At 68.2% G+C, this 56,104-nt stretch carries 52 protein-coding genes and 3 tRNA genes (1 of these 55 running past the window's edge); 22 read left to right on the top strand and 33 right to left on the bottom strand.

Annotation, left to right across the window (positions count from 1 at the left end):
- Together ELQ90_RS01410 and ELQ90_RS01405 are read left to right on the top strand one after the other, a co-directional pair.
- A protein-coding gene (locus ELQ90_RS01410) for a GntR family transcriptional regulator (RefSeq protein WP_128493478.1) crosses the window boundary here: on the top strand, positions 1-560 show its 3' portion. It extends 94 nt beyond the left edge of the window; only the last 560 of its 654 coding nucleotides appear in the window; the start codon falls outside the window, past its left edge; the stop codon is at positions 558-560.
- Positions 561-612: 52 nt separating this feature from the next.
- The gene (locus tag ELQ90_RS01405; RefSeq protein ID WP_128493477.1) at positions 613-837 is read left to right on the top strand and encodes a hypothetical protein; all 225 of its coding nucleotides are present in this window, start codon (positions 613-615) and stop codon (positions 835-837) included.
- An 80-nt stretch (positions 838-917) separates the two neighbouring features.
- On the opposite strand, the gene ELQ90_RS01400 is transcribed toward ELQ90_RS01405, so the two are convergent.
- A tRNA-Leu gene (locus ELQ90_RS01400) sits at positions 918-1,001 on the bottom strand.
- 267 nt (positions 1,002-1,268) lie between these two features.
- Between ELQ90_RS01400 and ELQ90_RS01395 the strand changes: the two genes are divergently transcribed.
- From ELQ90_RS01395 to pknB, 7 genes are read left to right on the top strand one after another with little or no spacing between them, the layout of a single operon-like run.
- Entirely contained in the window at positions 1,269-2,006 is a 738-nt protein-coding gene (locus tag ELQ90_RS01395) for an FhaA domain-containing protein (RefSeq protein WP_128493476.1), read from the top strand.
- A complete protein-coding gene (locus ELQ90_RS01390) occupies positions 2,003-2,551 on the top strand; it encodes an FHA domain-containing protein FhaB/FipA (protein ID WP_166408762.1) in 549 nt (182 codons plus the stop codon). Before ELQ90_RS01395 ends, ELQ90_RS01390 begins: the two co-directional genes overlap by 4 nt.
- A gap of 5 nt (positions 2,552-2,556) precedes the next feature.
- The gene (locus ELQ90_RS01385; RefSeq protein WP_128493474.1) at positions 2,557-3,807 is read left to right on the top strand and encodes a Stp1/IreP family PP2C-type Ser/Thr phosphatase; all 1,251 of its coding nucleotides are present in this window, start codon (positions 2,557-2,559) and stop codon (positions 3,805-3,807) included.
- A complete protein-coding gene (locus tag ELQ90_RS01380) occupies positions 3,804-5,195 on the top strand; it encodes an FtsW/RodA/SpoVE family cell cycle protein (RefSeq protein WP_128493473.1) in 1,392 nt (463 codons plus the stop codon). Before ELQ90_RS01385 ends, ELQ90_RS01380 begins: the two co-directional genes overlap by 4 nt.
- Complete coding sequence (locus tag ELQ90_RS01375; RefSeq protein WP_128493472.1) at positions 5,192-6,649, top strand: peptidoglycan D,D-transpeptidase FtsI family protein; 1,458 nt, start codon at positions 5,192-5,194, stop codon at positions 6,647-6,649. The genes ELQ90_RS01380 and ELQ90_RS01375 overlap by 4 nt, the downstream gene beginning before the upstream one ends.
- Positions 6,646-8,466 (top strand): protein kinase domain-containing protein, encoded by a 1,821-nt coding sequence (locus ELQ90_RS01370; RefSeq protein ID WP_128493471.1) that lies wholly within the window; start codon positions 6,646-6,648, stop codon positions 8,464-8,466. The genes ELQ90_RS01375 and ELQ90_RS01370 overlap by 4 nt, the downstream gene beginning before the upstream one ends.
- Before the next feature lie 55 nt (positions 8,467-8,521).
- Positions 8,522-10,285, top strand: coding sequence for a Stk1 family PASTA domain-containing Ser/Thr kinase (gene pknB, locus ELQ90_RS01365; protein ID WP_128493470.1), 1,764 nt, complete (start codon positions 8,522-8,524; stop codon positions 10,283-10,285).
- A 40-nt stretch (positions 10,286-10,325) separates the two neighbouring features.
- Here the strand turns inward: pknB and ELQ90_RS01360 are convergent, their stop codons facing one another.
- From ELQ90_RS01360 to ELQ90_RS01355, 3 genes are read right to left on the bottom strand one after another with little or no spacing between them, the layout of a single operon-like run.
- A complete protein-coding gene (locus ELQ90_RS01360; RefSeq protein WP_128493469.1) occupies positions 10,326-10,961 on the bottom strand; it encodes an anthranilate synthase component II in 636 nt (211 codons plus the stop codon).
- A 26-nt stretch (positions 10,962-10,987) separates the two neighbouring features.
- Positions 10,988-11,146, bottom strand: coding sequence for a hypothetical protein (locus ELQ90_RS16495; RefSeq protein WP_166408760.1), 159 nt, complete (start codon positions 11,144-11,146; stop codon positions 10,988-10,990).
- A gap of 6 nt (positions 11,147-11,152) precedes the next feature.
- Positions 11,153-11,920, bottom strand: a complete 768-nt coding sequence (locus tag ELQ90_RS01355) for a class E sortase (protein ID WP_128493468.1) — start codon at positions 11,918-11,920, stop codon at positions 11,153-11,155.
- 79 nt (positions 11,921-11,999) lie between these two features.
- Here ELQ90_RS01355 and ELQ90_RS01350 point away from each other — a divergent pair, with 79 nt between their 5' ends.
- From ELQ90_RS01350 to ELQ90_RS01340, 3 genes are all read left to right on the top strand, one after another.
- Entirely contained in the window at positions 12,000-12,245 is a 246-nt protein-coding gene (locus ELQ90_RS01350) for a cell division protein CrgA (protein ID WP_128493467.1), read from the top strand.
- A gap of 110 nt (positions 12,246-12,355) precedes the next feature.
- Positions 12,356-13,480, top strand: a complete 1,125-nt coding sequence (locus ELQ90_RS01345) for a glycosyltransferase (protein WP_128493466.1) — start codon at positions 12,356-12,358, stop codon at positions 13,478-13,480.
- A complete protein-coding gene (locus ELQ90_RS01340) occupies positions 13,477-14,214 on the top strand; it encodes a PIG-L family deacetylase (protein ID WP_128493465.1) in 738 nt (245 codons plus the stop codon). The genes ELQ90_RS01345 and ELQ90_RS01340 overlap by 4 nt, the downstream gene beginning before the upstream one ends.
- A gap of 2 nt (positions 14,215-14,216) precedes the next feature.
- Here the strand turns inward: ELQ90_RS01340 and ELQ90_RS01335 are convergent, their stop codons facing one another.
- The 3 genes from ELQ90_RS01335 to ELQ90_RS01325 form a co-directional block, all read right to left on the bottom strand.
- Positions 14,217-14,567, bottom strand: coding sequence for a hypothetical protein (locus tag ELQ90_RS01335; RefSeq protein WP_128493464.1), 351 nt, complete (start codon positions 14,565-14,567; stop codon positions 14,217-14,219).
- A 187-nt stretch (positions 14,568-14,754) separates the two neighbouring features.
- Complete coding sequence (locus tag ELQ90_RS01330; RefSeq protein WP_128493463.1) at positions 14,755-15,609, bottom strand: rhomboid family intramembrane serine protease; 855 nt, start codon at positions 15,607-15,609, stop codon at positions 14,755-14,757.
- A gap of 10 nt (positions 15,610-15,619) precedes the next feature.
- Positions 15,620-16,159, bottom strand: coding sequence for a peptidylprolyl isomerase (locus ELQ90_RS01325; RefSeq protein WP_128493462.1), 540 nt, complete (start codon positions 16,157-16,159; stop codon positions 15,620-15,622).
- Positions 16,160-16,265: 106 nt separating this feature from the next.
- Here ELQ90_RS01325 and ELQ90_RS01320 point away from each other — a divergent pair, with 106 nt between their 5' ends.
- On the top strand, positions 16,266-16,799 hold the full coding sequence (locus ELQ90_RS01320; protein WP_128493461.1) for a DNA helicase: 534 nt from the start codon (positions 16,266-16,268) through the stop codon (positions 16,797-16,799).
- Between the two features lie 68 nt (positions 16,800-16,867).
- Here the strand turns inward: ELQ90_RS01320 and ELQ90_RS01315 are convergent, their stop codons facing one another.
- Positions 16,868-17,281 (bottom strand): NUDIX hydrolase, encoded by a 414-nt coding sequence (locus tag ELQ90_RS01315; RefSeq protein ID WP_128493460.1) that lies wholly within the window; start codon positions 17,279-17,281, stop codon positions 16,868-16,870.
- A 63-nt stretch (positions 17,282-17,344) separates the two neighbouring features.
- Between ELQ90_RS01315 and ELQ90_RS01310 the strand changes: the two genes are divergently transcribed.
- Positions 17,345-17,641 (top strand): rhodanese-like domain-containing protein, encoded by a 297-nt coding sequence (locus ELQ90_RS01310; RefSeq protein ID WP_128493459.1) that lies wholly within the window; start codon positions 17,345-17,347, stop codon positions 17,639-17,641.
- A 63-nt stretch (positions 17,642-17,704) separates the two neighbouring features.
- On the opposite strand, the gene yicI is transcribed toward ELQ90_RS01310, so the two are convergent.
- The 5 genes from yicI to ELQ90_RS01285 form a co-directional block, all read right to left on the bottom strand.
- A complete protein-coding gene (gene yicI, locus ELQ90_RS01305) occupies positions 17,705-20,047 on the bottom strand; it encodes an alpha-xylosidase (RefSeq protein ID WP_128493458.1) in 2,343 nt (780 codons plus the stop codon).
- A gap of 2 nt (positions 20,048-20,049) precedes the next feature.
- The gene (locus ELQ90_RS01300; protein WP_128493457.1) at positions 20,050-20,973 is read right to left on the bottom strand and encodes a carbohydrate ABC transporter permease; all 924 of its coding nucleotides are present in this window, start codon (positions 20,971-20,973) and stop codon (positions 20,050-20,052) included.
- On the bottom strand, positions 20,970-21,926 hold the full coding sequence (locus tag ELQ90_RS01295) for a carbohydrate ABC transporter permease (protein WP_128493456.1): 957 nt from the start codon (positions 21,924-21,926) through the stop codon (positions 20,970-20,972). Before ELQ90_RS01295 ends, ELQ90_RS01300 begins: the two co-directional genes overlap by 4 nt.
- Positions 21,927-22,000: 74 nt before the next feature.
- Positions 22,001-23,299 carry an ABC transporter substrate-binding protein gene (locus ELQ90_RS01290; protein WP_128493455.1) on the bottom strand — a complete coding sequence of 433 codons (1,299 nt, stop codon included), beginning with the start codon at positions 23,297-23,299 and terminating at the stop codon, positions 22,001-22,003.
- Between the two features lie 120 nt (positions 23,300-23,419).
- Positions 23,420-24,433, bottom strand: a complete 1,014-nt coding sequence (locus ELQ90_RS01285; RefSeq protein WP_128493454.1) for a LacI family DNA-binding transcriptional regulator — start codon at positions 24,431-24,433, stop codon at positions 23,420-23,422.
- 222 nt (positions 24,434-24,655) lie between these two features.
- Here ELQ90_RS01285 and ELQ90_RS01280 point away from each other — a divergent pair, with 222 nt between their 5' ends.
- The gene (locus tag ELQ90_RS01280) at positions 24,656-25,618 is read left to right on the top strand and encodes an acetylxylan esterase (protein WP_128493453.1); all 963 of its coding nucleotides are present in this window, start codon (positions 24,656-24,658) and stop codon (positions 25,616-25,618) included.
- Between the two features lie 75 nt (positions 25,619-25,693).
- Here the strand turns inward: ELQ90_RS01280 and ELQ90_RS01275 are convergent, their stop codons facing one another.
- From ELQ90_RS01275 to chvE, 4 genes are all read right to left on the bottom strand, one after another.
- A complete protein-coding gene (locus tag ELQ90_RS01275; RefSeq protein ID WP_128494088.1) occupies positions 25,694-26,812 on the bottom strand; it encodes an ROK family transcriptional regulator in 1,119 nt (372 codons plus the stop codon).
- 107 nt (positions 26,813-26,919) lie between these two features.
- Complete coding sequence (gene mmsB, locus ELQ90_RS01270; protein WP_128493452.1) at positions 26,920-28,125, bottom strand: multiple monosaccharide ABC transporter permease; 1,206 nt, start codon at positions 28,123-28,125, stop codon at positions 26,920-26,922.
- Positions 28,122-29,639: a multiple monosaccharide ABC transporter ATP-binding protein gene (gene mmsA, locus ELQ90_RS01265; protein WP_128494087.1), complete on the bottom strand. Its 1,518-nt coding sequence runs from the start codon at positions 29,637-29,639 to the stop codon at positions 28,122-28,124. The genes mmsB and mmsA overlap by 4 nt, the downstream gene beginning before the upstream one ends.
- Before the next feature lie 96 nt (positions 29,640-29,735).
- Entirely contained in the window at positions 29,736-30,857 is a 1,122-nt protein-coding gene (gene chvE, locus ELQ90_RS01260; protein WP_128493451.1) for a multiple monosaccharide ABC transporter substrate-binding protein, read from the bottom strand.
- Positions 30,858-31,115: 258 nt separating this feature from the next.
- Here chvE and xylA point away from each other — a divergent pair, with 258 nt between their 5' ends.
- Positions 31,116-32,309 (top strand): xylose isomerase, encoded by a 1,194-nt coding sequence (gene xylA / locus ELQ90_RS01255; RefSeq protein WP_128493450.1) that lies wholly within the window; start codon positions 31,116-31,118, stop codon positions 32,307-32,309.
- Positions 32,310-32,494: 185 nt separating this feature from the next.
- The gene (locus ELQ90_RS01250) at positions 32,495-33,889 is read left to right on the top strand and encodes a xylulokinase (RefSeq protein ID WP_128493449.1); all 1,395 of its coding nucleotides are present in this window, start codon (positions 32,495-32,497) and stop codon (positions 33,887-33,889) included.
- A 34-nt stretch (positions 33,890-33,923) separates the two neighbouring features.
- On the opposite strand, the gene ELQ90_RS01245 is transcribed toward ELQ90_RS01250, so the two are convergent.
- Together ELQ90_RS01245 and ELQ90_RS01240 are read right to left on the bottom strand one after the other, a co-directional pair.
- A complete protein-coding gene (locus ELQ90_RS01245) occupies positions 33,924-34,703 on the bottom strand; it encodes a putative protein N(5)-glutamine methyltransferase (protein WP_243695951.1) in 780 nt (259 codons plus the stop codon).
- A gap of 36 nt (positions 34,704-34,739) precedes the next feature.
- Positions 34,740-35,666: a LysR family transcriptional regulator gene (locus ELQ90_RS01240; protein ID WP_128493448.1), complete on the bottom strand. Its 927-nt coding sequence runs from the start codon at positions 35,664-35,666 to the stop codon at positions 34,740-34,742.
- Between the two features lie 71 nt (positions 35,667-35,737).
- Between ELQ90_RS01240 and ELQ90_RS01235 the strand changes: the two genes are divergently transcribed.
- On the top strand, positions 35,738-36,676 hold the full coding sequence (locus ELQ90_RS01235; RefSeq protein ID WP_128493447.1) for a DMT family transporter: 939 nt from the start codon (positions 35,738-35,740) through the stop codon (positions 36,674-36,676).
- A gap of 10 nt (positions 36,677-36,686) precedes the next feature.
- Here the strand turns inward: ELQ90_RS01235 and ELQ90_RS01230 are convergent, their stop codons facing one another.
- Positions 36,687-39,254 (bottom strand): ATP-dependent DNA ligase, encoded by a 2,568-nt coding sequence (locus ELQ90_RS01230; RefSeq protein ID WP_128493446.1) that lies wholly within the window; start codon positions 39,252-39,254, stop codon positions 36,687-36,689.
- A gap of 76 nt (positions 39,255-39,330) precedes the next feature.
- Between ELQ90_RS01230 and ku the strand changes: the two genes are divergently transcribed.
- Positions 39,331-40,161: a non-homologous end joining protein Ku gene (gene ku / locus ELQ90_RS01225; RefSeq protein WP_128493445.1), complete on the top strand. Its 831-nt coding sequence runs from the start codon at positions 39,331-39,333 to the stop codon at positions 40,159-40,161.
- A 76-nt stretch (positions 40,162-40,237) separates the two neighbouring features.
- Positions 40,238-41,422: an MFS transporter gene (locus ELQ90_RS01220; protein ID WP_166408758.1), complete on the top strand. Its 1,185-nt coding sequence runs from the start codon at positions 40,238-40,240 to the stop codon at positions 41,420-41,422.
- A 43-nt stretch (positions 41,423-41,465) separates the two neighbouring features.
- Here the strand turns inward: ELQ90_RS01220 and ELQ90_RS01215 are convergent, their stop codons facing one another.
- A complete protein-coding gene (locus tag ELQ90_RS01215) occupies positions 41,466-41,927 on the bottom strand; it encodes a hypothetical protein (protein WP_128493443.1) in 462 nt (153 codons plus the stop codon).
- Positions 41,928-42,132: 205 nt separating this feature from the next.
- Here ELQ90_RS01215 and ELQ90_RS01210 point away from each other — a divergent pair, with 205 nt between their 5' ends.
- Both ELQ90_RS01210 and ELQ90_RS01205 read left to right on the top strand, forming a co-directional pair.
- Positions 42,133-43,215: a glycerate kinase gene (locus ELQ90_RS01210; protein WP_128493442.1), complete on the top strand. Its 1,083-nt coding sequence runs from the start codon at positions 42,133-42,135 to the stop codon at positions 43,213-43,215.
- Complete coding sequence (locus ELQ90_RS01205) at positions 43,212-43,400, top strand: hypothetical protein (RefSeq protein WP_128493441.1); 189 nt, start codon at positions 43,212-43,214, stop codon at positions 43,398-43,400. Before ELQ90_RS01210 ends, ELQ90_RS01205 begins: the two co-directional genes overlap by 4 nt.
- 9 nt (positions 43,401-43,409) lie before the next feature.
- Here the strand turns inward: ELQ90_RS01205 and ELQ90_RS01200 are convergent, their stop codons facing one another.
- The 12 genes from ELQ90_RS01200 to dnaA form a co-directional block, all read right to left on the bottom strand.
- Positions 43,410-43,751, bottom strand: coding sequence for a DUF4188 domain-containing protein (locus tag ELQ90_RS01200; RefSeq protein WP_243695950.1), 342 nt, complete (start codon positions 43,749-43,751; stop codon positions 43,410-43,412).
- Between the two features lie 203 nt (positions 43,752-43,954).
- Positions 43,955-44,027: transfer RNA gene (locus ELQ90_RS01195), tRNA-Ala, on the bottom strand.
- A gap of 33 nt (positions 44,028-44,060) precedes the next feature.
- Positions 44,061-44,134: transfer RNA gene (locus ELQ90_RS01190), tRNA-Ile, on the bottom strand.
- Positions 44,135-44,279: 145 nt separating this feature from the next.
- Entirely contained in the window at positions 44,280-44,684 is a 405-nt protein-coding gene (locus tag ELQ90_RS01185) for a DUF3566 domain-containing protein (RefSeq protein ID WP_128493440.1), read from the bottom strand.
- A complete protein-coding gene (gene gyrA / locus ELQ90_RS01180; protein WP_128493439.1) occupies positions 44,681-47,266 on the bottom strand; it encodes a DNA gyrase subunit A in 2,586 nt (861 codons plus the stop codon). The genes ELQ90_RS01185 and gyrA overlap by 4 nt, the downstream gene beginning before the upstream one ends.
- A 110-nt stretch (positions 47,267-47,376) precedes the next feature.
- Positions 47,377-49,389 (bottom strand): DNA topoisomerase (ATP-hydrolyzing) subunit B, encoded by a 2,013-nt coding sequence (gene gyrB, locus ELQ90_RS01175; RefSeq protein WP_128493438.1) that lies wholly within the window; start codon positions 49,387-49,389, stop codon positions 47,377-47,379.
- A gap of 121 nt (positions 49,390-49,510) precedes the next feature.
- Positions 49,511-50,044 (bottom strand): DciA family protein, encoded by a 534-nt coding sequence (locus ELQ90_RS01170; protein WP_128493437.1) that lies wholly within the window; start codon positions 50,042-50,044, stop codon positions 49,511-49,513.
- Entirely contained in the window at positions 50,037-51,215 is a 1,179-nt protein-coding gene (gene recF / locus ELQ90_RS01165; protein ID WP_128493436.1) for a DNA replication/repair protein RecF, read from the bottom strand. The genes ELQ90_RS01170 and recF overlap by 8 nt, the downstream gene beginning before the upstream one ends.
- Before the next feature lie 69 nt (positions 51,216-51,284).
- Positions 51,285-51,620: a LysR family transcriptional regulator gene (locus tag ELQ90_RS01160; RefSeq protein ID WP_128493435.1), complete on the bottom strand. Its 336-nt coding sequence runs from the start codon at positions 51,618-51,620 to the stop codon at positions 51,285-51,287.
- Positions 51,621-51,636: 16 nt separating this feature from the next.
- Entirely contained in the window at positions 51,637-52,527 is an 891-nt protein-coding gene (gene gnd / locus ELQ90_RS01155; RefSeq protein WP_128494084.1) for a phosphogluconate dehydrogenase (NAD(+)-dependent, decarboxylating), read from the bottom strand.
- Between the two features lie 23 nt (positions 52,528-52,550).
- A complete protein-coding gene (gene dnaN, locus ELQ90_RS01150) occupies positions 52,551-53,693 on the bottom strand; it encodes a DNA polymerase III subunit beta (protein WP_128493434.1) in 1,143 nt (380 codons plus the stop codon).
- A 655-nt stretch (positions 53,694-54,348) separates the two neighbouring features.
- Positions 54,349-55,788, bottom strand: coding sequence for a chromosomal replication initiator protein DnaA (gene dnaA / locus ELQ90_RS01145; RefSeq protein WP_128493433.1), 1,440 nt, complete (start codon positions 55,786-55,788; stop codon positions 54,349-54,351).
- Between the last annotated feature and the right edge of the window lie 316 nt (positions 55,789-56,104).

Genomic DNA, 56,104 nt, shown 5'->3' with positions numbered 1-56,104 from the left:
TCGCTCCCGGCGAGCGTCTGCGCGACAGCGAACTCGAGTCCTGGCTCGGCGTCAGCCGCACCCCGATCCGTGAAGCCCTGCTGCGCCTCTCGCGCGCCGGCCTCGTGATCGCCCGGCCGGGCCGCGCCACGATCGTGTCGCCCCTCGACGACCCGGCGACCCTGCACGCCCAGCAGGTCGCCTCGGCGATGCACGAACTCGCCGCACGCCTCGCCGTGCCGCTCGTGTCCGAGGAGGACGTCGACGCGATGGCCGCCGCGAACGAGCGCTTCGCGACCGCACTCGAGGCCGACGATGCCGATGCGGCCCTCGCCGCGGACGATGCGTTCCACGCCGTGTTCGTCGAGCGCAGCGGCAACACGATGCTCGCGGACGTGCTCGAACAGACCACCCCCCTCATCCGCCGTGTCGAGCGGGTGCGCTTCGCTTCCCTCGCCGCGCGCGAATCGGTCGGCCAGCACCGCGCCATCGTCGAGCGCACCCGGGCCGGCGACGCGGAAGGCGCGGCCGCCCTCGCGCGAGAGAACTGGCTCACCCTCGCCCGCACTCTCGGCGACTGATGTCCACCGTCGTGCTCTAGGCGGTGACGCGGCGCGCGCCTACCCTGAGCGCATGGGAGAGATCATCCTGACAGCGGCCCTCGTGGTGCTCATCATCGTCGGACTCGTCTTCGTCGCCGTCGTTCTCGTCCGGCCCCTCATCGGCCGCCGACCGGATGACGACGGGCACGACGACCAGCTGCGAGCGGGAACGGATCCCGGCACCGACATCGGGACCGCGACGGACCGTGCGACCGGGACGACGGCGTGGATGCGTCCGGGAGGCGGCGGCGTCTGAGCCGAGAGGCCGACGCCGGAAACGACGAAGGCACCGATCGTCTCCGATCGGTGCCCGTGTCTCGTTACCTGTGTATCGTGTGCGCGAGGGGGGACTTGAACCCCCACGCCCTTGCGGGCACTGGCACCTGAAGCCAGCGCGTCTGCCAATTCCGCCACTCGCGCGAGTCATGATGCGCACGCGCACCACCGCAGCGAGATTAGCACGCGCGGAGGGACGGGGCCATTCGACGGGACGAGCGGTCGGCCCCGTCCATGCGCCGACCCGTCGATGGCGCCATTCCGGAACGGTCACGAGCGTCGACAGGCTCCAGTCGAACGCATCCGACACCGGGCACGAGCCACTCCCCGGGCGACCGGGGAGGCGTTCAGGGGCGTTTCCAGGGGCTCCCACTAACATGTGGGTAGCCGTCACACCACTTCAGGAGCATCGTGGGCATTCTGGACAACTTCGAGAAGGGCTTGGAGCGCGCCGTCAATGGGGCGTTTGCCAAGGCCTTCCGTTCCGGGCTGCAACCGGTCGAGATCACGAGCGCTTTGAAGCGGGAGATGGACACGAAGGCCGCCGTCGTCAGCCGCGAACGCATCCTCTCCCCCAATTCCTTCCGCGTCGTCATGTCGGTCACCGATCATCGGCGCATGACCGCGATCGGTCCGGCGCTCATCGACGAGCTCACCGCGCTCGTCCAGAAGCACGCGACCTCGCAGGGCTACCAGTTCGCCGGCGGCATCCAGATCGTGCTCGAGGCGGAACCCTCGATGAGCGACGGCATGCTGCGCGTGGATTCCCAGAACACGAAGAGCCGGGTAGCGTGGACGCCCGTGCTCGACATCGGCGGCAAGCGGTACCCCATCACGAAGGCGCGCACCGTGATCGGTCGCGGACGCGACGCCGACATCACGGTCGACGACTCCGGCACGAGCCGTCGACACGTGGAGATCCTGTGGGACGGCGAGCGCGCCGCCGCGCGCGACCTCGGCTCGACCAACGGCTCGACCATGAACGGCGAGCGCTTCAGCGAGGTCGCCCTCTCCCCCGACTCGTCGATCCAGATCGGTCGCACCCGCATCGTCTTCCGCGTGCTCGCCCAGGCCGAGCCGACGGCCCCGATCCGCCGGATGGACGACGCGACGGCGCGTCACGACGGTTTCTGGGGGCCCAGCGCGTGAGTGAACTCACCCTCCTCGTTCTCCGTTTCGGTTTCCTGATCCTCCTGTGGTTCTTCGTGCTCGGCGTGGTCTACGCGCTGCGCGCCGATCTCTTCGGACGAGGCAACCGCAAGCCCGCCTCGGCGAGTGGAGCATCCGCAGCCGCAAGCCCCGCGCCTGCACCCACGCCGACGCGCCCCCCGGCCGCCCCGTCGTCGCCGACCGCCCCGACGGCGGCCGTCAACCGTACGCGCGGCGGTTTCGCCACCGCTGCGAACGCCCGCCGCCTCGTCATCACGCAGGGTCCTCGTGAAGGCCAGGAGATCCCGCTCGGCAGCGGTCCGATCACGATCGGCCGCTCCGCCGACTCGAGCCTCGTCTTCCGCGACGACTACACCTCGACGCACCATGCGCGGTTGCTGAAGTGGAACGAGGAGTGGATGATCCAGGACCTCGGCTCCACCAACGGAACGTTCCTCGACGGCAAGCGCATCGGCTCCCCCACCCAGGTCCCCCTGCACACCCCGATCAAGGTCGGCCAGACGGTGTTCGAACTGCGAGGCTGACCCCGATGGAGTACACGGCCGACAGTGCCGCGGTCTCCCACGTGGGGAAGGTCCGCTCGAACAACCAGGATTCCGCCTACATCGGGAACCACCTCTTCGTCGTCGCCGACGGCATGGGCGGTCACGCCGGCGGAGACGTGGCGAGCGCGATCGCGCTCCAGCGCATCCTCAAGGCCGACACCGAGTACTCGACGATCGAGGAGGCGCAGTCCGCTCTCCAGAGTGCGATCGCCGCGGCCAACGGCGAGCTCGCCGAGACGGTCTTCGAGCACCCGGAACTCACCGGAATGGGGACGACGGTCGACGCGATCTCCATCGTCGGCGACCAGGTCGTCATCGCCCACATCGGCGACTCCCGCATCTACCTCTACCGCGACGGCGAACTCAGCCAGATCACGACCGACCACACGTTCGTGCAGCGGCTCGTCGACTCGGGGCGCATCACGCCGGACGAAGCGCGGGTGCACCCGCGGCGCTCCGTCCTGATGCGGGTGCTCGGCGACGTCGACTCCGCTCCCGAGGTCGACACCTTCGCGATGACGACGAAGCCCGGCGATCGGTGGCTGCTGTGCTCCGACGGTCTCTCCGACTTCGTCGACGACGCCGACATCGAGAAGATCCTCGCCGAGCGCGTCTCGGCCAAGGCGACGGGTGACCGGCTCGTCAAGCTGACCCTCGACCACGGCGCTCCAGACAACGTCACCGCCGTCATCCTCGACATCGGCGAGACGCTCCCGGAGCGCAAGCCCGTCATCGTGGGCTCGGCCTCGAAGCCGTTGTCCTTCAGCGAGGTCGCGCCGAAGCAGCGCACGGGCCTCATCCCGGCCATGCTGCACTCCGTCCGGCCCTCGCCCGCCAACCCGTCGCACTTCGAGTCGGACGCCGAGGACTATCTCGAGGAGCTCATCGAGGAGGACGCCAGACGCGCCAAGCGTCGTCGGCTCGCGTGGCTCGCGGGAATCGTCGTCATCATCCTCGCGATCGGGCTCGCCCTGCTCGGCGCCTACTCCTGGACCCAGACGCGCTACTACCTCGGGTCGGACGACGACACCGTCGTGATCTTCCAGGGCATCCAGCAGAGCGTCGGACCGATCTCGCTCTCCTCGGAGTTCGAGGACACCGGCATCCCGCTCTCCCTGCTCAACGTCTACGACCGGCAGCGGATCGAACAGACGGTCGGACCCGAGGGCCTCGCCGAGATCCGCGAGACGGTCGAGCGGATCAAGTCGCGCTCCGGACTCGGGGGCGGATCATGACCACGCCCAAGATCGTCGCGGACACGAGCGTCATCAAGACGATGCGGAAGCTCCGCATCCCGCAGACGGAACGCAACCGCGAACTCTCCCTGCTCGTCCTCGCGTTCATCGTCAACATCGTGATGGTCCTCCTCGTCCAGCTCGGAGCGACCGGCGCGATCGACACGACGCTCGTCTCGCTCACGGCGACCCTCGCGGCGCTCGTCCTCGGTCTCCACGTCTGTCTCCGCTACGTCGCGCCGAAGGCCGACCCGTTGCTCCTCCCGATCGTCTCGGTGCTGAACGGCATCGGCGTCGCGATGATCTACCGTCTCGACATCGCCGAGGGCTACACGGGGTGGGACGCCTTCTCGACGCGACAGATCGTGTGGAGCGCGATCGCGATCATCGCCGCGATCACCGTGATCCTCGTCGTCCGGAACCACCGCGTGCTCTTCCGGTACACCTACGTCTTCGGCTTCTCGGCCTTCGTCCTCCTGCTCCTGCCGCTCATCCCGGGCCTCGGCAGGCGCGTCAACGGCGCCCAGGTCTGGATCGGCATCGGCGACGTCCTGACCTTCCAGCCCGGAGAGGTCGCGAAGATCGCGCTGGCGATCTTCTTCGCCGGTTACCTCGTGCGCACGCGCGACTCGCTCTCCCTCGTCGGCAGGCGCTTCCTCGGGATCCAGTTCCCCCGGCTCCGCGACCTCGGCCCGATCGTCGTCGTCTGGGCGCTCTCGATGGGGGTCATCGTGTTCCAGCGCGACCTCGGTACCGCGCTCCTCTACTTCGGCATGTTCACCGTCATGATCTACGTCGCGACGGGCCGGCTCAGCTGGGTCCTCATCGGCCTCGGTCTCTTCGGCGGCGGTGCGGCGATCGCGAGCCAGTCGCTCACGTACGTGAATGGGCGCTTCAACAACTGGCTCGACGCCTTCAGTCAGGAGGTCTACGACGCGCAAGGCGGCAGCTTCCAGCTCCTGCAGGGCATCTTCGGGCTCGCGCACGGTGGACTCGTCGGCACGGGGCTCGGCCAGGGCCGGCCCGCCATCACTCCTCTCGCCGAGAGCGACTACATCATCGCGAGCCTCGGCGAGGAGCTCGGCCTCGCGGGCCTCTTCGCGATCCTGGCGCTCTACCTCGTGTTCGTCGGTCGCGGCATCCGCGTCGGCTTCATGGACGGCGACGACTTCGGCAAGCTCTTGTCGCTCGGTCTCGCGTTCACGGTCGCCCTGCAGGTCTTCATCATGGTCGGCGGCGTCACTCGCGTGATCCCCCTCACCGGTCTCACGACGCCGTTCCTCGCCGCTGGAGGGTCGTCGCTCGTCGCGAACTGGATCATCGTCGCTCTGCTGCTGCGCGTGAGCGACAGCGCGAAACCGGCTCGGAACACGGAGGTGAGCGCGTGAACAAGGAATTGCGGCGCGTGAGCGTCGTCGTCGTCGCGATGTTCGCTGCGCTGTTCATGTCCACGAGCGTCATCACGGTGTTCCAGGCAGACTCGCTCGCCGCAGACCCCCGCAACTCTCGCACGCTGTACGACAGCTACCGCACGGAACGCGGTCCGATCCTCGCGGGCAGCGAGGTCATCGCGCAATCGGTCGCGACGGGCGACCGGTTCGCCTTCCAGCGCCAGTACCCGGAGGCCGAGCTCTACGCGGCGGTCACGGGCTACTTCAATCCCACGCAGGGCTCGTCCGGCATCGAACGCTCGATGAACGATCTCTTGAGCGGCACCTCGAACCTGCAGTTCCTCGACGAGATCAACCGCATCATCTCGGGACAGCCGCCCAAGGGCGCAGCCGTCCAGGTCACGGTCGACCCGGCCGTGCAGCGAGCGGCGTTCGACGCACTCGGGGACATGTCGGGATCGGTCGTCGCCATCGAGCCCGCCACGGGACGCATCCTCGCCATGGTCTCGACGCCCACGTACGACCCGAACGCTCTCGCGGGCACCGACACGCAAGCGGTCATCGGCAACTACAACGCCCTGCTCGAGGACGAGGGCGACCCGCTCATCAACCGGGGCATCGCCGGCGACCTGAACCCTCCGGGCTCGACGTTCAAGCTCGTCGTCGCGACCGCGGCCTTCGAGTCGGGCGAGTACGCCCCCGAGACCCAGCTCCCGAACCCCGCATCGCTCACACTGCCCGGCACGAACACCCCCGTGTTCAACTCCGGTCGGGGTCAGTGCGGCGGTGGCGGTGACACGGTCTCGATCGCCGACGCCATCCGGTACAGCTGCAACATCCCCTTCGCCGAGCTCGGGCTGCGCCTCGGCGACGACGCCATTCGGGAGACGGCCGAGCGCTACGGCTTCAACGAGAGCCTCTCGATTCCGCTCTCCGTCGAGTCGAGCGTCTACCCGCAGGTCCTCGACACCCCGCAGACGGGCCTCAGCTCGTTCGGCCAGTCCGACGTCCGCGCCACTCCGCTCCAGATGGCGATGGTCTCGGCGGGCATCGCCAACGACGGCGAACTCATGACTCCCGGCCTCGTCGACGAGGTCACCGGACGCAATCTCGAGCCGCTCCAGACCTTCGAGCCGAGCGTGCTGCGGACGACGTCGACGCCCGAGACGGCGGAGTCGATCACACAGGCCATGATCGCGAGCGTCTCCAGCGGCGCGGCGACCAATGCGAGAATAGACGGGGTCAGCGTCGCCGGGAAGACGGGCACGGCCGAGAACGGTACCGGCGACCCCTACACACTGTGGTTCACAGGTTTCGCGCCGGCGGAGGATCCTCAGGTCGCCGTGGCGGTTGTCATCGAAGACGGTGGCGGACGAGGTCAAGACGGAAGCGGAAACGCGTTGGCGGCTCCGGTCGCGAAGAAGGTACTAGAGGCGGTGCTGAACGAATGAGACCCATGTCAGGGGTGACCTTCGGAGGTCGATACGAGCTCGAGTCGCGTATCGCCATCGGAGGGATGGGCGAGGTCTGGAAGGCGACGGACCAGGTCATCGGGCGCACCGTCGCGATCAAGATCCTCAAGGACGAGTACATGGGGGACCCCGGGTTCCTCGAGCGGTTCCGCGCCGAAGCGCGCCACGCCGCACTCGTCAACCACGAGGGCATCGCGAACGTCTACGACTACGGCGAGGAGAACGGCTCCGCCTACCTCGTGATGGAACTCGTCCCCGGCGAAGCCCTCTCGACGATCCTCGAGCGCGAGCAGGTCCTCTCGACCGATCGCGTGCTCGACATCACCGCGCAGACCGCGCTCGCTCTGCAGGCGGCCCACGCCGCCGGTCTCGTGCACCGCGACATCAAGCCCGGCAACCTGCTCATCACGCCGGACGGCCGGGTCAAGATCACCGACTTCGGCATCGCGCGCATCGCCGACCAGGTGCCGCTCACGGCGACCGGTCAGGTGATGGGCACGGTCCAGTACCTGTCCCCCGAGCAGGCGTCTGGCCACCCGGCGTCGCCGACGACCGACATCTACTCGCTCGGCATCGTCGCCTACGAGAGCCTCGCGGGCAAGCGCCCCTTCACGGGCGAATCGCAAGTCGCCATCGCGATGGCCCAGATCAACGAGGCTCCGCCGGAGCTTCCCGTCACGGTGCCCGAGCCCGTGCGCAACCTCGTCTTCAGCATGATCGCGAAGAGCCCGGCCGAACGCCCGGCCACAGCCGCTCACGTCGCGCGCGCCGCTCAAGCGCTCCGCCGGGGAGACATCGCCACCGCGACGGTAGCGGTATCCGCGATCGCCGACGGGGTCGACATCACGGCCTCGACGAAGCTCATGGGAGCGGCCGCTCCGGCGGACGACGCCACGATGCTCCTGACCGGGGCCGGCGGACCGACGCCGACGGCCCCCGTCCCGCTCGCGGACGACGAGCAGGAGGGCGAGAAGAAGAAGCGGTCCCGCTGGACGTGGCCACTCGTGGCGCTCGTCCTGCTCCTCCTCGTCGTGCTGGTCGCGTCGCTCTGGCCGCTCATCGCGCCGACGAACGACGACGCGGCGACGCCCACCCCGTCGGCCTCGCAGTCGACGCCCTCGCAGCCGGCACCGACGCCGAGCGAGACCGAACCTGAGACGGTCACGATCAACGAGGCGGACTTCATCGGACTGTCCTACTCGGACGCCGCCGCCGAGGTCGCGCGGCTCGGCCTCGTCCCGGAGAAGGAGACCGGCGCCGCAGCGGCGGCCGCCGACCAGGTGGACACGGTCTCGGGCGTGAGCCCGCGCGGCAACGTGGATATCGGCTCCACGATCACCCTCACCGTCTACGGTCCGCTGCCGAGCGTTCCGGCTCCGAGCGCGTCGCCGACGATCGCCGACTGCAGCACGAGCCCGTGCGAGGTCGAGGCCGGCGAGACCTACACGCTCACGTGGTCGGCCTTCTCCCAGTGCCCGTCCGGCACGTCGGTCTCCGGCTACACCGTCAACATCCAGGGCGGAACGACCGAGGCCGAAGGCGGCTTCGTCACGGGTACGCAAGCTCTCGTGACCATCGACGCCGACGCGACGAGCGTGATCTTCAGCTACACCGTGACGTGCGGCAGCGCGACGTCGCCGTCCTCCCCCTCCACGTCCGCCACGGTCGTGCAGCCCGACAACGGCGGAGAGGGTGACGGCGAAGGCGACGGCACCGAGGGCGGCGGCAACGGGAACGGCAACGGGAACGGCAACGGCAACGGCGGAGAGGGCGACGGAGCCGGACAAGAGAGATGATCCCTCTCGGTTAGGATTGCGGGGGTGGCCGAACGCCACGCGAGGGAGATGAGTGGTGACTGACGGACGACGCCTTTTCGCGGGGCGCTATCTCGTCGGCGACGTCATCGGCCGCGGCGGCATGGCGAACGTCTACCGGGGCGAGGACACGAAGCTCGGCCGCACTGTCGCCATCAAGGTCCTCAAGCCACAGCTCGCCTCCGACCCGGCGTTCCGCACCCGCTTCCGCCAGGAGGCGCAGGCCGCCTCACGCATGGCCCATCCCACGATCGTCCGTGTCTACGACGCCGGCGAGGAGATGGTCACCCGTGCGGACGGCGAGGTCGTCACCGAACCGTTCATCGTCATGGAGTTCGTCGAGGGCCGCCTCCTCAAGGACATGATCGCGGAGGGCCCCCTCGGCTCGAAGCAGGCGACGGACATCACCGAGGGCATCCTCACGGCCCTCGAGTACTCGCACCGTGCCGGCGTCGTGCACCGCGACATCAAGCCGGGCAACGTCATGATCACGCCGGACGACAAGGTCAAGGTCATGGATTTCGGCATCGCACGAGCGGTGAGCGACTCCTCCTCGACCGTCGCCCAGACGACGGCCATCCTCGGCACCGCCTCGTACTTCTCGCCCGAGCAGGCCAAAGGCGAGACCGTCGACGCGCGCACCGACCTCTACTCCACGGGTGTCGTGCTCTTCGAGATGCTCACGGGCCGCACCCCGTTCCGCGGCGAGACGGCCGTCTCGGTCGCCTACCAGCACGTGAGCGAGACCCCGGTACGGCCGTCCTCGGTCAACCCGGACGTGTCGCCGGCCCTCGACGAGGTCGTGCTCCGCGCTCTCGGCAAGGGCCGCTTCGACCGGTACCAGACGGCTCCGGAGTTCATGGAGGAGCTCGAGCTCGCCGCGGCCGGCCACCTGCCGCGGCGTCGCGTCGTCGACGACGAAGCAACGGCCCTCTTCGGCGTCGCCCCCACGGCGGGCGAGCAGACCGCACACGCTCTGCGCCAGCTCACGAGCGACGACACCGTCACGCGTACGCAGCGCCGCCCGCCCGTCGTGTGGATCTGGGCCGGGGTGCTCGTGGTCGCGGTCGTCGTGGTCGCGGTCGTCGTGTGGGTGCTGAGCCTCAACAACGACGTCGACATCCCCACGACCGGCCGCGTCATCCCCGAGCTGTCGGACACGACGTGGGAATCGGCTCAAGAGACGCTCACGGGTCTCGATCTCGTTCCCACGCGCGTCGACGAGGCGTCGAGCGAGGTCGAGGAGGGATCGGTGATCCGCACGGATCCTCCCGCAACGACGTCGGTCGACCCCGAGAGCACCGTCCGGGTGTACGTGTCGACGGGCGCGGAGCAGGTGACGGTCCCCGACCTGTCGGGTCTCGACCAGGGCGCGGCGACCGCGGCGCTCGAGGAGGCGGGACTCGAGCTCGGCACCATCACCGACCAGAACTCCCCCAGCATTCGGGCGGGCATCGTCATGGGCGCGTCCCCGGCCTCGAACACCGATGTCGACACCGGGTCGACCGTCGACCTCGTGCTGTCGAACGGCAAGGTCACCATCACGGACGTCACGGGTCAGACGATGAGCATCGCACGCCAGTTGCTCGAGGACCCGGACATCGGTCTCACCGTGAGTCCCGTCGCGGACTCCACGTGTCCGGCCGAGCCCGGCGAGATCGTCCAGTCCCAATCACTCGCCCCCGGTGAGGTCGACCAGAACTCCACGATCGAGCTCACCTACTGCACGGGAGCCGTCGACGACGGCACCGGTGGTGGCGACGGTGACGGCGGCGGCGAGGAAGAGAACCCCGAGGGCTGACACCCTCCCCGCTTCGACGATCTCAGCGGCCGCGCCTCGATCAGAGGCGGACGAGCGGGCTGAGCGACTTCGCGGCGTCCTTCGCGGCGGGCAGTCCAGCCGACGCGAGCCAGTTGCCGATCATGAGGTACCCGCCTTCGGTGAGCACGCTCTCCGGGTGGAACTGCACCCCGACGATCGGGGCGTCGGCGTGCCGGAGCCCCATGATCACGCCGCCGGTCGTCCGGCTCGTGACCCTGAGGTCCTCGGGGACCGTCCCGTCGACCACGGCGAGCGAGTGGTACCGCGTCGCCGTGAAGGGCTGGGGTACGCCGTCGTAGAACGCGTCGTCGTCGTGCGTCACGTGCGAGGTCTTGCCGTGCATGAGCTCTTCGGCGTTCGTCACGGTGGCGCCGAACGCCTCGGCGATCGCCTGATGTCCGAGGCAGACTCCGAGGAGCGGAGTACGGGACGAGAAGGCCGCGTTCACGACGGGGATCGAGACCCCGGCCTCCGACGGCTTGCCAGGTCCCGGCGAGACGAGCACGGCGTCGTACTCGCCGATCCGCTCTGCCGCGTCCTCCACGGCGAAGGAGTCGTTCCGCACGACCTCGGTCTCCGCGCCGAGCTGACGGAGATACCCGTTCAGCGTGTAGACGAAGCTGTCGTAGTTGTCGACGACGAGGACTCGCGTCATGTCGGTGCTCCTTCTTCGTCGTGCGGCTATTCCTCCACGGTCACATCGGGGACCGGGACGAGTTCCTGGACCAGCGGGAAGACCCACGTGAAGAGCGCGTAGATCACCGCCGCCACGAGGACGAGGACGATGATGAGTCGAACCCACACGGGGCCGGGCAGTGCCCGCCAGAGTGCTCCATACATTATCCGTCACCCTCCGAGTTCGAGCGACGCCGGCGGGGCATCGGTGATGGGCGTGAACGACTCGAAGACGCCGTACGCGATGATGCGCTCGGCCGCCGAGTACATCGGGCTGCAACTCGTGAGAGTGATGAGGCGATCCGTGGCCTCGACGCCGTCGGCTTGGGGGACGGGATTGAGCACGTCCGAGGCCGAGGGGGTGACGTACTCGAGGGTGCGGAAGCGGTAGGTGTACCAGCCCTCGGCGGTCTGCACGACGATCGCATCGCCGACGCGGAGGTTCGCGATCTGGTTGAGCGGCTTGCCGTACGTCGTGCGGTGACCGGCGACCGCGAAGTTCCCCACCTCTCCGGGGGCCTGGGTGGTGAGGTAGTGGCCGATGCCGATGGGGTTGAGCGTGCGCGGCCGAGTGACGCCGCCGGCGATCTTCGCGTGGTAGTCGTCGCCGAAACGCGGAATCGTGAGGACGCCGAACTCCTCGGCGTCGCCGGCCGTCGTTCCCGCGGGCGGCGCGGCCGGGTCCGCCGGTTCCTCGCTCGGGGCGGGCGACTGGTCCTCGCCCGCGGCCTCGATGAGGCTCTGGGCGAAGTCCTCCGCCGCCGTGTTCTGCTCGGCGCGGACGACGAGGTCGTTGAACCAGAGCTGCCAGAAGAGGAAGAGGAAGATGAGCACTCCGGCAGTGATCGACAGTTCACCGAACACGCCGAGCACCGTGATGCGGCGGCGCTTCGCCGCACGCTCGCGACGCGCGGAACGCCGATCCCCCGTGGTGGCCATGGCCGCAGTCTACCGATCCCCGGTGACCGGTCGACCGCTCCGCTCGGCAACCGGTGGAACGCCCGGCTAGAATGTCGGCATGGCACGCGTGAACAACTCTTCGACCTCCGCGGACCGCGAGGCACAGCGTACCTCCGGTGACGCACCCAACCCCGTCTGGTTCAAGCCGATCATGTTCGGCTTCATGCTCCTCGGACTGCTCTGGATCATCGTCTTCTACGTCTCGAACGGTGTCCTCCCCATCCCGACGGCGGGTTCCTGGAACATCCTCATCGGCTTCGGGATCGCCTTCATCGGCTTCCTCATGACCACTCGCTGGCGCTGACCAGCGGCACAACGGCGGCCGGCTCCACCGCGTCGTCGGCTCTGCGCATCGCGCTCGTCTGCCTCCACACCTCCCCGGCGGACGACCCCGGGACCGGTGACGCCGGCGGCATGAACGTCGTCGTCCTCCACCAGGCACGAGCCCTCGCCGCGCTCGGCCACTCCGTCGAGATCCTCACCCGGCGCTCGTCGCCCGACGTCCCCTCCGATCGCACCCTCGACGACGGACTCGTCCTCCGCTTCCTCGACGCCGGTCCCGCCCACCCTCTCGCGAAGGGTGAGCACGAATCGGTCATCGACGAGTTCTCCGCTCGGCTCGACGACCTCGGCCCCTACGACGTCCTCCACTCGCACCATTGGTTCTCGGGCATGGCAGCCCTCCCTGTCGCGCGCCGACGCGGCATCCCTCATGTGCAGAGCTTCCACAGCATCGCCGCCGACCCCACGACCCCGTTGTCAGAGGGCGAGCGGCCGGAGTCGCCCGGGCGACTCGCAGGTGAAGCACGGCTCGCGCAGGAGTCGGACGCGATCGTCGCGATCAGCGTCGCCGAGGGTCACACCGTCGCCGACCGCCTCGGCGGGGACGCCGACCGCATCATCGTCGTGCCGCCGGGCGTCGACGCGGAGTTGTTCCACCCCTGGACCGGCAGTCGTCGTGGCAGCGGTTACGTCGTCGCGGCCGCTCGCCTGCAACCCCTCAAGGGGCTCGATCTCGCCATCGAGGCCGTCGCCGCCGTGCCCGCCGACATCCGGCCCGATCTCGTCGTCGCGGGCGAGGCCTCGACCGACTTCGAGGGCTACGTCGACGAGCTCCGTGCACTCGCGGACGAGCGGGGCATCGCGGAGACGGTCCACTTCATCGGGCCGCAGTCGCGACCGGACCTCGCCGCGCTCCTCCGGGAGTCGCGGCTCGTCCTCGTCCCGTCGCACTCGGAGACCTACGGCCTCGTCGCGCTCGAAGCGTCGGCGAGCGGCGTCCCGGTGATCGCGTCGGCGTCCGGAGGACTGCGGGAGGCGGTCGTGGACGGCGAGACCGGGATCGTCCTCGACTCCCGGGATCCGTCCGACTGGGGCGACGCTCTCGCGCGCGTGCTCCGCGACCCGGATCTCGCCGGCCGGCTGGCCGTCGCCGGTCGCGTTCGCGCCGAGGCGCTGTCCTGGCCGGAGTCGGCAGCGGCGTTGAGTGCGTGCTACCGGGCGCTCGTCGGTGACCGGACCGAGGACGACGCGCCGTGAGCGTGCTCGAGGGAGTCGGCCGCGCGCTCGTCGTGCACGCGCACCCAGACGACGAGACCATCGCGTCGGGTGGGCTCCTCGCCGAGCTCCTCGCTCGTGGTATCGCCGTGACCCTGCTGACAGCGACCCGCGGCGAACGCGGCGAGATCGTCGCCGGCACCCTCGATCCCACGCTCGACGAGGCGTCCCTCGCCGCGGCCCGTGCGGCCGAACTCCGCGGCGCTCTCACGACACTCGGTGTCGAGGATCACCACTGGCTCGGTCGGCCGCCCGCCCGTGGCGGCAACCGAGAGCCGCGCCGTTACCGCGACTCCGGCATGACGTGGGTACGACCGGGACTCGCCGGCCCGGCCGACGACGCCGGCCCCGACGCCTTCGCTCGCTCTCCCCTCGACGAGGCGATCGACGACGTCTCCGCCCTCCTCACGGCCGTCGCCGCCGATGTCGTGATCAGCTACGCATCGGATGGCGGATACGGTCACCCGGACCACATCCGGACCCACGAGAGCGCCCTCGGTGCGGCTCGCCGCGCGGGCGTGCCCTTCGCGGAGCTCACGCCGGCGCCGGGACCCGGAGTGGAGTGGTTCGCCCTCGAGCACCACCGATCGGTCATGACGGCGGCGCTGCAGCATCACCGGAGTCAGCTCACGGTCGACGGTGACCACCTCGTGCACTCGGGGGGCCAGCGACAACCCATCGAGCCGAGCGTCGGCCTGCGCCTCCGCTCCGCTTGACCTCAGTCCCCGGGGTCCTCGACGCTCGCGAACCACTCCGCGTAGCGTGTGTTCTCCGCCATACGGCGCGTCTCGTCGGGCGCCCCGTCGTCCCACCACACCGGGCCGCGTTCCCCGAGTGCCACCTTCGCGGCGTCGACCCGCCGCCGTGCGGCCTCCGCGCGGTCTCGATCGCCCGCCGCGCGCGCCTCCTTCTTCGCCCGTCGCGCCGACATGAGTTCGGACACGAGCTCGGCCCGACGCTCCGGGTCGAGGCGAGGATCGGTCCTCCGCCACAACCGACCGCGCACGACGATGTAGCGACCGTCGGGGGTGACGATCAGGCCGTCGGAGTCGTCATCGCGTTCCGTCATGTGCGCCTTCCGTTCCCGGCTCTCCGCCCCGGCATTCCGGGCCGGAGGCGAGAGTTACACGCGTGTAATTATCCCCACTGTGCACAACGTTGTGGATAACCTCCTCCCCCAGGATGTCGGCTCCGTGTCTCCAGAACGACGAAGGCCCCGGGGTCTCCCCGGGGCCTTCGATCCGTCTGCGGTGCGATCAGCGCGCGATGGCGACGAGCGCCGTCACCACCAGCAAGGCGGCGGAGAGCGCGACGAGCAGACCGATCTGCATCCCCTGCCGTCGAATCTGGCGGGTCGAGACGAAGATGAGTCCCGCGAGGGCACCGACGACGAGTCCGCCGAGGTGCGCCTGCCACGCGACGTTGATCCCCGGGATGAATCCGATGACGAGGTTGATCCCCACGAGGACCAGCAGCCCCGTCATGTTCCCGCCCAAGCGTCGCTGGATGACGATGAAGGCGCCCATGAGACCGAAGATCGCTCCCGACGCGCCCACGACCGGCTGCAGAGGATCGGAGAGAGCGAGGACGCCGAGCGAACCACCGAAGCCCGCTATCAGGTAGAGCGCGAGGAACCGGCCACGACCGAGGAGCGACTCGAGCGCCTGCCCGAAGATCCACAACGTGTACATGTTGAGGGCCACGTGGAAGATGAAGCCCGTCGAGTGCGCGAACACCGTCGTGAGCATCCGCCATGGCTGGAAGCCGTTGAACGCCGCGTAGTCGGGGATCACGTAGGCACCGGCGAACAAGAGCTCCCGCGTGACCCACCCGCCCGTCACGAGCTGCAGGACGAAGACGAGCGCCGTCACCGCGATGATTCCGAGGGTGACGACGGGACGGTCGCTCGACCGGGACAGGATGCGCGGGCGAGTGCGAGGCGCACTCGCCCGCTGCTCCTTCATGCACTCCGGGCAGATCACGCCGACCGCTGCCGGCGTCTGGCACTCACCGCAGATGGTGCGTCCGCACCGCTGGCACAGCACGAAGCTCTGCCGGTCGGGGTGTCGGTAACAGGTGTTGCTCGAGAACCCGGATGGGACGCTGCTCATCGACGGGTCGTCAGACCTGCTCGACGGTGATGCTCTCGATGACGACGTCGTCGAGGGGGCGGTCGCTCGCGTCCGTCGGGAGCGCGGCGAGCTTGTCGACGACCTTCTTGCTGTCGTCGTCGAGGACGGCGCCGAAGATGGTGTGCTTGCCCTGGAGCCACGTGGTCGGTCCGACGGTGATGAAGAACTGCGAACCGTTCGTGCCGCGTCCCGCGATCTTGCCGGCGTTCGCCATGGCGAGGATGTAGGGCTCGGTGAAGTTCAGTTCGGGGTGGATCTCGTCGTCGAACTGGTAGCCGGGGCCGCCGATTCCCTTACCGAGCGGGTCGCCGCCCTGGATCATGAAACCGGGGATGATGCGGTGGAAGGGGACGCCGTTGTAGAGCGGGTCGGTGGAGGTGACACCCGTTCCCGGGTGCTTCCACTCCTTGGTGCCCGTGGCGAGCCCCACGAAGTTGGCGACGGTCTGGGGAGCGTGGTCGCCGTAGAGGGCGACGGCGATGTCGCCGTAATTGGTGTGGATGGTGGCGACTGCAGTGTGCAATGACATGACCCTTATTGTTCCATAGCACGCTGGAGCAACCCTTAGTGTGCTGGCGCCCCGAGGTGGCAAGATGGGTGGACCGTGTTCAACGAGAACCTCTGGGAGGTCGGCCGTGGGTCTGTCACGTAAGCGCAAGAAGGAACTCAAGCGACTGAAGCACGAGGCGAACGAACTGTGGGGTGCTCAGCAGGACCTGCTGAACCACGCGAACGCCGTCGCCAAGGAGGCGAGCCGTCAGCTCGGCAACTTCGGGCGCGAGACCGTCGTCCCCGCCGCCGCCGGTGCATACGCGGCTCGGGTCGCTCCGGTGGTCGGCAAGGGAGCCCTCATCACGAAGGGCGCCGTCGAGGTCGTCAAGAAGGGTGTCGACGCGCGCGTCGTGCCCGTGCTCGGCGGGGTCGTCGGCTCGGCGCTCGCGGTCGGAGACGTCGCGAAGGACAAGCGGGTCCAGGCGGCCGTCAAGCGACTGCACCTCGAGAAGTACGCTCCGGCCCCCGCGAAGAGCGCGCCGGGTGCCGGCACGATCGTCGCGATCGGTCTCGGCGTGCTCGCCGCTGCCGGCGTGGCGTACGCGGCCTGGCAGACGTTCCGCGCCGATGACGAGCTCTGGGTCGCGGACGACGAGCCGATCCTCCCCAACGCGTAACAGGATCGCCGACTCCTGACCGACAGGCTCGGGCACCTCGTGTGCCCGAGCCTGTCGTCGTGTCGGGACTAGAGGTAGCCGAGCGCGATGTCGACGAGCGATACCCGGTCGAGCGAGGGGACCTGCTCGAGGTCCATCCATTCCGCGTAGTCCGTGGAACCGTTCTCCTCGTAGGTGAGCGTGCCGCCCGTGACGTGGGCGCGATAGACGATGCGGATCGCGTGCAGAGGTCCGCTCGACTCGGCGGTGAGCCGACGATCGGCGGGGATGACGAAACTGTCCACGCCGAGGATGCCGTCGATCTCGGCGACGAAGCCGGTCTCCTCGCGGATCTCGCGGACGGCCGCCGCCGCGGGGTCCTCACCGGGATCGATTCCGCCACCGGGAAGCGTCCACCCGCTGCGCCCGTGCTCGTTCCAGTGGGCGAGCAGGATCTGCGCGCCCTCGATGATCACGCCGTACGCGGCGACCCGAATGTCCATGCCGAAACGATACTTCGCCTAGCCTGGAGCGTGGTGCCCGATGCGCGGGCGAAAGGGGTCACGATGGCCGACATCACCGTCCAGGAGCTGCACGATCTCACCGACGTCACCGTCGTCGATGTGCGTGAGCCGTTCGAGTTCGAGACGGGCCGCGTCCCCGGTGCCGTCAACATCCCGTTGCAGACGGTGCCGGACGCCGTCGGCGAGCTCGACCCCGACAAGCCCGTCTACGTGATCTGCCAGCACGGCGTTCGATCCGAACGCGCCGCCTCGTTCCTCGAGAGCCGCGGTCTCGACGTCGTCAACGTGCTCGGCGGCACGAGTGCCTGGAGCGAAGCGGGACTTCCGCTCGAGCGTTGACAGGCCCCGGGGCCGCGGCCCGGCGGGCGTGGCCGGGTCCCGCAGCCACGACCGCCGCTCGGGTCAGGCGGTGGCGGTGACGGAACCCGTGCCCTCCGCGATCGCACCGGTGACGCCGAAGCGGACGCGGAACGGACGGTCGATCGAACTCGAGACCGTGGCACCCCCGTCGCGGCGCTCCACAGTGAACTCGGCAGAAGACCCGTCGGGCGACGTCGCGGTGACCGATGACACCCTGTCGCCCGCGAACACCGTGACGAGCGGGGACTCGAGCACGTCGTAGTCGGGTCGGTCGTCGACCGATCCGGTCACGATGACGCTTCCCTCGCGCACCCAGAGGGGAACGCTGTCGAACGCGTGGGTCTCGGTCCTCCAGATTCCGCCGACGACCTCCTGGCCCGTGAACCAGTTCGTCCAGCGGCCGGCGGGGAGGTAGTACGTGACCTCTCCGCTCGCAGAGAAGACAGGCGCGACGAGGAGGCTGTCACCGATCATGTACTGACGGTCGAGATGGTCGATCGCCGGGTCACCGGGGAAGGCGAGTTGCATCGGGCGCATGAACGGGAGGCCCCGCTCGTGCGCCTCGAGGCCGACGGCCGTGAGATACGGCATGAGCGAGAGCTTGAGCTTCACGAACTTCCGCGTGACCTCGACGGCGCTCTGCCCGGCCTCGTCGGATGACGAGTCCTCCGAGTCGAACGCCCACGGCACGCGGTAGCTCGTCGAACCGTGCAGGCGCGTGTGGCTCGACAGCAGACCGAACACGACCCAGCGCTTGAAGACGGCCGGATCCGGCTTGCCCTCGAATCCGCCGATGTCATGGCTCCAGTAGCCGAAGCCGCTCATCGCGAGCGACAACCCTCCGCGCAGCGTCTCCGCCATCGACTCGAACGACGACGAATTGTCGCCGCCCCAGTGCACGGGCATCTGCTGGCCGCCGGTCGTGGCCGAGCGCGCGAACAGCACGGCCTCGCCCTCACCCTTCGCATCGGTCAATGCATCGAACACCGCCCGGTTGTAGAGCTGCGTGTACCAGTTGTGCATGCCCTCGGGCGCTGAACCGTTGAACCACACGACGTCGGTCGGGATCCGCTCGCCGAAGTCGGTCTTGATCGCGTCGACGCCCTGACCGACGAGCGTGCGGATCTTGTCCTGGAACCAGGCGCTCGCGTCGGGGTTCGTGAAGTCGACGAGCCCCATGCCGCCTTGCCACATGTCCCACTGCCAGACGCTGCCGTCGCGGTTCTTCACGAGGTAGCCGGCGTCGGCGGCCTCGGCGAAGAGCGACGAACGCTGCGCGATGTAGGGGTTGATCCATGCGCTGATGTGCAGCTTCTTGTCGTGGAGCCGCGACAGCATGCCCTCCGGGTCCGGGAAGGTGCGTGAGTCCCACTCGAAGTCGGTCCAGTTGAACTCGCGCATCCAGAAGCAGTCGAAGTGGAACACGCTCAAGGGGATGTCGCGCTCGGCCATGCCGTCGACGAACCGGTTGACGGTGTCCTCGTCGTAGTCGGTGGTGAAGCTCGTCGAGAGCCAGAGACCGTACGACCAGGCGGGCACCTTCGCGGGCCGACCCGTGAGCGCCGTGTACCGCTCGAGAATCCGCTCCGGCGTCGGACCGTGGATCACGAGGAACTCGAGCGCCTCGCCGGCCGCCGAGAACTGCACGCGCTCGACGGCCTCCGATCCCACCTCGAACGAGACGTGTCCGCGGTGGTTCACGAGCACGCCGTAGCCGCGATTCGTGAGGTAGAACGGGACGTTCTTGTACGCCTGCTCGCTCGAGGTGCCACCGTCGGCGTTCCAGATGTCGACCACCTGGCCGTTCTTGATGAACGGCCCGAAGCGTTCGCCGAGCCCGTACACGAGCTCTCCGACGCCGAGCGAGAGCTGGGCGTGGATGTAGCGCTCCGCCTCGGCGAGACCCGTCGTGGTGACACCGGTGATGCCAGCGGGCTCGGCCGTCACGGGCGCATCGGAACCGAGCGTCATCATGCCGAGCGACTTGTGCCCGCTCGACGTGAGGGTCTTGCCGTCGGCCTCGAAGCTGAGCGACCACGGGGCGCCCTTCTTCACACGCGCGGTGAGCGAACCGGCCGTGAGCACACCGTCCTCGCCGTCGAGCACCGCGGTCGCGATACCGTCCTCGGCCCCGACGAGCTCGAAGCCGGGGTCGGCCTCGGTGCCGATGTGGTGCTCGACGCGAACACGCACGACACCGTCGAGCGGGCTCGAGAGCGACACCGTGAGCAGGGGCCGGTTGAGGGTGTCCCCGCGTCGCTCGATCACGCGCGTCGGTGCCGTGACCACGAGGTGGTCGCCGCGGGCGTCGATGTCGTACGCCTCCTGCGCGTAGAGGGCGTCGACGCCCGGTCGGGCGTGCCAGAATCCGTCGGTGAACTTCATGACTACTTGACTGCTCCTGCGGTGATGCCCCGAGTGAGGGTGCGTTGGAAGATGAGGAAGAACACCAGCGTCGGGATGAGACCGAGCAGCGCTGACGCACTCGTGGTGGTCACGTCCATGAGACGGTCGCCCTGCAGCGAGGCGATGGCGACCGGGACCGTCTGGTTGGCGTTCGAGACGAGGAACGTGAGCGGGATGAGGAACTCGTTCCAGGTCCAGATGAAGAAGAAGATCAGCAGAACGCTGAGGGTGGGGCGCGAGATCGGGAACACGACGCTCGTGAGGATGCGCCACTTGCCGGCCCCGTCGAGAGCCGCGGCCTCGAGCACCTCCTTGGGGAAGGTGCCGTAGACCGACGCGAGCAGGTAGGTGCCGAACGCGCTCTGGATCACGATGAAGATGATGATGACGCTCCACGTGTTGTCGTAGAGGCCCACCTCCTTGAACATGAAGTAGAGCGGGTAGAGCAGAACCTCCTGGGGCAGCATGTTCGCGAGCAGGATGAGGACGACGATCCACGTGCGTCCCTTGACCCGTCCGATGCCGAGCGCGAAGGCATTGAGGACGGAGATCGCGACGGCGCCGAGAGCGACGACCCCGCTGATGAAAATGCTGTTCCACAGCTTCACCGGGAAGTCCACGCGCTCCCAGAAGGCGACGATGCCGTCGGTGTAGAGCGACTGCGGCACGGAGAGCGGACCGTTCGAGGCGTAGTCGGACGGCGACTTGAACGAGTTGAGCAGGATCAGCAGGATCGGGGCGGCGATGAGCAGCCCGATGAGGATCGCGAAACCGAGGACGACCCAGTCGCCCGCGGTCTTCTTCGCTCCGGGACGGCGCGATACCGGCCGCTTCTTCCGCGCCGCGCGCGAGCCGGGTTCCGTCCCCGTGACGATCGCGGTGGTGTCGAGGGTCGATGTCGTCATCGCGCCTCCTCCTGCTTCTCGAGGCGACGCTGGACGATGATGAAGACCACCGAGACGATCGCGATGACGATGGTGAGGGCGGTCGCGATCGTCGCGCCGTAGCCCACCTGCTGTGACTGGAAGAACTCGCTGTAGGCGTAGTACGCCGGCACGATCGTGGAGTCGCCGGGTCCGCCGCGCGTGAGCGTGTAGACGGGACCGAAGACCTTGAGCGCCGCGATCGTCCCCGTGAGGACGACGACGAAGATCTCGGGGCGGATGATCGAGACGGTGATGGCCTGGAACCGCTGGAACCAGTTGGCGCCGTCGAGTTCGGCGGCTTCGTAGAGCTCGGGGTCGACGCGCTGGAGAGCGGCCATGAAGATGACGACCGGGTAGCCGATCTGCACCCACACGAGGATGACCATGAGGCTCACGAGCGCCGTGTCCGGGCTGCCGAGCCAGTTGTGGGCGAGACCACCGAGCCCGACCGATTCGAGGATCGTGTTGAGCGCACCGTCCTGCGGCCGGAGGATCCAGCCGATGACGATCGCCGCGATGACGGCCGGGAGGATCTGCGGGAGGTAGTAGGTGGCGCGGAAGAAGCTCGCGAGCTTACCGCCGAACTTCCGTCCGACGAGGTCGAAGAGCACCGCCGCGAGCACGAGGCCGAGGAGCGTCGGGACGACCACCATCGCGAGGATCATCGCGATCGAGTTCGCGAACGAGGTCCAGAACGTCGCGTCGCCGGCGAGCTTCTCCCAGTTCTCGAGTCCGATCCACTCCGGCGGGCGGATCCCCCGGTACGACGTGAACGTCAAGTACACGTTCCACACGAGGGGAACGATGATGACGAGGGTCAGGAGGGCGAGACCGGGGATGAGGTACACCCAGAACGTTCGGCTGCGCGTTCCCGGGATCAGGCTCTCCGAGCCGGGGCGGCGCTTGGGGGGCGCCGGGGTGAGGGTGGTCATGGTGTGTCCTTCGTCATCTCCTGGTGCGGTGGGCCGTGGAACGCGTCCACGGCCCACCGGTTCTTCAGTGAGGGTCAGCCGACGATGTCGTCGACGCCGCTCTGATAGTTCTCACCGAGCTGCTGCTGCACCTCGGTCGGGCTCTTCGTGCCGTTGAGCAGCTCCTGCAGTCCCGCGTTGAGCTCGTCGTAGAACGTCGGCGTGGGCCAGTCGGGGTAGAAGGCGATGCCGTCGCGCTCGGTGAGCGTGTTGAAGTTCGCGATCAGCTCCGCGCTCTTCTCGTCGGTGATGTCGGCGGGGTCGGCGGCGACGGGCACGCCGCCGTTGTTGCCGATGAGGGCCTGGATCTCCGGGCGCATCGTGATGTCGATGAACTGCTCGGCGAGCTCCTTGTTCTGAGCGCGCTCCGGGATGACCCACATGTTCCCGGCCGAACCGGGAGCCATCTCCGACTCGGGGAACAGGAAGGTCCCGAAGTCGAAGTCGGTAATCTCGGTCGTGAAGCGGTTGTGCCACCAGCTGCCCGAGAAGAAGATCGGGTAGGTGCCGTTGATGAACGACGTGCCCGCGTCCTCCGCCTTGAGGCCGGTCGAGTCGGCGCTGATGAAGCCCTTGTCGGTCCAGTCCTTCACGGTCTCGGTCGCGTAGGTGATCTCCGGACCCTCGAAGTCGACGTCGTCGGTGTAGAGCTGGTACGCGTCGACGAAGTCGCGATCGGCCTGCGACAGCGCGAGCTGGTACCAGAGCTGACCGAGCGGGTACTCCGCGGCCGACTCGGCGAGGGGCGTGACGCCCTTGTCGACGAAGGCCTGCATGACGGTCTCGAACTCGGCCATCGTGGTCGGGATCTCGAGGCCGGCCTCCGCGAAGGCGTCCTTGTTGTAGTACACCTCCACGAACTCGCCGTAGTTCGGGATGCCGTAGTAGCTCCCCGAGCCCATGACGCCCTGCTCGTCGTAGCGAGCGGTCGTCTGGAGCGACGGAGCGAGCATGTCGTCCCAGCCGTACTCCTCGACCGCGTCATCGAGCGGAGCGAGGAGACCCTGGCTCGCGAGGAGGCCGGCGGTCGCGTTGCCCTTGTTGTACTCCAGGATGTCGGGAGCCTCGTCGGAGTTGAGGACCTGGCTCGCGGTCGAGCGGATCTGCTCGAACGCCTTGGCCTCGAACTCCACGGTCGCGCCGGTCTCCTCCTCGAACGTCTTGATGGCCTCGTCCCACGCGATACCCATCGCGCTCGTCTCGCTCTCGAAGTGCCACAGCGTGAGGACGTTGTCGTCCCCGCCTCCGCCGTTGCCGCTGCTCGAGCAGCCGGACAGGGCGAGGGCGCCGGCCGCGAGGACCGCCACTCCCATCAGTTTCTTGCTGTGCTTCATTTTTTTCCTACCTCTCTGGAGAAAATGCGGTGTTTCAGGCGGCGCACCGCACGCCGGTCGTGCAGGGGTCGAAGCGCTTCGATCGAACGAAGACGCCGGTGATTCCCGGGGTCGTGATGGTCAGGGGGCGGGGACCGGGGCGATCGAGCCGTTGGCTCGGTACTCCGGGGCGACGTACTGGACGCGCGGTTCGGGCGGTTCGGGGAGGGCTGCGACGAGCATGTCCACTGCGGCGTCACACGTGGCGTGCGGCAGAAGAGGGATGACGTCGAGAGCCGGGGAGAATCTGGTCGTGTCGAAGGTCGAGCCGACGGAGATGACCGACAGGTCGTCGGGGACGGAGACGCCGCGCTCGCGCACGTGGTCGAGCACGGTGGCCTGCACCGACTCCTGCGAGTGCATGAGGAGCGCCGTGGGCGGCTCCGGTGAATCGAGCAGAGCGTCGACGGTCGCGCGGACGGCGGCGCTGTCCGTCTCGCTCGTGAGGAAGCGGCCGTCGAGTCCCTGCTCCGCGGCGTACGCCGTGAAGGTGTCGCGGACGCGGATCGGGAAGTTGGAGCCGCGCTCGTAGATCTCGTCGGGGTGGCCGAGGAGCGCGAAGCGGCGGTGCCCCCGGTCGGTGAGCGTGTCGACGGCGAGTCGCGTGGCCGCCTCGAAGTCGAGGTCGACGCACGCGAGACCGTCGGGGTCCTCGGGGATACCGATCACGACGGTCGGCACCCCGAGCGTGCGGGCGAGGGCGATGCGCTCGTCCTTCACGGAGACGTCGAGGACGATGACGCCGTCGACGAGCCGGCTGGACGCGACGCGCGAAAGCCCCTTGGTCGCCTCGTCCTCGGTGAGCAGGAGGATGTCGTAGTCGTGACGGCGCGCGGCCGTGGCCACGGCGAGGACGAATGCCATGTGCGCGGGGGCGTAGGTGTCGTGCCGCAGCGGGGCGGTGACCGCGAAGATCTGCGTCCGAGTACCGGCCAGCATCCGGGCGCCGGCGTGCGGTTCGTAGCCCAGGGAGAGCGCCGCGTCGGCGACCCGGCGGCGCGTGCTGTCGGCGATCGATCGTTTGCCGCTCAGCGCGTACGAGACGGTACTGATGGAGACACCGGCAGCACGAGCGACGTCGTGAATGGTTGCCATGGCGACTCCGTTGTCTGTTGCCGGGGTGGTCGGGTGACCGTCTGGTTCGGGGAGGGACGGCGCGCTGTTCTGCCGTCCGCGGTGCGAATCGTTGAAACGCTTCGACGATCGCTGAGGCCACCATACGTGACGATTCTCGCGAGCACAACACATATGTGGATTGGGACAACAAACGCGTGTCCCGGTAGCCTGGCGAGCGGTTCGACGACGAAGGGGACCAGCATGTACACCGACCTCACGGGCGACGCGTTGCTCGCGTTCACGAGCAGCGTTCGCGAGCCGCACGACTTCGACGCCTTCTGGGCGGAGACGGTCGAGCGGGCTCGAGCCGCGGCCGCTCCGCCGCGGTTGGAGCGGATCGACGCCGGGCTCGCGACCATCGACGTGTTCGACGTGACGTTCACAGGGTTCGACGGCCAGCCGATCCGCGCCTGGCTTCGGACGCCGGCGGGTGCGGAAGGGCCGCTTCCCGCCGTCGTCGAGTTCATCGGCTACGGCGGCGGTCGCGGTCGGCCGACGGAGAACCTCTTCTGGGCCTCGGCCGGGTTCGCCCATCTCTACATGGACACGCGCGGCCAGGGGTCGACGTGGAGTCGCGGCGACACCGCCGACCCTGTCGGCGCCGGGCCGCACTACCCCGGCTTCCTCACCCGCGGGATCGAGAGCCGGGAGTCGCTCTACTACGTCCGCCTCATCACCGACGCCGTCCGCGCGGTCGACACCGCGCTCGAGCTCGACGTCGTCGACCCGGAACGGCTCGCGGTGTACGGGGGCAGCCAGGGCGGCGCGCTCACGATCGCGGCCGCCGCGCTCCACCACGGGGTCAAGGCCGCTGCGCCGAACGTGCCGTTCCTCTGCGACATCGAGCGGGCGTCGGGCATCACCGACGCGTACCCGTATCGAGAGATCGCCGACTATCTCGCCGTGCACCGCGACGGCATCGAGCGGGCGCTCGACGTGCTCGCCTACGTCGATGGTGTGAACTTCGCGAAGCGGGCGACCGCGCCCGCCCGTTTCTCCGCGGCCCTCATGGATCCGATTTGCCCTCCCAGCACGGTCACGGCGGCGCGCAACGCCTGGGCCGCCCCGACCGAACTCGCCATCTGGCGTTACAACGGACACGAGGGCGGTGGCCCGGTCGACGCCGAGGAGGCCGCGGCGTTCTTCCGCCGCATCCTCGGCTGACCCGCACCCACCTCACCCCCCTGAAAATCCCCTCTGTGCACGCGATTCCACGCACAGAGGGGATATTCAGGGTGGTCAGAGTTCGGCGCGGGCGATGACGCCGTCGAAGACGAGCTCGGCGGCTCCGACGAGGAGGAGGTCCGAGCCGAGCTCGGCGCGCACGACCGTGACGCTCTCCCACGACGGCACGAGCGTGTTCTCCGCGAGCAGGTCGAGGAAGTAGTCGGTCTCGAAGTCGAACAGCACCCCGAGGAAGCCGCCCAGCACGACCTTCTCCGGGTTCAGGATGTTGATCATGTTGCGGACGCCGACGCTCAGCACGCCGAGCTGCCGGTGCACCTCCGCCCGCACCTCCGGTCGCTCGTCGGCGAGCAGCGCGTCCTCGAGCTCGTCGAGGCTCGCGCTGCGCAAGCCGAGGACCGACAGCAGCCGGTTCTGACTCACACTCGCCTCGAGCTCCCCATCCGTCGCCTCGGAATCCGTCGGCGCGGCGACGCGGTTGTGCCCGAACTCACCCGCGTAGCCCTCGGCGCCACCGACGAGTTCGCCGTTGACGATGATCCCGCCGCCGATGCCGCTCGGACCGCCGTTCATGTAGAGCATGTGCGACGCGTCGGCGGCTGCGCCGAAGGTGTTCTCGGCTCGAGCACCGAGGTTCGCATCGTTCGCCGCGAACACGGGGTAGCCGGTCGCCTCCTCCAGGAGCGCGCCGAGCGGCTCGTCGCGCCAACCGAGGTGCGGAGCCCAGCGCACGAAGCCGTCGACCGCGCGGACGAGTCCCGGTACCGCTACGCCGATGCCCGCGATCCGGTACTCCGGTTCCAACCCGTCGCGCATGCCCTCGAAGAGCGCCCGCGCGATCACGACGGCCTCGCGCACCGACGGGATCGACTCGGTCTCGAACCGGACGCGGCGGATCACCTGGCGGTCGAACGACACGAGGCCGATCGTCACGGCGTCGACCTCGGGAACGAGGGCGACCGCGAGCACGTGGGGAGACGCCTGCACGACGGGGCTCGGCCGACCCACCTGCTTCGTCGACCGCGGCTCGACCTCCACGGCGAGGCCCCGCTCCACGAGTTCGCCGACGAGGCCCGAGATGGTCGACCGGTTGAGCCCGGTCTCGCGCGTCAGCTCGGCTCGCGACGCCGGGCCCGAGCGGTGCACGCGCCGGAGGATCGCCGACAGGTTCATCGAGGGTCCACGTTCGGTCGGAGCAGCCCGCGCAGCGTCGTCTCGTGGGCTGATCGACATCGGCGGGCTTCTCCTAGCGCGTGCGGGGGATGCTCGGGGCCGGCCCCCTACATCCGTGGTCCCCTCCGCTTGCTGATGACATCGAGAGCGACGGCCAGAAGGAGCACGAAGCCCTTGATGACCTGTTGCCACGCCGAGTCGACGGAGAGGATCGAGAGTCCCATGTTGAGGACACCCATGATCATCGCACCGATCACCGCTCCGATCACGGTCCCCACACCACCTGTGACGGCGGCACCGCCGATGAAGGCCGCGGCGATCGCGTCGAGTTCGTACATGTTCCCGGCCGACGCGACCGCACCGCCTGCTCGCGCCGCGGTGACGATTCCGGCGAGCGCCGCGAGCACGCCCATGTTGACGAAGATGAAGAAGTTGACCCACTGCGTCTTCACACCGCTCATCTGCGCAGCGAAGAGGTTGCCGCCCATCGCGTAGACGTGACGACCGAACACCGTGCGCTTGAGCACGAACGTGTACAGCAGGATCAGCACCGACAGGATGATGAGGATGATCGGCAGCCCACGGTGCGCCGACAGCAGCCACGCGAAGAACAGCACCGCGACGCTCGTGAGCACGAGTCGCAGTACGAGGATTCCGCCCTGCTCGACCGGGAGTCCGAGCGAGAGCTGCTTGCGACGGGCGCGCCACTGTGACGCGGCGAACGCGATCACGACGACGATCGCGGCGATGAGCGTGATGACGTCGTGGCCGCCGAGCATCGTGCCGAAGGGCTGAGGGAGCGTCCCCTTGCCGATCGCGACGAAGCCCTCCGGCAGGGCGTTGATCGTGCCGCCCGTGAGGAGGACGAGCGTGAGACCGCGGAACAGGAGCATGCCGGCGAGCGTCACGATGAACGCCGGTATGCCCACGAAGGCGATCCAGAAGCCCTGCCACACCCCCACGAGCGCGCCCACGAGGAGGCCGACGACGACGGCGCCCCACCACGGAAGGTCCCACTGCACGATCGCGATCGCCGTGATCGCACCGACGAGGGCGACGACCGAGCCGACGGACAGGTCGATGTGTCCGGCGATGATCACGATCACCATGCCGACGGCGAGGATCAGGACGTACGCGTTCTGCTGGATGAGGTTGTTGATGTTGGCGGGCAGCAGGAGCTTCCCGCCCGTGAGCACCTGGAAGAGGATCACGATGATCGCGAGCGCTCCGAGGATGCCGTACTGGCGGAGGTCGACGCGCAAACGCAGTCGGCGTCCCCCTGAGGCGGGCTTCTGCGCCGTTGTGGTCGTCATCGGACGTCGTCCTTTCCTGCGGTCATGAAGTGCATGAGTGTCTCTTGGTCGGCGTCGGCCCTCGAGACCTCGCCTGTGATGCGCCCCTCGGAGATGGCGTAGATGCGGTCGGAGAGCCCGATGAGCTCCGGGAGCTCCGACGAGATGACGATGACGGCCTTGCCTTGCGCCGCGAGTTGGTTGATGAGGCCGTAGATCTCGTACTTGGCGCCGACGTCGATGCCACGCGTCGGCTCGTCGAGGATGAGTACGTCGGGGTGCGTGTGCAGCCACTTGCTGAGCACGACCTTCTGCTGGTTCCCGCCGGAGAGCCGCCCCGTCAGGGTCGCGACCGAGGGGGTCTTGATGTTCATCGATGTGCGGTAGCCCTCGGCGACCTGGTACTCCTGCAGTCCGTCGACGATGCCCCACTTCGCGAGGCGGCTCACGGCCGCCGCCGAGATGTTGACGCGGATGTCGCCGATCAGGTTGAGGCCGTACCGCTTGCGGTCCTCGGTCGTGTAGGCGATGCCGTTGCGGATCGACTCGTCGATCGTGCGCGTCGAGATCTTCTCCCCGTCTTTGAAGACGGTGCCCGAGATCCCGACGCCGTAGCTGCGCCCGAAGATGCTCATGGCGAGCTCGGTGCGCCCCGCGCCCATGAGGCCGGCGAACCCGACGATCTCGCCCGCGCGCACGGAGAAGCTCACGTCGTCGATCACGAGCCGCGACGGGTCGACGGGGTGGTGCACGGTCCAGTTCTCCACGCGGAACTTCTCCTCCCCGATGTCCGGAGCGCGCGGCGGGAACATGCTGCTGAGTTCGCGGCCGACCATCGCGCGGATGATGCGCCCTTCGTTCGCGTCGGGCTCCGCCATGTCGATCGTCTCGATCGTGCTGCCGTCGCGGATGACGGTGACGCGGTCGGCGACCCGACGGATCTCCTTGAGCTTGTGGGAGATGATGATGCTCGTGATGCCCTGATCCTTCAGCTGGTCGATCAGGCCGAGCAGGTGCTCCGAGTCCTCGTCGTTGAGAGCCGCCGTCGGCTCGTCGAGGATCAGCAGCTTCACGCGCTTCGCGAGCGCCTTGGCGATCTCCACGAGTTGCTGCTTGCCCACCCCGATGTCCTGGACCCGCGTCGCAGGGTTCTCATCGAGCCCGACCCGCTCGAGAAGGAGCGCGGCCTCCTTGTTGGTGCGGTCCCAGTCGATGACGCCGCGCGACTGGATCTCGTTGCCGAGGAAGATGTTCTCGGCGATCGAGAGGTAGGGACTGAGAGCGAGTTCCTGGTGGATGATGACGATGCCGTCGCGCTCGCTGTCGTTGATCGAGCGGTACTGGACCTCGTGTCCGTCGAAGTCGATCCGCCCCGAGTAGCTGCCGTGCGGGTAGACGCCGCTCAACACCTTCATGAGCGTCGACTTGCCCGCGCCGTTCTCTCCGCAGATGCCGTGCACCTCGCCACGACGGACGTCGACGCTCACCCCGGAGAGGGCCGGGATCCCGTTGAACTCCTTCACGATGTCGGTCATCGTGAGGATCGTGGTGTCGTCCACGGACGTCACCCCTTTCGTGTGGTGGCGCGGCGATCCGGGGCGACGCGAACGCCGCCCCGGATCATCCCGGGATCAGAGTCCGACGTCTCCTGCGGTGAGGAAGCCGGAGTCGATGAGCTTCGACTGCACGTCGTCCTTGACCACGACCTCCGGCGTCAGGAGGTACGACGGCACGACCTTCTCGCCGTTGTCGTAGGTCTCCTCGTCGTTGACCTCGGGGTCGTCGCCGGCCTTGAGCGCCTCGATCATCGAGAACACCTGCTCGCCGAGCTTGCGGGTGTCCTTCCAGACCGTCATCGACTGCTTGTCGGCGAGGAGGTTGATGACGCTCGCCTTGTCGGCGTCCTGTCCCGTGAGGAGCGGCCAGTCGGTGCCCGGCGTGTAGCCGGAGGACGCGAGCGCCTCGGCGATGCCCTGAGCGAGACTGTCGTTCGGGGAGAGGACCACGTCGACCTGGTCGTCCGTGTAGAAGGTGGCGAGACGGTTCTCCATCTCGTCCTGCGCCCCGGCGCTCTCCCAGCCCTGGATGCCGATGGATGCCCAGTCGTCGTTCGACGCGGGCTCCTTGCCCGACTTCACGACGAGCTTGCCCTCGTCGATGTACGGCTTCAGGACGTCCCAGGCACCGGAGAAGAAGAACTTCGCGTTGTTGTCATCGGGGCTGCCGGCGAAGGGCTCGAGGTTGAACGGACCCTCCTCGTTGTCGAGGTCGAGCTGGTCGACGATGTACTGGCCCTGCAGCTGACCGACGAGGTAGTTGTCGAACGTCGCGTAATAGTCGACGTTCTCGGTGCCGTTGATGAGGCGGTCGTAGGCGATCACCGTGATGCCCTCGTCGGCGGCGTCCTGCAGCACGGGCGCGAGGACGGAGCCGTCGATCGCCGCGATGACGAGAACGTCGGCTCCCGAGGCGATCTGATTCTGGATCTGGCTGATCTGGGTGTCGGTGTCGTTCTCCGCGTACTGGAGATCCGTCGTGTAGCCGGCGTCGTCGAGGTTCGCCTTCAACTGCTCGCCGTCGTTGATCCACCGCTCGAGTTCACGCGTGGGCATCGAGATCCCGACGCTCTCGATCTCGGCGGCTTCGCCTCCTCCGCCTCCCGCCCCGGATTCGGCCGGGGCGTCGCACGCGGCGAGCCCGATGATGAGGCCTCCGGCGAGTGTCAGGCCGAGCAACTTCTTCGTTACGGACATCGGTGTCATTTCCTCTCTGAAATGTGACCGGCAACTCGGGAATCCGCTTCGGTGCGGTTCCGTGTAAGTTGCCTGGGTCAACATATAGCACCGGAGAACCGGCTCACCTAGCGCTCGGTCGAAAGGGCGTCGAAATCGAGACCTCCGCGTGACCTTCGCCGCTCGAACTCTCCGACCCCGAGCTTTGACACACACGAGCGTCGAGGATATGTTGTGACTGACTACTTATCACCAATGACGTTGAGAAACGGAACCACCATGTCCCTCACCCCCACGCCCGCCGACCGATTCTCCTTCGGTCTCTGGACCATCGGCTACACGGGTGCGGACCCGTTCGGCGGCCCCACTCGTGAAGCCCTCGACGTCGTCCGCGGCGTCGAGAAGCTCGCGGAGCTCGGCGCTTACGGCCTCACCTTCCACGATGACGACCTCTTCGCCTTCGGCTCGTCCGACGCCGAGCGTCAGACGCAGATCGACCGCTTGAAGAAGGTCCTCGCCGACACCGGCCTCGTCGTCCCCATGGTCACGACCAACCTCTTCTCCGCGCCCGTCTTCAAGGACGGCGGTTTCACGTCGAACGACCGCGCCGTCCGCCGCTTCGCCCTCCGCAAGGTGCTCCGCAACATCGACCTCGCCGCCGAGCTCGGTGCGAAGACGTTCGTCATGTGGGGCGGCCGCGAGGGCGCCGAGTACGACGCCGCGAAGGACATCCAGGCCGCGCTCGAGCGCTACCGCGAGGCCGTCAACCTCCTCGGCGACTACGTCACCGACAAGGGCTACGACATCCGCTTCGCGATCGAGCCGAAGCCGAACGAGCCCCGCGGCGACATCCTGCTCCCGACGCTCGGCCACGCGATCGCGTTCATCGACACGCTCGAACGCCCTGAGCTCGTCGGTGTGAACCCCGAGGTCGGTCACGAGCAGATGGCGGGACTCAACTTCACGGCGGGCATCGCCCAGGCGCTCTACCAGGGCAAGCTCTTCCACATCGACCTCAACGGTCAGCGCGGCATCAAGTACGACCAGGACCTCGTCTTCGGCCACGGCGACCTTCAGAACGCGTTCTCGCTCGTCGACCTGCTCGAGCACGGCGGCGTGAACGGCGGACCCGCGTACGACGGTCCCCGCCACTTCGACTACAAGCCGAGCCGCACCGAGGACGACAAGGGCGTCTGGGAGTCCGCCGCCGCGAACATGCGGATGTACCTGCTCCTCAAGGAGCGCGCCCAGGCCTTCCGCGCGGACCCCGAGGTCCAGGAGGCGCTCGAGGCCGCTCGCGTCGCCGAGCTGAGCACCCCGACCCTCGGAGAGGGCGAGTCGTACGACGACGTCCTCGCGGACCGCTCGGCCTACGAGGACTTCGACGCCGACGCGTACTTCCACGGCAAGGGCTTCGGCTTCGTCCGCCTGCAGCAGCTCGCGCTCGAGCACCTCATGGGCGCCCGCGGCTGACGTCGTTCTCACCCGGGACCCGATCCCACGGTCCCTGAACCTGTCGAAGGGTCTCGAGCTCCCGAGAGCGAGAGACGCTTCGACAGGCTCAGCGACCGAGACGGGCGCGGACAACAGGTCGGCCCACTACCCTTGCGCTGGGACCGGCGACGAGCGCCTCCCACGAACACGAGACAGGACATCCCATGCTGGTAGCCGGCATCGACTCGAGCACGCAGAGCTGCAAGGTCGTCATCCGCGATGCGGAGACCGGAGCGCTCGTCCGCGATGGGCGCGCGAGCCATCCGGACGGCACGGAGGTCGACCCCGCTGCATGGTGGACGGCCCTCGGTGACGCCGCCGCCGCGGCCGGCGGACTCGACGACGTGGCCGCCGTCGCGGTCGCCGGCCAGCAGCACGGAATGGTCGCCCTCGACGCCGACGGACGCGTCATCCGCGACGCCCTGCTCTGGAACGACACCCGCAGCGCGGCAGCGGCGCGCGATCTCATCGCCGAATTCGGGGCCGACGAGCTCGTCGCCCGCTCCGGTCTCGTGCCCGTCGCCTCCTTCACGATCACGAAGCTGCGCTGGCTGCGCGACGCCGAGCCCGAGAACGCCGCACGCGTCGCCGCCGTCGCCCTCCCGCACGACTGGCTCAGCTGGCGTCTCCGCGGATTCGGTCCCGCCGACGAGAGCGAGCTCGGTCCCGCGCTCGAGGAGCTCACGACCGACCGCTCGGACGCCTCGGGCACCGGTTACTGGTCGCCGACGACGGGGGAGTACGACCGCGAGCTGCTCACCGCCGCCCTCGGCCACGACGCGATCCTCCCGCGCGTGCTCGGCCCGTCCGAGTCGGCCGGGCGCACGCCGGCCGGTGCCCTCGTGGGCGCGGGAGCCGGCGACAACGCGGGCGCAGCGCTCGGTCTCTCCGCCGGTCCCGGCGACGTCGTCGTGTCGATCGGCACGTCGGGCACCGTCTTCTCGGTGTCCGACGCACCCGTCCGCGACACCACCGGAACGGTCGCCGGGTTCGCCGACGCCACCGGTCGCTTCCTCCCGCTCTCCGCGACGCTCAACGCCGCGCGAGTCATCGACACGGTCGCCGCCGTCCTGGGCGTCGACTTCGACGAACTCGCACGAATCGCTCTCGAGGCCGAGCCAGGTGTCGGGGGCCTCGTGCTGCAGCCCTACTTCGACGGTGAGCGGACCCCCGATCTCCCCGACGCGACGGCGACGCTGTTCGGGATGACGCGGACGACCTTCACCCGCCCGGGCCTCGCCCGCGCCGCGATCGAGGGCATGCTGTGCGGACTCGCCGACGGTCTCGACGCGCACCGCGCGCTCGGCGTCGACGCCTCCCGGGTTCTCCTGATCGGGGGAGCGGCGATGAACCCCGCCGTCCGTGCGATCGCCGCGACGATCTTCGACGTCCCCATCAGCGTGCCGGCGCCGGGGGAGTACGTCGCGAACGGAGCGGCGCGTCAGGCGGCGTGGGTCGCCCTCGGCGCCCTGCCGGAGTGGGGCGTCGACACGGTCGCTGAGCTCGCGGCCGGGCCGGTGGCCGTCGTCCGCGAGCAGTACGCCGCGCGCCGCGCCTGACGTTTCACCGTCGCCGACCTCGTCGAGAGGCGAGTCACCGCGGCGCGCGAGCCGTCACGGCGGTCGCGTCGCGATCCTCGTCCCGACGGACGTCGGCGGCGAACCCCTGATCGGCGAAGAGCGCCCTCGTGCGTTCGGCCTGCCGTTCGCTCGTCTCGATCACGAGGAACCCGCCCGGCACCAGCCACTCGGCGGCCTCGGCGGCGACGCGTCGATGCACGTCGAGGCCGTCGTACCCGCCGTCGAGGGCGACGGTGGCTTCGAAGTTCCGCGCCTCGGATGGCATGAACGTGATCTCCGCCGTCGGGACGTACGGAGCGTTGACGACGAGGACGTCGAGACGACCGCGCGATGCGCTCGGGAGCGCCGCGAACAAATCGCCGAGGAAGACCCGGTCGGCGTCGAGGTTGCGCCGAGCACACGCGACGGCGGCGGGATCGATGTCCGCCGCGGCGACGTTCGTGCTCGCACCTTCGGCGCATACGGCCGCGGCAAGCGCGCCGGCCCCGCAGCACAGGTCGACGACGACCGAGGAGGAACGCACCTCCGCGAGCGCGAGGTCGACGAGGAACTCCGTGCGCCGTCTCGGGACGAAGACCCCGTCATCGACGGCGATCCGAAGACCGCGGAACTCCGACCACCCGAGGACGTACTCGAGCGGCGTCCCTGAGACACGTCGGTCGACGAGCTCCGTGAGTCCCCCGACGTCGGTCGCCGCTTCTCGGAGGAGCCGCGCCTCGTCCTCCGCGAAGACGCAACCGGCCGAGCGCAGTCGCACGACGATCGCCTGCTCATCCACGTCGCTCGGATACACGAGCACACGCTACCGTGTGGCCCCCGGGGGGTGCCGCTACCGCGCGCGCCGCTCCACGAGCGACGGCTCGGCCGCGGAGGCAGCGACGTCGCTGAGGGCGGTGAGCACCGAGCGGACCGTCGTTCGTGCGAGGGCATCAGGTCGCGCGAGGACGTCGACGTGCCGCACGAGGGGAGCACCAGCGACGGGCCGGAGGACCATGCCGTCCACGGCGAGCGGCGCCGCGGTCGTCCGCGGCATCACGGCGATCGCCGCGCCCGTCCGCACCACGCTCGCAGCGACGGAGAACTCGTTGATGCGGTGATCGATCCGGGGCGCCTCGCCGACGAGGGCACCGAGATGATCGAGGACCCCAGCGAGCGGGAAGCCCTCGTGCGTCGAGATCCATCGCTCGCCGCGCAGATCGTCCGGCCGGATCTCCGCCCGACCGGCCAGAGGATGATCGGCGTGCACCGCTATGTCGAGCGGCTCCGCGAGGAGCGGCGTCACGACGAGTCGTTCCGACGGCCACTCCGGGTGGTGCGGGAGCCGGTGGGCGAGCACGATGTCGTAGTCGGCCGTGAGTCCCGCGAACCGGTCCTGCGCGACATCCGCGTCGGCGAGGGAGACGCGCGGGCCTCCGCTCAGTCGAGCGAGGAGTGGCCCGAAGAAGGCGAGCCCGGCGCTGTGGAAGGCGGCGACGCTCACCGGACGATCGTCGTGGTCGAGGAAAGAGCCGACGGCGTCCCACGCCTCGGCGAGCGCCTCCTCGACGCGCGTCCCTGCGACGGCGAGGGCCTCACCGGCATCCGTGAGCACCAATCGTCGCCCGCGCTTCACCGTGAGCGGAACCGGCACGGCCGCCTGAAGCGCGGCGAGCTGCTGCGAGACGGCCGACGCGCTGACGTGCATGGCCAGGGCGACGGCCGCGACGCTGCCCCGATCGCCGAGCTCTCTGAGCAATCGGAGACGCGCCGGATCCATAAGTTGACCTTACGCGTCGGTCAAGATGATGCCCATTGTTCTTTCGGGTAGCGCTCCGGCACAGTGGCGCTATGGCTCGCCGTTCCCGTCCCGATCTCATCGTCGATCTGCTCCTCCTCGGAGTCGCGGCCGTGTGGGGGGCGAGTTTCCTCGCCGCGAAGGATCTCGCGGCTGAGACCGGCGTCCCAGCGGCGGTCGCACTGCGTTTCCTCGTCGCAGCTGCCGCGACGTGCGTCCTGTGCCTCGCTCGCCGGGAACGACTGCCCCGGGGTCGAGGCCTCGTGATCGCTGCCGGGCTCGGATTCTCACAAGCCGCGATCATCGGTCTCGAGACGTGGGGCGTGCACCTGACCTCGGCGACGAACGCCGGCCTGCTCATCAGCCTCGCGCTCGTCATGACGCCCGTCCTCGAGGGCGTCGCCTCGCGCGCCTGGCTGCCGCGCTCCTACTTCATCGCCGCCGTGGCAGCCGTGGTGGGCGTCGCCCTGCTCGTCTCCGATGGCGGCCTCCGAGCGCCGACCGCCGGTGATGCGCTCGTCATCGCGGCGGCCGTCGTGCGAGCCGTGCACGTGACGGCGAGCGGTCACCTCACACGCGGCCGCACGGAGAGCTCCCTCGGTGTCGTGCTCGTGCAGATGCTCGTCTGTGCGGCGACGTTCTCACTGCTGGCGGGGCCGGCGCTCCCGGCGGCCGCCCTGCGACTCGACGCGGGCGGCTGGTTCGACGTCCTCTTCCTCGGTGTGCTGTGTTCGCTCTTCGCCTTCGTCGTGCAGCTGTGGGCCGTGCGGCGGACGTCCGCCTCCCGAGCCAGCATTCTCATGGGCACGGAGCCCGTGTGGGCGCTTCTGGCGGGCATCGTGATCGCCCGCGAGGTCATCGGGCCGGTCGGCGTCGGCGGCGCGGTTCTCATCATCGCGGCGAGCTACGCCGGGCAGGCCATCGAGCGTCGCCATCGGGAGGCCGCCGCGGAACCGGCTCCCGTTCCCGCTTCGGAGCCATCACCGGTCTGAGCCGATTCCGTCAACCGGCGTCGCGGGTGACGTCCTTCGGTGACTTGTCCGTGCGGAGACCGCGCCAGACGGGGTGTCGCAACCGGCCGGTCTGCGTCCACTCGCTGAAAGTGACTTCGCCGACGAGGTCTGCGCGGACCCAGTTCGCGTCGTTGGCGTCGGGCCGCGGCACGTCGACGGTCGGCGTCTTCCGCGCTCGCGAGTCGAGGAGCGAGCGGATACGTCGCCGGTGATTCTCCGTGAACCCGGTGCCCACGCGCCCCGCGTACTCGAGCTCACCGTCATCGCCCGGTACCGCCACGAGGAGGGAACCCACCGAGTCGGCGAGGGAGTTGTTGCCGGGGCGCCACCCGATGATGACGACCTCTTGCGTGCGCTCGTGGGGGAGCTTGATCCAGTCTCTCGATCGTCGGCCCGGCCGGTAGGGAGAATCCGTCCGCTTGGCGACGACGCCTTCCAGACCGAGTCGTCTCGACGTGGACACCGCCGATTCGACGTCACCCTCGAAGGCCGGCGGGACCTGCACACGCGAGCGACCCGACGTCGTGCCCGTGCGGACGGTCGCGAGCTCCTCGAGCAGTGCACGTCGCTCCGAATACGGTTCACGGGACACGTCGCGGCCCTCGCTCTCGAGCACGTCGAAGACCATGACGTCGGCCTCGATCTGCGCAGCAGCTCGTGCGACGTCCGCCTCCTTCGTGAGGCCGAGCCGGTTCTGCAACCGACCGAAATCCGGTCGGCCCTTGGTGAGCGCGACGATCTCGGCGTCGAGGACCGCGTCGCCGGGGAACGCCTCGGCGAGCGCCGCCGCCACATCGGGGAAGGTCACGGTGAGGTCGATGCCGTTGCGCGAACCGAGGCGTACCTCGCCGTCCTCGATGCGCGCGAGGCAGCGGATGCCGTCCCACTTCATCTCGAAGGCCCAGTCGCCATCGCTCACATCGGAGGTCGTGCCGCGCGTCGCGAGCATCGGCTCGGGCAGGCGCGCGGAGGACCGCGACGAGCCTCCGACCGTTCGCCGGGCCGCCGGTGCTACTGGGAGGTCAGGGGAGGCGTCCGCTCCCGACCCGTCGGTCGCCTGCTTCCCGTCGGTCACCTGCTTCCGTCCCGTCGCCCGCTTCCCTCCTCCCGCGACATCGCGCGCCTCACCCTCCTCCGCGGTGTACGTACCCTCGAGTTCCATGCGGTGCATGAGCCAGTTCTTCGCATCGTCGCCACGACCGGTGTGGATGAGCGCGATCTTCGCCTTCTCGCGCAGTCCACCGCCCTCGCGGCCCGTGAGGGTGACGATGATCTCGTTCTCCCGCCACTTCTCGGTCTCGTAGGTGCCCGCGTCCCAGATCGTCACGGTCCCGGCGCCGTACTCGCCCTTCGGGATACTGCCCTCGAAGGTTGCGTAGTCGAGGGGGTGGTCCTCCGTCTGCACCGCGAGCCGGTTCTTCTCTCCGAGCCCGGGGGTACCCTTCGGCACGGCCCACGACACGAGCACGCCGTTGCGCTCGAGACGGAAGTCGTGGTGGTGGCGACGCGCGTAGTGGTCTTGGATCACGAACGTGTCGTCATTCCCCTGCGCCGGCGTCTCCTCCGGGACGGGCTCCGGGGTCTTGGACGCGTCGCGTTTCGAGCGGTACACCGTGAGCCGGTCCGCATCATCGATCGCCGCGCCGTCCTCGTCGAGGATCACGGCGAGCGGATCGTCCCGCTTCTCCATACGGGTGAGCACTGCCGTGTAGTCGAGGTGACCGAGGTCGGGGTCGTCGAGCTCCTCCCACGACCGCGGCACCGCGACCGTCGGGTGCGACCGCCCTCGGAGGGAGTACGGCGCGATCGTCGTCTTCGCGCCGCTGTTCTGGCTCCAGTCGACGAGCACCTTCCCCTCGCGCTTCGACTTCTTCATGTCGCTCACAACGAGACCGGGCATGTCCGCCTCGAGGACCCGCGCGAGCTCGTGTGCGACGTCCGACACGCGCTCCGACGTCTGCGTCCCGTCGAGACGCGCATAGAGGTGGATCCCCTTGCTGCCGCTCGTCACGGGCATGGGGGTGAGTCCCATCCCCTCGAGGATGACGCGCGCGCTCCGAGCGACCTCGACGCACTCCGGCAGGCCTGCTCCCGGCCCCGGATCGAGGTCGAGGACGAGGCGGTCCGGATTCCGTCGGGCTCCACGACCGTCCACGCGCCACTGCGGCACGTGGACCTCGAGGCTCGCCATCTGCGCGAGCCACACGAGGGTCGGCAGGTCGTTCACGAGCGGATAGGTGTTGTGGTGGTCGCTGTGCTCGATGTCGACGCGCGCGATCCAGTCCGGCGTCGACGCGTCGAGGTTCTTCTGGAAGAACACCTCGCCCGGATCGTCCGCCGTGCCGACTCCGTGGACCCAGCGCTTCCGCGTCGCCGGCCGGTTCTGCGTGTACGGCAGCAGGTACGGCGCGATCGCCGAGTAGTAGCCGATCACGTCGGCCTTCGTCGTTCCCGTCTCGGGGTACAGCACCTTGTCGAGGTTCGTGAGCCGAACGCGACGCCCCTGGATCTCGACGAGTTGCGTTCCCGCCGACCCCGTCGATCTCCTCGTTGCCATGCCCCACAGTAGGCTTTCGGCCGCACGGACCGTCAACCCCTCGGTATTTCGGCCCCCATCGGTGTTTACTGTCTTCATGAGGTCCATCTGGAAGGGCTCGATCACGTTCGGCCTCGTGAACGTGCCCGTGAAGCTGTACTCGGCGACGGAGGACCACGACGTCTCCCTCCACCAGGTGCACGACGAGGACGGCGGCCGGATCCGCTACGAACGGCACTGCGAGATCTGCGGCGAGAAGGTCGCGTACGAGCACATCGACAAGGCGTACGACGACGGCGAGCACACGGTCATCCTGACGAAGCACGACATCTCGAGCCTCCCCGAGGAGCGCAGCAAGGAGATCGACGTCGTCGAGTTCGTGCCGACGGACCAGATCGATCCGCTCATGTTCGACCGCAGCTACTACCTCGAGCCCGACTCGAAGTCGACCAAGTCGTACGTGCTGCTCCGGCGAACGCTCGAGGCAACCGAGCGCACCGCGATCGTTCAGTTCGCGCTCCGCAGCAAGACCCGCCTCGCGGCGCTGCGGGTGCGCGACGACGTGCTCGTGCTCCAGACGCTCCTCTGGGATGACGAGGTGCGGGAGGCGGCGTTCCCCTCCCTCGACGCCGACGTGCGCATCCAGAAGCGCGAACTCGACATGGCCGGGCAGCTCGTCGCGTCGTTCGAGTCGGACTTCGACCCCTCGAAGTTCACCGACGAGTATCAGCAGCAGTTGCGCACCCTCATCCAGGCGAAGATCGAGCAGGGCGACACCGTCGACACCGACGCGACGTTCGGCAAGACGGAGGACGACGACGGGGACGGCGAGGTCATCGACCTCATGGAAGCGCTGAAGCGCAGCGTCGAGTCGACGCGGAAGAAGACCACGACCGAGTCGAAGACGAAGAGCAAGAAGGGCGCGTAGCCGGGCGTGGAATGCGCGGGCAGCGGTCCTGGTTGCGCCCCTCATGACCTCAACCGCTCCCGCACGGACCGACCGCATGCCGCTCACGATCTGGCTCATCGCCGGCGGCATCTTCGCGATGGTGACGAGCGAATTCATGGCCGCGGGTCTCCTCCCCGCGATCGCGCCCGACGTCGGCGTCCCGATCGGCCAGGCGGCGCTCCTCATCTCGGGCTTCGCCGCCGGCCAGGTCATCGGTGCCTGGCTCATCGGGATGCCCCTCGCCCGCTTCGGTCCCCGGTGGATCCTCGCCGGACTCATGGTCGTGTTCGCGATCGCGCAGACGATCGGCACACTCTCGCCCTGGCCCGCGATGCTCGCACTCCGTTTCGTCTCGGGAGCGGCGATGTCGGCGTTCTTCGCAACCGCTCTGTCCGTTTCCGTGCGCATCGTGCCCGACCGGTTGCAGTCGCGCGCGACCGCGGCCATCTTCACCGGCGTCACCGTCGGCACGACCCTCGGTCTTCCGCTCGCGACGCTCGCTGGTCGGCTGCTCGAGTGGCGCTGGGCGTTCCACCTCGACACGATCCTCGTTCTCGTCGCGGCCGCCGCGATCGTCTCCGCCATGCCGCGCCTGGCGGGAGTCGCTCCGCTGCCGTTCCGCGAGATGCTGCGCCCCCTGCGTGACGCGCGGTTGTGGGTGCTGTTCGGGACGGCGGGTCTCGCGATCGGAGCCACCCTCGCGGGGTTCGGCTTCTTCAGCACGATCCTCGAGCGCGTGACCGGTGTCGACCCGACCGTCGTTCCGTGGCTGCTCGCCCTCTACGGATTGGCATCGGTGGTCGGCAATACGGTCGTCGGCCGCTTGACACCCCGCGGCCCGACGCTCGTCGTCGCGATCGGCCTCGTCGTGCTCACCGCCGGCCTGCTCGCGTTCTGGCTCGCGCCGACGTCCGTCCCGGTCGTCCTGCTCGCCCTCGTCGTCATCGGGGTGACCGGCGTCTCGCTCAACCCCGCACACACGGCGCGCGTGGTCGAGCGCGGCGGTTCCGGGCCGGCCGTCACATCGATGCTCCCGACGATCGTGACCGGTGGGATCCTGCTCGGGACCGCGCTCGGGGGAGTGGCCGCCGATGCGTTCGGCGTGTTGTCCCCTCTGCTGCTCGGCGCGGTGATGTCGCTCCTCGCGCTCGGCTCGCTCCTCCCCGAGCTCTTGGCCCGCCGCAGTCGGACGGTGCCGGCCGGCATCACCGAATCGACGCCGGTCTGCCCCGCAGCTTGACCCGCTTCGCCGACCTCCCGGCGGCCGCCGTCACGCCTCCGCGCTACTCGACCTCGTCGGCGTCGACGGGCAGCGCCTCGTGGTGACGGAGGCCGTGCGTGCGACGGTCCTCCTTCATCTCGGCTTCGAAGAGATGCCGCTTACCGTTCGCGAGCTGCTCGCGCGCCGCGCGCTCCAGGTCCCGGAACGTGGCGTAGTAGCCGTCGTCGTAGTCCTCGACGATCTGGAAGGTCCAGCGGCCCTCGATGACGTTCCGACCGACGAGCTCACGATCGACGGTGTCGGCGAGCTCGTCGTGGCCCGCCTCTCGAAGCATCTCGACGGCCTCGCCGAGAGCGAGATCGGCTTTACCCGTCAGTCGATGGAAGCCGTAGAGGAACCCGCGCGCCTGCTCGACGACCTCGAGAGCCTCCGAGAGCTTCCCGAGCGCCTCGACCGTCGTGTCGTCGACGCCCTCCGGCCGGACGTGCGCGGCATCAGGACCATCGTGTTGAGAAGTAGCCATGTCCTCATCCTGCAAGCGGCGGACCATCTGTGGGAGGGGTCGACGCACCAGGCGTCGGTGTGTCAGTCGAGAAGCGCACGAGCCTCTTCCCGGCCGCGGCCCCCGCGGCATCCCGAGCGGAAACACCGGCAAGCGCTGTCACCAGGTGTATAACGACCGGGTTGCGGGTCTCGGTCGGATCGATGTCGCAGGGCATGATGGACGCATGCGTGTCGTCGTCGCCCCCGACTCCTTCAAGGGCACGGCGAGCGCCGATCGTGTCGCTGCCGCCGTCGCTGAGGGCTGGCGCCGCGAGCGCCCCACCGACGACGTCGTGCTCGCACCTCTCGCCGACGGCGGTGAGGGTACGGTCGAGAGCTTCGCGGTCGCTCACCCGGGCGGGGTCCGCCACGATGTCGAGGTCGATGGCCCCGAGGGACCGGCCACCAGCACATGGCTCGAGCTCGCGGACGGCACGGCCGTCGTCGAGCTCGCGTCCGCATCCGGCATCGAGCTCTGGGGCACCGATCAGCCCTTCCTCGCCAGCACCTACGGGCTCGGCGAGGTGATCGCCGACGCACTCGACTCCGGTGCGACGCGGCTCCTCGTGGGAATCGGCAGCAGCGCGTCGACGGACGGCGGAGCCGGAATGCTCGCCGCTCTCGGCGCGCGGCTCGTCGACGCGGACGGCGACGCGATCGGTCCCGGCAACGCCGGCCTCGCCGAGGCGGCCGTCCTCGACCTGTCCACGCTGCGCCCGCCGCCACCGGGAGGCGTGGTCGTGCTGTGTGACGTGTCCAACCCCCTCCTCGGCCCCAGCGGGGCCGCTGCCGTCTTCGGACCGCAGAAGGGGGCCGAGGCCGACGACATCCCGCTCCTCGACGACAACCTCGCCCATCTCGCATCACTCGGCAGCGTCGATCCCTCGACGCCCGGGGCCGGCGCCGCAGGGGGAACGGGGTGGGCTCTCCTCGAGTGGGGAGCCGTCATCGTGTCGGGTGCCGCAGCCCTCGGTCGGGAACTCGGCCTGCCGGACCTCGCCGCGTCCGCCGACCTCGTCGTCACCGGCGAGGGGCGCTTCGACGCGCAGACGGCATCCGGGAAGGCGCCGGCCTACGTGGCCGCTCTCGCCCCGGGGCGCGCGATGCTCGTCGCGGGGACGATCGAGGCCGACGTATCCGCTTTCATGGCCACGGTGGACCTCGTCGATCTGGTCGGTCGCGAACGCGCATTCGAGGACACGCTCGATGCACTCGGTGAGGCGGGCGCTGAGCTCGCACGCCTCGTGATCGAAGGGATGGGATCATGACGGACGAGGACACCGTGAGATCGCGGACATCGACGACCCTGTTCCTGTCGACGCTCATCAGCGGGTTCCTGCTCGTCGCCGGACCGGTCACCGGCTGGTACGTCCCACCGGTTCTCGCCGCCGTGGCGTTCATGGTCTTCTTCGCCCTGTTCATCCGATCAGGAGCACGCGGCCTCCGACGCTGACGGCGCGGGTCAGGCTCCGACGGTGAAGTGGGTCACGATCCACTCGCGGTCGACGAGGAACTGGTCGTCCTCCGGATAGAACCGGGCACGGTCGATCTCGTCGCCGGCGAAGGCGCGGATCGCGTCGAAGGACTCCCAGTAGGAGACGGTCACAATCGTGGAGCGACCGTCCTCGTGGTCCCGCGACATGATGTACGCGCCGAGGTTGCCGGGCGTCTCACGGTAGCCGGCCATGCCGGACCGGTCCATGTACGCGATGTACTCGTCCTTGTTCCGTGTCTCGACCCAGCCGTGCCACAGTCTGACGACGCTGCCGACGGGTGGCGTGGATCGTGCGGTCGGTTCACTCATGGGAATCAGCCTCCGCACTCAGTGGACCACGGATGCCACCCCCCGACAACCGCCTTGAGGGTGAGACGTAGCCGTGCGACACGGGGAGCGCACCGAGCCGGCGCGACCCGATGGCGACCGACAGGCGACGCACGAGCGCGGGCCCGACCAGGCCGTGAATCGCAGATCGATCCGATCGTGGATCGTCCGGGCAGTGAAGACTGTGGAGCCTGGGAGAATCGAACTCCCGACATCCTGCTTGCAAAGCAGGCGCTCTACCAACTGAGCTAAGGCCCCGTGCTCACCAGGGTTTGATCCTGATGAGCGGAGTGGGGATACGAGGACTTGAACCTCGGACCTCTTCATTATCAGTGAAGCGCTCTAACCGCCTGAGCTATATCCCCGTGGGTGGACCGAAGTAGAGATTACCCGAATTAGTCGGCTAATCCCAATCGGGTCCGCCCGGTCGTGAAGCTCGTCGGCCCGTGGCGTTAAGCGAAGCGGTCCTCGAGTCCGTTGGACTCGAGGACCGTTCGACGGTGGGAAGCGTCAGTTGTTGGTGAAACCGACGAGCACGCCGCCCGTGATCTTGACGCTCAGGTTGTAGAGCGCGGCGCTCAGGGCGCCGAGCGCCGTCACGACGATGAGGTTGAGCACGGCAGCCACGAGCGCGAAGCCCATGATGCGGTTGAGTCCGAAGAGCGCCGTGAGGTCGTCGCCCTCACCGGCGACGGCCTGGTACAGACCGTTGATGCTCTCGAGCACACCCGTGCGCTCGATGACCGTGTAGATCAGGAACGCGGCCACGATCGTGATGATGGCGACGGCGATCGCGAGGAGGAACGACAGCTTCACCGCCGACCAGAAGTCGATGTACACGAGCTTCAGTCGGACCTGCTTGCTCGATGGCTTCTTGGCCGATTTCTTCGCGAGTTTGTCTGCGACGGTGCTCATGCCTGCTCTTCCTGCTGTTCGTCCACGCTCGGGGCGTTCTCGTCAGTCGTTCCGGACTCGTCGGGTTCCGCCACGGCTTCCGCCGTGAGGTTCCTGTCGCTGTTCTTCGCCAGAGCGATGATGCGGTCGTCGTCCGCGAAACGGGCGAAGACCACGCCCATCGTGTCACGTCCCTTGGTGGGGACCTCGGCCACGGCAGAGCGTACCACCTTGCCGCTGGCAAGAACCACAAGCACCTCGTCGTCCTCGCCCGCGATGAGGGCGCCGGCGAGGTCGCCGCGATCCTCGCTCAGCTTGGCCACCTTGATGCCGATTCCGCCTCGGCCCTGCAGTCGGTATTGATCGACGGCCGTGCGCTTGGCGTAGCCGCCCTCGGTCACGACGAACACGGACGCGGACGACCCGTCGGCCGGCAGGACGGAGGCCGAGAGGAGCTCGTCCGAGCCGCGGAAGTGCATCCCGATGACTCCCGACGTGGAGCGCCCCATGGGGCGGAGCGTCTCGTCGTTCGCCGTGAACCGAATCGACATGCCGTGACGCGAGACGAGCAGCATGTCGCTGTCCTCCTCCACGAGCAGGGCCGAGACGAGCTCGTCGCCCTCGCGGAGGTTGATCGCGATGATGCCGCCCGACCGGTTCGTGTCGTACTCGGTGAGCGTCGTCTTCTTGACGAGGCCGTTGCGCGTCGCGAGCACGAGGTACTTCGCTGCTTCGTAGTCGGGGATGTCGAGGATCTGGGCGATCTGCTCGTCCGGCTGCATCGCGAGCAGGTTGGCGACGTGCTGACCCTTCGCGTCGCGGCCGGCCTCCTGCACCTCGTACGCCTTCGCGCGGTAGACCCGGCCCTTGTCCGTGAAGAACAGGAGCCAGTGGTGCGTCGTCGTGACGAAGAAGTGCTCGACGACGTCGTCCGCGCGGAGCTGGGCGCCCTTGACGCCCTTGCCGCCGCGGTGCTGCTGGCGGTAGTTGTCGCTGCGCGTGCGCTTGATGTACCCGCCACGCGTGACTGAGACGACCATCTCCTCTTCGGGGATGAGGTCCTCCATCGACATGTCGCCGTCGAAGCCGAACATGATCTCCGTGCGGCGGTCGTCGCCGAAGCGCTCGACGATCTCGGTGAGCTCGTCGGACACGATCGTGCGCTGACGCTCCGGGCTCGCGAGGATCGCCTTGTACTCGGCGATCTCGAGCTCGAGCTCGGCCAAACGATCGATGATCTTCTGGCGCTCGAGGGCCGCGAGGCGACGGAGCTGCATCGCGAGGATGGCGTCGGCCTGGAGCTGGTCGACTCCGAGCAGTTCCATGAGGCCCGTGCGGGCCTCCTCGACGTCGGGCGAGCGGCGGATGAGCGCGATGACCTCGTCGAGGGCGTCGAGCGCGAGCACGTAACCGCGCTGGATGTGGGCATCCGCTTCCGCCTTGTTCAGGCGGAACTGCGTGCGCCGCACGATGACCTCGATCTGGTGCGAGACCCACGCGGAGATGAAGCCGTCGAGAGCGAGCGTGCGCGGAACACCGTCGACGATCGCGAGCATGTTCGCGCCGAAGTTCTCCTGCAGCTGCGTGTGCTTGTAGAGGTTGTTGAGCACGACCTTCGGCACGGCGTCTCGCTTGAGCGTGATGACGAGTCGCTGACCGGTGCGGCCCGACGTCTCGTCGTTGATGTCGGCGATGCCCGTGACCTTGCCGTCCTTGACGAGGTCGGCGATCTTGATCGCGAGGTTGTCCGGGTTGACCTGGTACGGCAGCTCCGTGACGACGAGGGACGTGCGGCCCTGGATCTCCTCGACGCTCACGACCGCGCGCATCGTGATCGAGCCGCGGCCCGTCAGGTACGCGTCATGGATGCCCTTGGTTCCGAGGATCTGCGCCCCCGTGGGGAAGTCCGGTCCCTTGATGCGCTGCATGAGCGCCTCGAGCAGCTCCTCGCGCGACGCCTCGGGGTGGGCGAGGTGCCACAGTGCGCCCTCGGACACCTCGCGCAGGTTGTGCGGGGGGATGTTCGTGGCCATACCGACGGCGATGCCGACGGAGCCGTTGACGAGGAGGTTCGGGAAGCGGCTCGGCAGCACGAGCGGCTCTTGCGTGCGACCGTCGTAGTTGTCGCCGAAGTCGACGGTGTCCTCGTCGATGTCGCGCACCATCTCGAGGGCGAGAGGGGCCATCTTCGTCTCGGTGTACCGGGGGGCGGCGGCACCGTCGTTGCCGGGAGAGCCGAAGTTACCCTGACCGAGGGCGAGCGGGTACCGGAGGCTCCACGGCTGGACGAGGCGCACGAGCGCGTCGTAGATCGCCGAGTCGCCGTGCGGGTGGAACTGGCCCATGACGTCGCCGACGACACGCGCGCACTTCGAGAACGCCTTGTCGGGGCGGTAACCGCCGTCGTACATCGCGTAGATCACGCGGCGATGCACGGGCTTCAGGCCGTCACGCACCTCGGGGAGCGCTCGACCCACGATGACGCTCATCGCGTAGTCGAGGTACGACCGCTGCATCTCGAGCTGGAGGTCGACCTGGTCGATCCTGCCGTGCGGGCCGACCGCTTCCGTGGGGGTCTCGTCCGGAGTGGTGTCGTCTGCCATGTTTCTCTTCCTACCGTCGTCGCTTCGACAAGCTCAGCGACCGTGGATCGCTTGTTCTTCCGGTCCCCGGGCCCGTCGTGTTCCGACGTGCCCAGGAACCGCTGTGCACATCAGATGTCCAAGAAGCGGACGTCCTTGGCGTTCTTCTGGATGAACGATCGACGGCTCTCGACGTCCTCGCCCATGAGAGTGGAGAAGATCTCATCGGCCGCGGCTGCGTCGTCGAGAGTGACCTGGAGCAGTGTGCGCGTCTCCGGGTTCATCGTGGTCTCCCACAGCTCCTTGTAGTCCATCTCGCCGAGACCCTTGTAGCGCTGGATCCCGTTGTCCTTCGGGACGCGGCGACCGTTCTTGAGGCCGTCGGCGAGGAACGCGTCGCGCTCGGCGTCGCTGTAGACGTAGTCGTGCGGCGCGTTCGACCACTTGATGCGGTAGAGCGGGGGCTGCGCGAGGTAGACGTAGCCCATCTCGATGAGGGGACGCATGTACCGGAAGATGAGCGTGAGCAGCAGCGTCGTGATGTGCTGGCCGTCGACGTCGGCATCGGCCATGAGCACGATCTTGTGGTACCGAGCCTTCTCCGGGTTGAAGTCCTCGCCGATGCCCGCGCCGAACGCCGTGATCATGGCTTGAACCTCGGCGTTGCCCATGGCGCGGTCGAGTCGCGCCTTCTCGACGTTGAGGATCTTGCCCCGGAGCGGGAGGATCGCTTGCGTCATCGGGTTGCGGCCCTGCGTCGCCGAACCACCGGCGGAGTCACCCTCGACGATGAAGATCTCCGAGATCGACGGGTCCTTCGACTGGCAGTCCTTGAGCTTCCCGGGCATTCCGCCGCCCTCGAGGAGGCCCTTGCGTCGGGCGGTCTCGCGCGCCTTGCGAGCGGCCAGCCGCACCGTCGCAGCCTGCAGCGCCTTGCGGATGATCTCCTTGGCCTGCTGCGGATTGCGCTCGAACCAGTCGCCGAGCTGATCGCCGACGACCTTCTGCACGAACGATTTCGCCTCGGTGTTGCCGAGCTTCGTCTTCGTCTGCCCCTCGAACTGCGGTTCACCGAGCTTGATCGAGACGACGGCCGTGAGTCCCTCGCGCACGTCTTCACCGGAGAGGTTGTCGTCCTTCTCCCTGATGATGTTGTTCGCCCGTGCGTACCGGTTCACGAGAACGGTGAGCGCCGCACGGAAGCCCTCTTCGTGCGTGCCGCCCTCGTGGGTGTTGATGGTGTTCGCGTACGTGTGCACGCTCTCGGTGTACGCCGTGGTCCACTGCATCGCGACCTCGAGGGCGATCTTGCGATCGGTGTCCTCCGACTCGAACGAGATGATGTCGCCGCCGACGATCTCCGCCCGCTTCGCCGAGTTGAGGTACTCGACGTAGTCGACGAGACCGCGCTCGTAGAAGAAGACGTCCTCGCGGCCCTTCTCGTGGGCCGCCTCGTCGATCTCGCCCGCGACGTCCTGGATCTCGCCGCGCGAGGTGCGCTCGTCACTGAGCTCGATCCGGAGTCCCTTGTTGAGGAACGCCATCTGCTGGAAGCGCGTGCGGAGCGTCTCGTAGTCGAATTCGATCGACTCGAAGATCTCGCCGTTCGGCCAGAAGGTGATCGTGGTGCCGGTGTCGTCCGCATCGCCGACCTTCTCGAGCGGAGCCTCGGGCACACCGTTGTGGTATCGCTGCGTGTACACGGCGCCCTGACGGTGAACCTCGACCTCGAGCTTGCTCGACAGCGCGTTGACCACCGAGGAACCGACGCCGTGGAGTCCGCCGGAGACCGCGTATCCGCCGCCGCCGAACTTGCCACCGGCGTGGAGGATGGTGAGTACCACCTCGACCGTCGACTTCTTCTCGACGGGGTGGATGTCGACGGGGATGCCTCGACCGTTGTCGACGACGCGGACGCCACCCGACTCGAGGATCGTCACGACGATCTTGTCGCAGTAACCCGCCAGCGCCTCGTCGACGGAATTGTCCACGATCTCGTACACGAGGTGGTGGAGACCACGCGGACCGGTGGACCCGATGTACATGCCGGGTCGCTTGCGGACTGCTTCGAGGCCCTCGAGAACCTGGATCTGACTTGCGCCGTAGTCGTTGCCGTCAGGGGTGTTGCGCGGTTCCGATGACATATGGAATTGGACTCCAAACCGTGGATGGGATGGCTTCCATTCTACCAAATCAGGTGGTTCCGCCGGCGCTTATTCGCCCGTCTGAGGCCCTTTTTTTCCTCGGGTGACCTGTTTTGTCGAGTCAACCGTAGGTATCGCGTACGCCACGCCCCTGAACCGATCTGGGGCCGCGTTTCCAGGATGGGACGTCTGGCCCGAGAAAACGGATGTTGGAGATGCCCGCCTCGGGGAAGCGCGTCGTGATGTGCGTCATGATCTCCGTGCGCATGAGCCGGAGCTGCGTCGCCCACGCCGTCGACTCGCACTGCACGGTCAGCACGCCCTTCTCGATCCCGACGGGTGAGGAGTGCTTCGCCGTCTCCTCGCCGGCGAGCTCCGTCCATCGACCCATGAGCTCCGACTGGGCGAGCGGAGAGTCCCATCCGAGGTCCGCGGTGAGCGCTCCCACCACGTCGCCGAGGCCCTTCGGGTCGCGACCGTGTCCGAACGGCACGCTCTCGTCGTCATCCCGTGAGCGCCGCGACTTCTGGGGACGCGACCGTGTCCCGGTGAAGATCTCCTTGAAACGCAAGTAGACGCGCGAGGCCTCCGACAATCCGGCGCCGCGACCGGCGGCATCGTTCGCGGCGGCGCCCTCGACCTCTCCGTCACTCATCGACGACCTGCCCGCCTCGGATGTGCACGGTGTGCGCGGTGAGCGTGGCCGGAACGTCCTCGAGAACGGCCGCCGTGATGAGGACCTGCTCGAAACCGGCGATCGCAGCGGCCAGACGGCTCCTCCTGCCCTGGTCGAGCTCGGCGAAGACGTCGTCGAGGATGAGGACGGGGTCGCCGAGCGACGACTCGGCTCGCAAGAGCTCAGCCGCCCCGAGCTTGAGTGCGAGCGCGAACGACCAGGATTCGCCGTGGCTCGCATACCCCTTCACCGGCAGAGCGTTGAGACCGAAGGCGATGTCGTCGCGGTGCGGTCCGACGAGTGTGAGGCCGCGATCGAGTTCGGACCGGCGCTTGCTCGCGAGCGCCGATCGGAACGATGCGGCCGCCTCGGCGACCGTCGTCGGCACGACGTCGTCGGGACGCGCCGTCTGCTCTCCGCGCACACCGGTGTCGGGCTCCTCGGCGTCGATGCCCGCGATCGACAGCACGGGAGAGAGCGTCGGGCGGTGATCGTCGCCGACGACGGCTGAGTACGCCGCCGCGACCGGGGGGCCGAGCGCCTCGACGAGCTTCGCCCGCACGACGACGATCTCACTGCCGAGGGTGACGAGCTTGTCGTCCCAGATCTCGAGCGTCGTGAGCTGCGATTCCTTGAGCCCGGTCGACCGCGCAGATTTCAAGAGCGTGTTGCGCTGGCGGAGCACGCGGTCGTAGTCGGCGAGCACTCCGGCCATCCGGGGCGAGCGGAGGACGACGAGCTGGTCGATGAATCGACGCCGCGCCGAGGGATCGCCACGCACGATCCCGAGGTCCTCGGGAGCGAACAACACGCTCGAGAAGTACCGCGGCAACTCGCGCGGCTTGATCTGCGAGCGGTTCACCTGCGCCCGGTTCGGCGACGAGCGATTGATCTGGACCTCGGCGAGCAGCTCACGATCATCGTGACGGAGCCGCGCCCGGATGACGGCCGAGTCCGCACCCGCCCGGATGAGGGCCTGATCACTCGACACGCGGTGGGAGCCGAGGGTGGAAAGATAGCCGAGCGACTCGACGAGATTCGTCTTTCCCTGACCGTTGCGGCCGACGAAGAGATTCGCCCCCGGCTTCATCGCGACGTCGGCGGCCGCGTAATTGCGGTAGTCGCCGAGGTTCAAGTGCGAAACGATCACCCCGCAACGATAGCCGCCGACGGTGACATCGATCCGGAGCGGGATGCCGCGGACCGAGCACCCGTCGCGTCAGCGACCCTGCCGTTTCTTGAACGGTTTCGGCTCGCCCTTCACGACGGGCGCACGACCCTTGCCCTTCGAGGCCTTCGCCTTGCCGCCCCGATTGACCGGCGGCATCGGTGCCCGGGCGACCCGCGCGGCCGCTTCCTCGACAAAGGTCGTTCCCGCTTCCGTCAATACGACCCCGTCCGCCTGCTCCGCCACGAGGGTCTCGCCGAGTTCGGCCTCGAGAGCCGCGACGGACGCCTCGACCGACGCCCGCGAGACGTGCTCGCGGTTCGCCGCGCGCGAATAGTGGCCCTCCGCCGCGACGGCGAGGAAGTTCTTCAGATCGGTCGTGTCCACGAGTTTGACCGGTGGGTCAGTCCCCGGCCTTCTTGACGGCGTGTCCGCCGAATTGGTTGCGTAGGGCTGCGACGGCCTTCATCGCCGGGGAGTCCTCCTGGCGCGACACGAACCGCGCGAAGATCGACGCCGAGATCGTGGGGACCGGGACGGCGTTCTCGATCGCCTCTTCGATCGTCCAGCGTCCTTCACCGGAGTCCTCGACGTAGCCCTCGATGTCGCGAAGCTCTGGATCCTGCTCGAGAGCACGGACGAGGAGCTCGAGGAGCCAGGACCGGACGACCGTTCCGCGCTGCCACGCCTTGAAGGTTCCGGGAACGTCGGTGATGAGATCGTCGCGCTTCTCGAGGAGTTCGTAGCCCTCCGCGTACGCCTGCATGAGGGCGTACTCGATGCCGTTGTGCACCATCTTCGCGTAGTGGCCGGCTCCGACGGGGCCCACGTGGACGAAGCCCTCCTCGCGGGGACCCTCGGGACGGAGCGCGTCGAAGACCGGCATGACGCGCTCGACCTGCTCGGCCGGGCCGCCGACCATGAGGCCGTAGCCGTTCTGCGCACCCCACACGCCGCCGGAGACGCCGACGTCGATGTAGTCGATGCCCGACAGTGCGAGCGACTCGGCGCGACGGAGGTCGTCGGTGAACTTCGTGTTCCCGCCGTCGATGATGAGGTCGCCCGCCTCGAGCAGCCCCCCGAGCTCCGTCACGACGGCATCGGTGATGGGGCCGGCGGGGACCATCACCCAGACGGTCCGCGGTGCGGGGAGCGCCGCGACGAGGTCGGCGACCGACGCGACGTCCGAGACGTTCGGGTCACGGTCGTAACCGGTGACCTCCACTCCGGCGGCGCGCAAACGAGTGCGCATGTTGCCACCCATCCGACCGAGACCGACGAGACCGATGTGCAGATCGCTCATGGCGATGGCTCCTCTCAGCGCAGCAGCAGGTTCGGCTGCAGCAGGTATTTGAAGCTGTCGGCTCCCGGCTGATCCTTCGAGGACTGGCTCGTGATCAGCATGGGGCCCGGCTTGTTGGTGTTCTCCGACTTCGTGAAGGAGAAACGGACGAACTCGCTCCGGACGGCGTTGAGACCGTCGATGAGGAACGAGGGCTTGAGCGACAGCACGATGTCCTCGCCGGTGAGGAGGGCGTCGATGGATTCGGAGGCCTGAGCGTGCTCCGAGCCGATGGCTTCCATCGTGAGGCCGTCGATCGAGAAGCTGAAGCGCAGCGCCGCTTCCCGCTCGAGCACGAGTGACACGCGGCGGACCGATTCGATGAGTTCGCCCGTGTTGATGACCGCGTAGTTGTCGACCTGCTCGGGGAACAGTCGACGGACCGGCGGGAACGATCCCTTGATGAGCAACGACGTGACGGTCTTGTCATCCGCGGAGAACGCGATGATCTCGCGATCGTCCTTGCTCGTGAACGAGACGGTGATGGTTCCGCTGTGCCCGAAGGTCTTGCCGACCTCCTGCAGGGTGCGGGCCGGGACGAGCGCGGTGAGTGACGGGGCGTCCGCGCCGCCGTCCCACTCGATCTCACGGACGGCCACGCGGTAGCGGTCGGTGGCGACGAGACTGATCTTCGTTCCCGTGACCTCGAGCTGCACACCCGTGATGACGGGGGTGACATCGTCTCGGGACGCGGCGACGGCGACCTGAGCGATCGCGGTCGCGAACTCCTCGGCGGGGACGAGCCCCTGCTCGCCGCTGACCTGCGGAATGGTCGGGTACTCCTCGACGGGCATCGACAGGAGGGTGAAGTGCGCCGAACCACAGGTGACGGAGATGCGGTTGTCGTCGGTGCTGAATTCGACGGGGGCGTTCGGGAGGCGGGAGGCGATGTCGGCGAGGAGTCGACCGGAGACGAGGATGGATCCCTCTTCGGAGATGTCTGCGGCGATCGTCGTCTGGGCGGAGACCTCGTAGTCGAAGCTCGAGAGGGTGAGCCCCGCGGGGGTCGATTCGATGAGGACACCGCTCAGGATCGGAAGGGTCGTGCGTTGCGGGAGAAGCTTCACCGCAAAGGACACCGCTTCGCTGAACACATCTCGATTGACGCTGAACCGCACTTGTCACCTCTGTCCTCTGGGCACTAGACGACACCATGCTATCCGCAGCAGCGCAGCGCAACCCGACGAGACCGGTCGGGGCGATGTGCGACCGAGCGGGCCGGAGCAGAAGGTTGGTGGACCGAGAGAGATTAATTAACTCTTAAAGGTCTTAACGCCTGTGGAGAGTGTGGATAACCGCGTCGTCGCCAGTCGGCCGTAAGGAACTACAACGGTGTGAGTTGTGGGGGCGATGTGTGATTCGACGCGGAGAGGTCATGCGCGTTCAGGCCGCAGGAACGTGTTGTTCACATGGCGGTTGCCAGTTTCAACATTAAGCGGCCGCTTTAAGGACTGCGTTTCCACAGGTTATCCACACTGTGCAGAGTGGCATTGTGGCCAGGGGCGAGCACGCTGTCAATACACCGCATCGGGGGTCGTCTCCGCGGCCCGTGAGCGCGCGGATCCTGAGCCATCCGCTGCTGCGTCCCGGGCGCGGCGGCGTGGATCAGCGTCGAGTCGGCTCGCCGCCGCCGCTGTGGGCGTGTCGTCGCGTATTCATGCCCGGGGTCGTCGTGGTGTGCCGGAGCAGCGCGGGTGGTGCCGAGCGGTGCGTCCCGGCTCGACGCAGGGCTCGGCCGCCCGCCGGCTGCGTCGACGAGGTGACGACGAGTGCCTAGCGGTTGCCCTGCTTGATGCGGCTCGTGAGCTCTGTGACCTGGTTGTAGATGGAGCGGCGTTCCTGCATGAGGTCGGAGATCTTCTTGTTGGCGTACATGACCGTCGTGTGGTCGCGGTTGCCGAAGAGTTGCCCGATCTTCGGGAGCGAGAGGTTGGTCAGCTCCCGACACAGATACATGGCGATCTGTCGCGCGATCGCGACGGCTTGTGATCGGCTCGAACCGTACAGGTCCTCGACCGACAGCTTGAAGTAGGCCGCCGTCGTGTTGATGATGTCGACGGGCGAGATGACGTTGTCGTCGTCGAGCGTGATGAGGTCCTTGAGCACCGTCTGGACGAGAGCCATGTCGACGGGCGTCCTGTTGAGGCTCGCGAAGGCCGTCACACGGATGAGCGTCCCCTCGAGTTCGCGGATGTTCGACGAGACCTTCGAGGCGATGAACTCGAGGACCTCGTCGGGGATCTGGAGTCGTTCGCTCTGCGCCTTCTTACGGAGGATCGCGATTCGCGTCTCGAGGTCGGGGGCCTGCACGTCGGTGATGAGGCCCCACTCGAAGCGCGACCGCATCCGATCCTCGAAACCGGTGAGGTGCTTCGGAGGCAGATCGCTCGTGATCACGACCTGCTTGTTGTGATCGTGAAGCGTATTGAAGGTGTGGAAGAAGGCCTCCTGCGTCTCGGCCTTGTTCTGGAGGAATTGGATGTCGTCGATCAGCAGGATGTCGATGTCTCGATACCGCGCCTGGAATGCGGCCCCGCGGTTGTTCGCGATCGAGTTGATGAAGTCGTTGGTGAACTCCTCGCTCGAGACGTACCGGACGCGGATCCCGGGGTAGAGCGAGATGGCGTAGTGGCCGATCGCATGGAGCAGGTGGGTCTTGCCGAGCCCCGATTCCCCGTAGACGAAGAGCGGGTTGTAGGCCTTTGCCGGCGCCTCGGCGACCGCCACTGCTGCGGCGTGGGCGAATCGGTTGGACTGGCCGATGACGAAGCTGTCGAACGAGTACTTCGCGTTGAGGCGGGTGTCGTTCTGCCGAGCGGGCAGGACCTGGTCGACGATCGGGACGACCGTGGCGGTCTGCTCGGTGTACGTCCCCGGCGTCGCGGTGGGTGCGGCGGTCGTGGCGTTCGTCTCGAACGGCGCCTGCAGTTCGTTGTCGATGATCTCGGGGTTCACGACGACGGCGAAGGTATGGGCGCCGTGCTCGTGCTCGGTCGCCGTGAGGGCGGTGAGGATGGGGGCGCGCATCCGCTGATTGAGCTGGCCGGCCGTGAAGTCGTTGGGCACCTCGAGGTAGAAGGTGCCGCCCATGACGCCCTTCGGGACGACGAGCCCGAGGAACCCGTGGAGGGGTGCCGTGATGCGGTCGTCGGTCGTGAGGGCGTCGAGCACCATCTGCCAGCGTCGAGCGATGTCCTGCTGGTCGTCTGCCATGGTGCCCCCGGGAGGTCGATCGCACGGCGGGTGCATGCGAATGGTGGAGAAGTGGACGGCTTCGCGCCGCGCCACAGATGGAACCGCAGCTGGTCGGCCCCCGCGGAGGCCTGGCCGTCGGCCTGTGGATAACTGCCTGAACACGGTAACCAGAACCGGGGGGAGAGGCAAAACACACCATACGTCGCGAGGGATGCGGGCGGCCAGGGGGCTGGTGAACTCCTGTGCATACAGCGTCGGTGGCGAACCCGGTTTGACCGACGCGCCGAGAAGCCGTAGTTTTAATCAGTTGACGCCTGCCCTCGGGCACCGAGCT

Origin of the sequence: Labedella phragmitis (genome assembly GCF_004078635.1) — a bacterium.
GTDB lineage: Bacteria > Actinomycetota > Actinomycetes > Actinomycetales > Microbacteriaceae > Labedella > Labedella phragmitis.
This window is presented reverse-complemented; position numbering and strand designations above follow the sequence as displayed.

What these genes read in the sequence shown, in the direction of transcription:
- ELQ90_RS01405 (WP_128493477.1), top strand. Translation starts at nt 613, where the DNA reads ATGGGAGAGATCATCCTGACAGCGGCCCTCGTGGTGCTCATCATCGTC.
- ELQ90_RS01385 (WP_128493474.1), top strand. Translation starts at nt 2,557, where the DNA reads ATGGAGTACACGGCCGACAGTGCCGCGGTCTCCCACGTGGGGAAGGTC.
- ELQ90_RS01380 (WP_128493473.1), top strand. Translation starts at nt 3,804, where the DNA reads ATGACCACGCCCAAGATCGTCGCGGACACGAGCGTCATCAAGACGATG.
- ELQ90_RS01370 (WP_128493471.1), top strand. Translation starts at nt 6,646, where the DNA reads ATGAGACCCATGTCAGGGGTGACCTTCGGAGGTCGATACGAGCTCGAG.
- ELQ90_RS01360 (WP_128493469.1), bottom strand. Translation starts at nt 10,961, where the DNA reads ATGACGCGAGTCCTCGTCGTCGACAACTACGACAGCTTCGTCTACACG.
- ELQ90_RS16495 (WP_166408760.1), bottom strand. Translation starts at nt 11,146, where the DNA reads ATGTATGGAGCACTCTGGCGGGCACTGCCCGGCCCCGTGTGGGTTCGA.
- ELQ90_RS01355 (WP_128493468.1), bottom strand. Translation starts at nt 11,920, where the DNA reads ATGGCCACCACGGGGGATCGGCGTTCCGCGCGTCGCGAGCGTGCGGCG.
- ELQ90_RS01350 (WP_128493467.1), top strand. Translation starts at nt 12,000, where the DNA reads ATGGCACGCGTGAACAACTCTTCGACCTCCGCGGACCGCGAGGCACAG.
- ELQ90_RS01345 (WP_128493466.1), top strand. Translation starts at nt 12,356, where the DNA reads ATGAACGTCGTCGTCCTCCACCAGGCACGAGCCCTCGCCGCGCTCGGC.
- ELQ90_RS01335 (WP_128493464.1), bottom strand. Translation starts at nt 14,567, where the DNA reads ATGACGGAACGCGATGACGACTCCGACGGCCTGATCGTCACCCCCGAC.
- ELQ90_RS01330 (WP_128493463.1), bottom strand. Translation starts at nt 15,609, where the DNA reads ATGAGCAGCGTCCCATCCGGGTTCTCGAGCAACACCTGTTACCGACAC.
- ELQ90_RS01325 (WP_128493462.1), bottom strand. Translation starts at nt 16,159, where the DNA reads ATGTCATTGCACACTGCAGTCGCCACCATCCACACCAATTACGGCGAC.
- ELQ90_RS01315 (WP_128493460.1), bottom strand. Translation starts at nt 17,281, where the DNA reads ATGGACATTCGGGTCGCCGCGTACGGCGTGATCATCGAGGGCGCGCAG.
- ELQ90_RS01310 (WP_128493459.1), top strand. Translation starts at nt 17,345, where the DNA reads ATGGCCGACATCACCGTCCAGGAGCTGCACGATCTCACCGACGTCACC.
- yicI (WP_128493458.1), bottom strand. Translation starts at nt 20,047, where the DNA reads ATGAAGTTCACCGACGGATTCTGGCACGCCCGACCGGGCGTCGACGCC.
- ELQ90_RS01300 (WP_128493457.1), bottom strand. Translation starts at nt 20,973, where the DNA reads ATGACGACATCGACCCTCGACACCACCGCGATCGTCACGGGGACGGAA.
- ELQ90_RS01295 (WP_128493456.1), bottom strand. Translation starts at nt 21,926, where the DNA reads ATGACCACCCTCACCCCGGCGCCCCCCAAGCGCCGCCCCGGCTCGGAG.
- ELQ90_RS01290 (WP_128493455.1), bottom strand. Translation starts at nt 23,299, where the DNA reads ATGAAGCACAGCAAGAAACTGATGGGAGTGGCGGTCCTCGCGGCCGGC.
- ELQ90_RS01285 (WP_128493454.1), bottom strand. Translation starts at nt 24,433, where the DNA reads ATGGCAACCATTCACGACGTCGCTCGTGCTGCCGGTGTCTCCATCAGT.
- ELQ90_RS01280 (WP_128493453.1), top strand. Translation starts at nt 24,656, where the DNA reads ATGTACACCGACCTCACGGGCGACGCGTTGCTCGCGTTCACGAGCAGC.
- ELQ90_RS01275 (WP_128494088.1), bottom strand. Translation starts at nt 26,812, where the DNA reads ATGAACCTGTCGGCGATCCTCCGGCGCGTGCACCGCTCGGGCCCGGCG.
- mmsB (WP_128493452.1), bottom strand. Translation starts at nt 28,125, where the DNA reads ATGACGACCACAACGGCGCAGAAGCCCGCCTCAGGGGGACGCCGACTG.
- mmsA (WP_128494087.1), bottom strand. Translation starts at nt 29,639, where the DNA reads ATGACCGACATCGTGAAGGAGTTCAACGGGATCCCGGCCCTCTCCGGG.
- chvE (WP_128493451.1), bottom strand. Translation starts at nt 30,857, where the DNA reads ATGTCCGTAACGAAGAAGTTGCTCGGCCTGACACTCGCCGGAGGCCTC.
- xylA (WP_128493450.1), top strand. Translation starts at nt 31,116, where the DNA reads ATGTCCCTCACCCCCACGCCCGCCGACCGATTCTCCTTCGGTCTCTGG.
- ELQ90_RS01250 (WP_128493449.1), top strand. Translation starts at nt 32,495, where the DNA reads ATGCTGGTAGCCGGCATCGACTCGAGCACGCAGAGCTGCAAGGTCGTC.
- ELQ90_RS01240 (WP_128493448.1), bottom strand. Translation starts at nt 35,666, where the DNA reads ATGGATCCGGCGCGTCTCCGATTGCTCAGAGAGCTCGGCGATCGGGGC.
- ELQ90_RS01235 (WP_128493447.1), top strand. Translation starts at nt 35,738, where the DNA reads ATGGCTCGCCGTTCCCGTCCCGATCTCATCGTCGATCTGCTCCTCCTC.
- ELQ90_RS01230 (WP_128493446.1), bottom strand. Translation starts at nt 39,254, where the DNA reads ATGGCAACGAGGAGATCGACGGGGTCGGCGGGAACGCAACTCGTCGAG.
- ku (WP_128493445.1), top strand. Translation starts at nt 39,331, where the DNA reads ATGAGGTCCATCTGGAAGGGCTCGATCACGTTCGGCCTCGTGAACGTG.
- ELQ90_RS01220 (WP_166408758.1), top strand. Translation starts at nt 40,238, where the DNA reads ATGCCGCTCACGATCTGGCTCATCGCCGGCGGCATCTTCGCGATGGTG.
- ELQ90_RS01215 (WP_128493443.1), bottom strand. Translation starts at nt 41,927, where the DNA reads ATGGCTACTTCTCAACACGATGGTCCTGATGCCGCGCACGTCCGGCCG.
- ELQ90_RS01210 (WP_128493442.1), top strand. Translation starts at nt 42,133, where the DNA reads ATGCGTGTCGTCGTCGCCCCCGACTCCTTCAAGGGCACGGCGAGCGCC.
- ELQ90_RS01205 (WP_128493441.1), top strand. Translation starts at nt 43,212, where the DNA reads ATGACGGACGAGGACACCGTGAGATCGCGGACATCGACGACCCTGTTC.
- ELQ90_RS01200 (WP_243695950.1), bottom strand. Translation starts at nt 43,751, where the DNA reads ATGAGTGAACCGACCGCACGATCCACGCCACCCGTCGGCAGCGTCGTC.
- ELQ90_RS01185 (WP_128493440.1), bottom strand. Translation starts at nt 44,684, where the DNA reads ATGAGCACCGTCGCAGACAAACTCGCGAAGAAATCGGCCAAGAAGCCA.
- gyrA (WP_128493439.1), bottom strand. Translation starts at nt 47,266, where the DNA reads ATGGCAGACGACACCACTCCGGACGAGACCCCCACGGAAGCGGTCGGC.
- gyrB (WP_128493438.1), bottom strand. Translation starts at nt 49,389, where the DNA reads ATGTCATCGGAACCGCGCAACACCCCTGACGGCAACGACTACGGCGCA.
- ELQ90_RS01170 (WP_128493437.1), bottom strand. Translation starts at nt 50,044, where the DNA reads ATGAGTGACGGAGAGGTCGAGGGCGCCGCCGCGAACGATGCCGCCGGT.
- dnaA (WP_128493433.1), bottom strand. Translation starts at nt 55,788, where the DNA reads ATGGCAGACGACCAGCAGGACATCGCTCGACGCTGGCAGATGGTGCTC.